A 57,671-nucleotide genomic window follows, 5' to 3' on the forward strand; every position below is an offset into this window, starting at 1 on the left:
AAGCTAAAATTTTTGACAAAATATTCGTATTTATTACTTTAATTTACAGCATCTTGTACAAATTTACTTTAAAAGAATTCGCTAACCTATGGTATTTACACTTGTTTTCTCTTAAAGCATGTCTTTCTTTTTAGTTAATAGATATAGCACAAGTTTCGTGTTTGTGAATCAAAAGAGCTGAAAATCAGTGTAAAATCACATTTTTTACAACAACTAAATCGATCTTGAATGAAAATACAACTTAACGGCAAAGAACTACAAATTGATTCGGGAACCACTCTCATACAACTCATCAATAATGAGGGTATGACAGGTAAACGTCTTGCAGCAGAAGTTAATCGCGAAATAATTACAAAAGCAGAACATCCAAACCACATTCTGAAAGATGGCGATATAGTTGAAATAGTCCACGCCATCGGCGGTGGGTAAATAAAGACCGTTTGCACTCAATGCGCAAACGCAGCTTTATTTACGCCAGACAGGGATGTCTGGCTGGATCGAAGACACCAGGGATGGTTACTTGCAAACACAAATCTAACGAAGCCACCTCTTAAAACACTTAAAAACCTGAGAGATCGTTTGTTCTACTTAAATGTGTGCAAACGCAGCTTTATTTACGCCAGACAGGGATGTCTGGCTGGGTAGAAGACACCAGAGACGGTTTCTTGTAACCACAAACCCGACAAAGCCAGCCTCTGAAACACATAAAAAATCTGAGAGGTTACATGTTATATCAGCAATTCAGGCTTGCTATGTTTCCTTTTATAAATCGTCAGCTAAAACTAACTCCTACAGCGATTTATCTTATCAATTATTACTGCCATCCCACTCACCAAAGCATAATTTTAAAAATTTATATAAAATGCTAAGATATGTCCCTCTAAAAAACCAACCAGTAAAATCATAATATGAACGATGATCTTCTCACTATAGCGGGCAAAACCTATCAATCACGTTTACTTGTGGGCTCAGGCAAGTACAAAGACCTGACTGAAACACGTGAAGCAACTGAAGCAAGTGGCGCTGACATTATCACTGTCGCTATTCGCCGTACGAATATTGGTCAGAACCCTGACGAAGAAAACTTACTGGATGCTGTGCCACCTGAGAAATACACAATACTGCCTAACACAGCTGGATGTTACACAGCAGAAGATGCGGTTAGAACCTGCCGTATGGCACGTGAATTACTGGATGGGCATAACCTGGTCAAACTAGAAGTACTTGGTGACCAGAAAACATTATATCCAGACACCGTAGCCACTCTTGAAGCAGCAAAAACACTGGTAAAAGATGGTTTCGACATTATGGTTTACACATCTGATGACCCCATTATTGCAAAACAACTTGAAGAAATTGGTTGTGCAGCAGTAATGCCTCTAGCAGCTCCTATCGGTTCAGGGCTGGGAATACGTAACCCATATAACATTCTAACGATCATAGAAAATGCCAATGTACCGATTCTGGTTGATGCTGGCGTCGGCACAGCATCTGATGCGGCTATAGCAATGGAACTTGGTTGTGATGGCATTTTGATGAACACCGCAATTGCTGGAGCTAAAGACCCCGTTCTAATGGCATCAGCTATGAAAAAAGCTGTAGAAGCCGGGCGTGAAGCATTTTTAGCTGGCCGTATGCCTCGCAAACGTTTTGCATCTGCCTCATCACCTATTGATGGCACATTCTTTTAATTTTATACAAAAGCCGGCATCCGTGCCGGCCCACTTCAACACATGAAAACTCAACACATTCGTACAATACACAGCTTTGTAAAACGAGAAGGCCGTTTAACCACTGGTCAACAGCTCGCTATCGATACTCAATGGCCTGAATTTGGTATTAACTATTCGGAAGAAAAGTTGAATTTCACAACCCTGTTTGACAATGAAGCTGACGTTATTCTGGAAATTGGTTTTGGTAATGGTGACTCGCTCTGGCAAATGGCACAGGCACAACCAGAAAAAAACTATTTTGGAATTGAAGTTCATCGGCCCGGTGTCGGCCATTTATTACGTTTGGTCGAGCAGACTGACTGTAAAAATATACGTGTTTCAAACCATGACGCTATAGATGTTCTCGAACACCAGATACCCGATAATAGTATTGACCGTTTACAGCTCTTTTTTCCTGACCCCTGGCACAAGAAAAAGCACAACAAACGACGCATTGTTCAGGAAAAATTTATAAATCAGGTTGCCAGAATATTAAAACCTGATGGCATATTTCATCTTGCAACCGACTGGGAACATTACGCAAAACATATGCTCAGTACTTTAAATGACTGTGATTTATTTAATAACTTATCAGACGACAATACATATGTTCCGAAACCTGAAGAAAGACCTACAACAAAATTTGAAAAACGAGGACATCGCTTAGGGCACGGCGTCTGGGATTTATTGTTTCAAAAAAAATAAAAACTCATCTGCTATATTTTAAAAATTTTATTTCACAAACAAAAAAGCCGACTAAATAAGTCGGCTTTTTTTGAATAACTTAACTTAATACTTAAGTAAAGTAAGACTCATTAACTAACATGTGAACATAGATACTAGCGGCATAACCTAATGCAATTGCTGGCGTCCACTTCAGGTGACCAAAGAAGGTATATTTACCACGCGCCTGCCCCATTAATGCAACACCGGCAGCCGAGCCAATAGATAACAACGAACCACCTACACCCGCGGTTAATGTTACCAGCAACCACTGACCAATTGACATGTCTGGATTCATAGTTAATACCGCAAACATCACAGGAATATTATCAACTATTGCAGAAAGAACACCTACTACGATATTAGCTGAAGTTGGCCCCCACTGATTGTACATTAGTTCTGATGCCAGACTTAAGTAACCAAGAAAACCTAAACCACCAACACATAAAACAACACCGTAGAAGAAGAATAAGGTATCCCACTCTGCTCTTGCAACCGGACTGAATACATCAAATGCCGCAGGGCTACCCATGTTCGCATCTGACTCAACGTTATCTGGTTTAACGTTATCACGGTGTGCTGTTTTCTTCAGGAAGAAACCAAATAGCTGTAAATAAGCTAAACCGGTTAACATACCAACAACTGGTGGCATGTGCAGAAAGTTATGGAATGAGACTGCTGTACCAATTGTCATAAAGAACAATAAGATAATGCGTTTGGCACCACGTTGCATTTGCACTTCTTCACCTGATGCTTCAGGTTTAACATTTGGAATGGCAAAATGCATAATCGCTGCGGGCACAAGGAAGTTAACCGCTGATGGAATAAATAAAGCAAAAAACGTCCAGAATTCAACCATACCTTTTTGCCATACCATCAGTGTTGTAATATCACCAAATGGAGAGAACGCACCACCGGCATTAGCCGCAACAACAATATTAATACACCCGATACTAACAAACTTGGTGTTATCACCACCCACAGCCATAATAACTGCACACATTAATAATGCCGTTGTTAAGTTATCTGCAATAGGTGATATGAAGAACGCAAGAATACCGGTAATCCAGAAAAGCGCTCTAAATCCAAAACCACTTTTTACCAACCAGGCACGCAGTGCATCAAACACTTTACGCTCTTCCATCGAGTTCACATACGTCATTGCAACTAAAAGAAACAACATTAGTTCCGCATATTCTAAAAGATTATGTCGAACCGCATGCTCTGCTTCTACAGACATGCCGTTTTGTCCAGCGACCCAACCAATACTACCCCAGATAATACCTGCAGCCAGAATAACCGGCTTTGATTTTCTAAGGTGTGTAAATTCTTCAGCCATTACAAAAATATATGCAATACCGAAAAGTGCTAATGAAAAATAACCCAATGAACTGGTTGTCATATCACCCCAGCCTTTAGCGCCTTCACTCGCAAATAGTGCACCAGAAAACAACAGGGTCATAAGCCCCACCAAAATACTGGATTTGTTTTTTAGAATGTTCATGTTTTTTACTCTAATTTTTTAACTTTAATCTTATAAATTTTTCAATATTTCTTTAACCCTGATCGCAAACTAAAACTTACTCCTATAAAACCAGTACGGAATAAATTCTAACTCGCGAAAAATAACGGGGTTTCTAACTTAACCAAACACTACATTCATCATAACCATCATTACAACCAGGAACAGTATGGTCATAACACCACCCGCTTTCATGAAATCAGGTACACGGTAACCCGCTGGACCCATGATTAATGCATTCACCTGATGCGTAGGAATAAGGAATGAATTTGATGTTGCAATCGCGACAGTTAAAGCGAACACCGCAGGATTAGCTCCTGGAATTTGCAATGCCATATTAACTGCTAAAGGAACCAGTAAAACAGTTGCACCGACATTCGACATTACCAATGTAAAGAATGTCGCAAGAACAGCAATTATTAACTGAACCATCCAGACAGAAGGATCATCACCCATTACAGACAATGTCTGTTCAGCAATCCATTTTGCCGTGCCCGATGTTTCAACTGCAACACCTAAAGGTATTAATGAAGCTAACAGGAATACCGTTTTCCAGCTTACGGCTTCATAGGCTTCTTCAACTTTTAAAACCCCCGACAGAATCATGCCAACTGCACCGGTTAATAGTGCAACAGATAAACGTAAGTCAGTAAATAAAACCAGACCAAGTGCAATACCAAAAAACAATAATGCTGGCGCCAGTTTTTGTGGACGTGCTTCTTCTCGTGGGTACTCAGTGGTTACTACAACAAAATCACGATCTTTTTCAATACGCTGTAAAGAATCCCACGCCGTATGAACAACTAATGTATCACCGGCAACAAAAGGCATATTACGAATATCGTCACCTTCACGTTTAGTTTCCCCATCGCGGTGTAAACCAATTAACGCTAATCCGTAAGTTTTACGCATCCAGACATCACGTGCACTTTTACCAATTAATGAAGAGCCCGGTGGAATTACAACTTCAGCAACACCCGATTTAGTTGCCGCTAAAGACTCAGAAAATGTACGCAGCTCATCACGTATTTTAAGATTATAACCTTCTGCCAAACGAGCAAGATGATTAGGCTCTGCGATAATGCCCAATACCATGCCAGCAGAAATTTCTGTATCACGTGCAATAGAACCAGGGCCAAAACGAAGGTCATCACCAGTTTGCTTACTCGCAATAATACGTAACATATGGGTTGATTCTATGTCATCCAGTGTATGACCAATAAACAAACTCTCTTCTGTTACAACGACTTCAGAAAGCGAGTAGTTAACACCATAAACATTTTGAATATATTTTAACGGATCAGAACCAGACGTTGAACTTTCACTTTTCGTTGCCGGTAATACAAAACGACCTGCAATAACGAAATAAAGAATACCTGTAAGTACTAATGCCAGGCCAACAGGTGTTACAGAAAATAAACCCCATGTTTCCATTTGCTGATCAGCAGGTAATGCCTGATTAGATGCCAGAATCAAATCGTTTAATAAAATCAATGGACTTGAACCAACCATTGTCACAGTACCGCCCAGAATCGCACAGAATCCCATAGGCATTAATAAACGTGACATAGGTAGACCGGAACGTGCTGAGATACGAGATACAACAGGTAAGAATAATGCTGCTGCACCTACGTTTTGCATAAACGAAGAAATAATACCAACGGTAGAAGAGATTATTGGAATAATACGTGTTTCAGAAGTGCCGCCAATTTTCAAAATAAACGCTGCAACTTTTGACATTAAACCAGTTTTATCTAAACCGGCACCAATTATCATTACCGCTATAATCGACATTACCGCATTTGATGCAAAACCATCAAATAGATGGTTAGTATCAACCAGACCTTCTTCTAACCCCATAACAGGTGCAAGCAAAGATGACAGACCAATTAACACCATAACGGATACAGCGGCTACATCTACGCCAACCACTTCAAATGCAAAAAGATAAATCGTTAACATTAAAATGCCGGTTACCCAGGCTATCTCAATACTGGGTACTACCTGAGCCAGGCCCAGTGCCGCAGCAAAAAATATTGCAGCTGCTACCATTTGTTTTGTCGAAAACTTAGATGGCACTGCCATTTTTGTTTCCTCATCGGCCATTGCGGTCATTATACTTCTCCAATTAAATTACAATTTCTTACATCAGGCAGCTCTATATAAAGCTGTCTGATTATTATTCGTTCAAATCTAAAATTACTTATTCAGATTAATTCTGTCTGGACATACTTTAAGTATTACCATCCGACAGAATCGCTCGACTATTAGGTATATTCCCGTAGGGAAATGATTAGCGCCTTCAAAAGCATATTTGAGAGGGGGTCGTGATGAGCGAGGCCGGATAATGCACCTTTTAAAGACACTATTCAATTGAATTCAAATGTATTAATATTCCTGTATGGAATATATCAATCTGCCAGATTATAAATCTTTAGCCACACTTAAAGCCGTTGTTGAGTTAGGCAGCGTTAACCGTGCCGCTGATGCACTCTATATAGGCCAACCCGCGGTCACCAAGCGATTACGCTCATTAGACTCATGTTACGGCGTACCGTTAATGCAGCAACAGGGCAGGAAGCTGGAGTTAACTATCGCTGGTGAAAAGGTTTATGCGTATGCCAGACTGGTTCTACAACATCAGGAAAGCCTTCTGGATGACCTGGCCTCATTACGCACTGGACACAACCGCCTGCGTCTGGAAGTAACTTTTGCAATTGGTGAGCACATTTTACCCGACATATTAATGCACTTTGCTGATTCTCAACCGGATTTACGCATTGATAGCCGATTAGGCTACTCTCGACGCATCCATACTCGTCTGGCGACCGGTCTGGCTGATATTGCCCTGCTTGAGCAATCACCCCGTCACCCGAATATAAAAGTTGAGCCGTGGATGCAAGATGAGTTATTACTCGTCTGCGGCCCGGGCCATCCACTCTGGGGCAAAGAAGCCATTGAATTATCCGAACTGGAAACATTACATTATGTTTTACGCGAGGCTCAATCATCTATTCGAAATACACTAGACAAAACAATGCATGACGAAAGCATAAAACTGGATAATATCGATATGGAAGTAGGCTCTACCGATACAATTATCGAGATATTACAGCGAGGCAAGCAGGTCAGTTTTCTACCCCAGTTTGCGGTCAGCAGTTTTTTAGAACGTAACAGCCTGCACCAAATTAAAATTCGTCATTTACAGATAAACCGAACGTTATGGATTGCTTATAATATTGCCAATCTGAGCCCTCAAGCAGTCGATTCATTTATCGGCATGTTAAAAGAGATCACCACTCAACGATCTATACACTCTACATCGTCATAAATTTGTATAATTCCATTATTTAATTATTCATTGAAATACCCTGTCATTCTCTGATTCAAATTGACCCAGATCAATACTTTCTATAACCACACATAACAAAAGGATATACCTCACCAGAAACCTGTTCTATATCAATATTAGTATTTAATAATCTGGTACTTTCCCCGCCACAAATAATACTTACATTGCAGGTGAGCTCCATGAAACAACAAAAAACTTTATCTATCGCTATTTTAACTTCTCTTGGCCTGAGTCTGGGTGCGGCATCATTTTCTGCACAGGCTATTCAGGAAGGTGATATGTTTATGCGTGTTACTGCAACTCAGGTAACACCTAGCAGCAGCAGTACTGGTTTTGAAAATGCACCAACTGTCATTCCACAAGCAGAAGACAGCACAAAACCAGGTTTTACCTTTGTTTATATGATGAGTAACAACATAGGTTTTGAAGTATTAGCCGCGCTACCTTTTGAACATGACGTCATAGTTGATGGCATTGGTCTTGTAGGCTCAACTAAGCAACTACCACCTACTATCAGTGTTCAATACTATTTTAACCCGTCACAGAAGTTCCGCCCTTATGTGGGTATTGGTTTGAACTACACAACATTCTTTAATGATAACTTTACTCAGGCAACTGCCGATCTTGTTAACAGTCTAGATCCAGCCAATACCATGGCACCAGATCTGGAAATAGATGATTCCTTCGGTCTAGCAGCTCAGATCGGTTTTGATTACGACCTTGATGATAAGTGGTTTGTTAGTGCCGATGTTCGTTATATCAACATCGAAACAGAAGCTCACAATGACTTTCTAGGAAAGTCAGATATAGACATCAACCCAACGGTTGTTAGTGTTGGTCTGGGTTATAAGTTTTAATCTTATACCTGATTAAGCTCTATCTAAAAAGGCGACCTGATGGTCGCCTTTTTTATTAGTATCAAAAAACCTAAATGTAACCTGCCAAACCTGAGCACTGGCTCGATCTCACTAATCACTGGGTCGGATTTACTGCGCTGGCTATTTTCCTTCTTGCTTACACGCTGGTTATGGCAGAGGAATTTATACACCTGAGAAAATCAAAACCGGTGGTATTAGCTGCGGGTGTTATCTGGGCTCTTATCGCATATGTTTACGCTACACACGGTTTTAATCATGAAGCTGAAATTGCGGTTCGCCATAACCTGCTCGAATACACCGGGCTCATGCTCTTCCTGCTGGTGGCTATGATCTATATAAATGCCATGCAGAAACGTCAGGCATTTGAAGCATTACGCTCCTGGTTATGTAAAAAGGGTTATGGTTTTCGACAGCTCTTCTGGATTACCGGTGTACTTGCTTTCTTTATTTCACCTATTGCAGACAACCTGACTACCGCTTTACTCATGTGCGCTGTAGTAATGGCTGCTGGAGGGGACAACAATAAATTTATATTAATAGGCACCATTAATATTGTTGTTGCCGCTAATGCAGGTGGTGCTTTTTCACCCTTTGGTGACATTACAACACTGATGGTATGGCAAAAATCCATTGAAGCATCCAATGGAAGCGTCGATTTCTGGTCCTTCTTCGCATTATTCGTTCCATCCCTGGTGAACTGGTTGATACCCGCAGCGATTATGCATTTCGCTATCCCCAATGAATTTCCGGATAGTGAAGATGATGTCGTGATCATGAAACGCGGCGCAAAACGCATTATTGTTCTGTTTATCTGTACTATTATCACCGCTGTTAGCTTCCATAACTTCCTGCACCTGCCGCCTGTTATAGGCATGTTAACCGGTCTGGCTTATTTAAAATTCTTTGGTTACTACCTTAAGAAAAGCCACACAAAAGTTCATCCACTTGCTGTTCATGACGATAAAAAAGCGCAACACGTTCTAGGGGATGTTGTTCCATTTGATGTGTTCGATGGTGTTGCCCGTGCCGAGTGGGACACCCTGTTATTTTTCTATGGGGTAGTACTCTGTGTCGGTGGCCTGGGTTTTATTGGTTACCTGGGACTGGCATCTGAACTGATGTATACCGAATGGGGAGCTGCACTAAACTTAAGCCCGGAGATGAGTGCAACACCAGCAAATATCGTTGTCGGTGTGCTTTCAGCTATTGTCGATAATATACCGGTAATGTTTGCAGTATTAACCATGATGCCCGACATGTCCTTAGGCCAATGGTTACTGGTCACCCTTACTGCAGGCGTAGGTGGATCCATGTTATCCATTGGTTCAGCCGCTGGAGTAGCATTAATGGGTCAGGCCAGAGGTAAATATACATTCTTCGGTCACTTAAAATGGACACCGGTGATTATGCTGGGTTATTTCGCCAGCATTGCAATGCATATGTGGATTAACGCAAGTTTGTTCTAACTCCGTTCAGGCACGTTTCCATCGGGGTCAGATCGCTGCTTTTTACGGCTCTGACCCCTGTTGTGATGCCATCAAAAGCATTCCGGAGTCAACACATCAAACTATCAATTTTGGGTGGTATCAATAAGGGTACAGAGCGCCAAAAAGCAGCGATCTTTCCCCGATGGAGATATGCCTGAACAGTATCTTTTTCGTTCACAAATTAACCCAAAACAAACTCTTCGAACTTATTTAGCAATAAAATTCGCACCCTGAGGCAAAAATCGCTAAAATAGCCGGCTAAATACCTGACTATGGGATACTCATAGTCATTAAGGTTAAAAAGAATTTCAGTGACCTGTGTGTATATAAAATAAACACAGGTGATAAATATTTTAAATATCAATAAGTTAAGGAGACATCATGTCCCAAAAACATCCTGTTGTTGCAGTTACCGGTTCATCTGGTGCAGGCACATCTACAGTTAAAAAAGCTTTCGAACATATCTTTCACCGTGAAAATATCACACCTGTTGTTGTAGAAGGCGACAGCTTCCACGCTTTCGACCGCGCCGCAATGAAAGTTGAAATGGCAAAACACGAAGCTGAAGGCAATCGTTTCTTTAGTCACTTTGGTGAAAATGCCAATGAATTTGGCAAATTAGCTGAATTATTTGAGTCTTACAGTAAAGATGGTTCAGGCAAAAAACGCTACTATCTTCACTCAGAACCAGAAGCGGTTGAACACAATGCCCGTTTAGGCATCGACAAAACCCCCGGTGAGTTCACTCCATGGGAAGATATCGAAAGCGGTTCTGACCTGATGTTCTACGAAGGTCTTCATGGCCTGGTTAAAACTGAAAATAACAATATTGCGCAGCACGTTGATCTGGGTATCGGTGTTGTACCTATTGTTAACCTTGAGTGGATTCAGAAAATTCACCGTGACAATGCGGAACGTGGTTATTCTGCTGATGTAATTGTTGATACGATTCAACGTCGTATGCCAGATTACGTTAATTACATTACACCTCAGTTCTCAAACACTGACATTAACTTCCAGCGTGTTTCTACAGTTGATACGTCAAACCCTTTCATCGCTCGTGATATCCCAACACCCGACGAAAGCTTTATCGTTATTCGCTTTAAAGACCCTGCAAAATTCGGCACAGATTTCCCTTACCTGCTGAATATGATCAGTGATTCATTTATGTCTCGTCGAAACACCATTGTTGTACCTGGTGGAAAAATGGGTCTGGCAATGGAAATTATCCTGACGCCAATTATTCATGACATGATTGAAAAGTCTAAGAAAGTACGTTAATTCATTAACTATTTTCTTGATTAAAAAGGGCCGGCTATATGCCGGCCCTTTTTGATTTTTACGATAAATAACTATTCAACAGATATGCAACTACACTTACTAGATGAATCAGTTTCTGCTAGCACATAGTGCAGACAAGCCCACATCGGACTTACTCGACGAATGCACAAAACAGTTAGGCGACATACCGCCTGAGGCAACCTTTGGCTTTTTATATCTCAGTGATCTACTGCTTGAAGAAGCTGAATACATATTAAACCAGCTAATTGAAAGAACGGGCCTCACCCATTGGGTAGGAAGCTCGGGCATGGGACTAATTGCAACTCAGCAGGAATACTACGATCAGAAAGCCATAGTTTTAATGATCGCTGACTTTAATGAATCAGACTTTCATATACTGCCCAATTTCACAGAAAACACATCTGCACTTACCGGTGAACTTTTAAACTGGTGTAATAATAATGATTTTAATGTGGGACTGATTCACGGCGACCCTGAAAACCCCGGTGTACAGCCACTAATACATCAGTTAGGACAAGATATCCCGGGGGCTTTTTTAGTCGGTGGAATCAGCTCCTCACACAGTCGCACAGTTCAGTTTGCTAACAAAGCATTACACGGCGGCATTAGCGGGGTTTTATTTTCACAACAAATTCCGGTACTCAGCAACCTTTCTCAGGGCTGCACCCCCATTGGGCCAAGACATAGGGTAACTGATAGTGAGAAAAACATAGTTTATATGCTGGACAATAAACCAGCGCTGGAAATTCTCACAAATGACACGGGCGAAGTCATTGCCCGTGACTGGGAACAGGCATCAGATTATATCTTTGCCGGTCTAGTAAATAAAAATTCAGATACAGATGACTACACCATTCGCCAGTTAATTGGTGTTGATCCAGATAATAAAATAATAGCTATCGCCGACTATATACAAAATAATCAGGAAATTATTTTTTGTCGTCGTGATGGCAACTCGGCACATGAAGATATGCAACGCATGTTATTACAACTTAAGTCTCGCCTTAATACACCAATAAAAGGTGCCGTTTATATTTCCTGTCTTGGTAGAGGTCGTGAACAGTTTGGTTCTAACTCAGAAGAAGTACGCCTTATTCACTCTGTGCTTGGCGATTTTCCACTGGTGGGGTTCTTTGCTAATGGTGAAATACATAAAAATTTATTATATGGTTTCACTGGTGTGCTCACATTATTTATATGATTATAGATAGTCACTGCCATATTGATTTTGAAGATTTTGATAATGACCGAGAACAGGTTATTAATCGTGCAACAGCTGAAAATATAAATAAAATTATTGTTCCGGGCGTGACGAAAAACAACTGGAATAAAATAAAATCATGCTGTGAAGAGTATTCAGGATTATACCCCTGTTATGGGCTTCACCCCTACTTTATCAATAAACATCAGAAATCAGATATAGACGATTTAATAAGCTGGATTGAAATAAACAAACCTGTAGCGATAGGAGAATGCGGGCTGGATTTTTTTCTAAAAAATTTAGATCTGCAATTACAGACATATTATTTTGAAAAGCAGCTTGATATCGCGCTTGATTATAATCTTCCTGTTGTTATTCATGCCAGGAAGTCAACTGAATCAGTCATTAAAGCCATAAAGCAACGCCCAGGATTACGTGGCATGATACATAGTTATTCAGGTAGTTATGAACAGGCCTTACAGTTAATAAAACTTGGTTTTTATCTAAGTTTTGGTGGACCGGTTACCTATGAAAAATCCAGTCGACTACGCAAACTGGTACAACAATTGCCACTCGAAGCAATTCTGGTTGAAACTGATGCGCCAGACCAGCCAGTAGCAAATGCTAAAGAAAGAAGAAATGAACCTCTGTTTATATTGGAGGTTATTCACAATATAGCAAAGTTACACAATACCAGTGACGAAATAATATCCAATATTACATCTAAAAATTCATGTGAATTATTTAATTTACCAGCTGTATAATACCAATCTAATATTTTACAGATTATTATTTCAGGAAGCCAATATGTCTAATGCCGATCAGGACCAATTACTACGCAAGTTAGCCGACACATACATAAACATAGCCAACGAGCAGGCCGAAACGCAGGACAAAAATATCGTTAACACTTCATTCATGTATGCCGCATCACGTTTTTGTGCATATGTTGCGGCATCTAGCGCGCGCAATCTGGAAGATTTTCAGGGCAAACAGAAACAGGGCATCGATTTTTTCACCGCTGAGTTTCAACGCATGCTGGAAAGCAATATGAAAAATTATGAAAAAGTTTTTAGCTCAACAGAAGCGCTTAGATATGAAGAGTTTATGAAAAAAGATTGAGAACTGAATTAAAACGAAGCACCCAAATTAAAATACACACGGTTTTCTCCAATCAGCTCATCAAAACCACTTGCAAACCCCAAACGCATTCTAGTTGTAAGCCCGTAAAATAAATTTACATCTGCCTGTAACTCTATTCCTGCACTTGAGAAATAATCATCTGGAGAGGAGCTCTCATATGCAGCTCCCGTCTCCGCAAATAAACTACCAGACCATTGAATCAAGCCAACTGGAGGCGACATTAAACCACGCTCTGTCAATGCACCAGGAAAGCGCCACTCTACTGTTGCCAACTGCATTCTACGACCCGATAACTGCGGCAAACCTTCTGCATACCCTCTTAATGCATAATTTCGTTTGCCAAAAAGCGGTTCAGAAACAGGGTTAATAAAATCCAGTATGCCAACCTCATTATCTTCACCACCTAAACGAAATGACTCTGGCCTATCCGTCCCCCACCCCTGTGTCAGTCTCATTGCTAATACATGTTGATGCCCTAAATTCAAAAACTCACGCCAGTCCAGGGTATAAACCTCTCCACTAAAATCACTCTCAAACACTTCGGAGCTTTCAGCTAAAAGTCGTAAATTGCGCCCGTCATTTTGACTAATTGAACGAATATAATTTTTTGTATTACTAAATATAACTGCCCCACCAATTAGATTATCTTTCGTATCAATTTGCTCAGGCACACTGACCGCACGCTCCCCATCTGTAGAACGGTTTACCAGAACACCGAATTGATAACGTATACTGCTATCAACTCCCGGATCACTAACTCCCATCGACAGAAAAATGTCATCTGTATTTCTTGCAACCGCGAAATCTCCCGCACTGTCTCTTAATATATTTGTGCTTCGTTGATATCCAATTGAAAATCGATTTGCATATGCATAACTTATATTTCCAACTAACCATTCGTTAGTGGTGTCATATGCTATATTTGAAAAATAATTATGAATACCCAGTGCATCATTGCCTGACGTTGTTATTCCAATTTCATTTCGATCTTCGTTTAATGATATAAAGGGCAACCACCAACGAGGATGCAAACTGGATAAAGCAGAATAGCCTTCAGCATCCTCTGTTTCAACAAAAGCGGCGGCTTCGACATTTCGAAAATCTTCTGCAGGCTTTTTATTTTCTTCCGATAATGATTTAACATTTTCTAATTTATATATATCACGACCATTTTCATTATATCCGACATAATACAAAGATGAGCCTTCGTTCAATTGAGCTGATTCAAATGCACCCGTAGAAACTCGCGTCAATTGATCTAGTTGTTTATTATTTTTATAATAACGATATATCTGATAACGTCCGCTCTTTTCAGAACTAAACAAAATCACATCGCCATTTTCACTATATGATGGATACATATCAATACTGCGATCATCTGTAATCATCGTCCATCGCAGCGTTTTTAAATCTAACTCTTCTATATTCCAGCCTTTATCTTTTCTAAAAACTGCTGCAACAATATAATCACCCGATGGTGAGCATTTTAATTGCGTAACAATATCCGTATCATTGCCCTTCCATAAATGTTTTATTATTTCACCTCGCTTATTTAGCAACACAAGCTGGCTTTTTGCTTTATCCAGTTTAACTGCAACAATTGATTCTCCGTCAGCCGACCAACTGGCTGAACGATACCTACCACATTGCGTTATTCGCTTAAGTTCATCGCTACCATTTTCAACAATGTAAATATCACTATTTATATTGTATTCATCACAGTATTCATTTTGCGTTATTAATGTTCCTGACACTGGATGATTGTCTAATTTGGCATCACGATGAACATCTGTAATTGATATGGCATCACTATCAGTCAAACGTTTTAACTCTGCATGCTCAAATGCCCCTGCAGAAATATAAAATATATTCTCTTTATTGCTAACATCAACAGGCCCAGTGTTATATCCTGTAAAAGTCAGCTGAGAACCCTCAACCAGCCCTTTGTTTTTATACTCTTCAATTTCTGGTAAATAACGTTCATTTAACCATATAGAAAAATCATGCCACAGTTGATCAATGTTTTTATTAAATACCTGCTCTGAATTGCTATTAATCATAAACGGGATGATATTATCGCTGTAATTTTCTATTAAATTATCGATTCCCTGACGCCCATAAGTCTGTTCTACATATTGATAAAAATGCACTCCATATAAATAGGAACTTGTCCCCATAGGCCAGCTACGAATCGGTAAATTAATCTGACTTGCCGGTTTAACTCCATTTTCAACCTCAATGCGCATCATCATTTTGAACAAACTACTCTGCCCCCTCCCTATGCCTTTTAAAACATCAGTTTCATGATATGTAGCCAGCCCTTCTATAAACCAGCCCGGTTGATACATATTTGGGAACAACAAGAATTGACGTCCAAAAATATTACGTAAATATTCTGCACCACCATCTGTTTTATCCAAATGTAATATATGTGTATATTCATGCGTTATCAGCGTTTCCAACCAGTCATCAAAGTCTTCCAGGCTAGTTGCTGACTCAGGCGGCGCTAAAAAAAGCACGCTTCGATTAAAATGAATCGGAGTCGCGAAACCATTTGCAGAGTCAGTTTCATCACTTATAACAATGTGTGTTCTTTCATCAGGCTGCCAGTTAATGACGGGGTGAAGTTTTGCGTGAGCTTGCTCAGCAGAATTAACAGTTTTTTGTGCAAGGCCTTCATAACCTTCAGCATAATGAATATTGAAATTTGGAGAACTTAATGTTTTCCAATTAAGGCGCGGGTCAACCGCATGTGCAGTTGAAGCAAATAGAACTATAAAAAATAGACTAATAATTTTTATAATTAACGGCTTCCTTAAAATCTTTTCAGGCCTATCCAGATAAAAACACTGCCAATTCCAGCAGACAACCAACTCATAACAGGAACATGCAATACCTGATACTCTATATTAACCGTTTGTCCTGATAAAATTGTCGCCATTATTAAACCTGACACCCCTATTAATACATAGGATAATTTTTTATGGTTACTTTCAATATTTTTATTTAACTCTCTAAATGCTTCAGCCTGTTGTTGATGGTTTTCACCTTCAGCTATTTTCTTTACTGCATCAAATAACAACTCTGGCATATCAGGCATTTTTTCAGCAATGTAAGGCAGATTCTTTTTAAATCCTTTCAATAACGACTTTACTCCTACCTGTTCATTCATCCACTTTTCTAAAAATGGTTTTGCCGTTTGCCATAGATCAAGATCAGGGTATATCTGCCGGCCCAGACCTTCTATGTTTAATAATGTTTTCTGCAACAATACAAGCTGTGGCTGAACCTCCATATTAAAACGACGTGCAGTCTGAAATAACCTTAATAATAACTGACCAAATGAAATATCTTTTAATGGTTTTTCAAATATAGGTTCACAGACACTACGTATTGCAGACTCGAACTCATCCACTCTTGTGCCTGCAGGCACCCATCCAGAATCAACATGGAGTTGCGCAACGCGATTATAATCGCGTTTAAAAAATGCAAGAAAATTTTCAGCTAGATAACGCTGATCTTTCGGACTAAGTGTTCCAACAATACCGAAATCAACCGCAATGTACTCTGGATTACCCAGATCAGACATATCAACAAACAGATTGCCCGGATGCATATCAGCATGAAAAAAATTATGACTAAAAACCTGTGTAAAGAATATTTCAACACCCAGTTCTGACAACCGCTGCATATTGACACCCGCAGCTTTCATTTTTTCAATGTTTGCCATCGGCTCGCCATGAATACGCTCCATAACCATGACATTGCGACGCGTATAATCCCAGTAAACTTCAGGAATATACAGTTGCTTACTATTTTCAAAATTCCTTCTAAGCTGGCTTGCATTAGCCGCTTCGCGCATCAGATCTAATTCATCAAGAATCGTTTTTTCATATTCCTGCACAATCTCAATCGCACGCAAACGTCTGGCATCTTTTGAATATCGTTCAGCCAGTTTGGCAATTATAAACAGTAACGCGATATCCCGTTTTATAACCGGCTGAATATTTGGGCGTAAAACTTTAACGACGATTTCTTTTCCGTCTTTTAATTTTGCAGTATGTACCTGTGCTATTGAAGCAGATGCGAGTGGTGTTGTATTAAATTCATCAAAATATTCGTCAATACTCGTACCATATGCTTTTTCTATTAGTTGCTGCGCCAAATCACCGTCAAATGGCGGTACTCTATCCTGCAGAGCAGTTAATTCTTCTGCAATATCCTCTGGTAACAAATCTTTTCGTGTGGAGAGCATTTGTCCAAATTTAATAAATATCGGCCCTAAATCTTCAAGCGCCTCTCTTATTCTCTGCCCTCTTGGTGCACGATTTCTTGCTATCCAGTTCCAGGGCATTAAATATATTAAAAACCTGAACGGGCGAAACAAATGTATTTCAAAAATAATATCATCGAGTCCATGCTTAGCCAGAACATAGTTAATATACAATAATCGCAATAATTGCCTTACTTGTAACATTTTATAACCCTGTTTTCACACTAGATATAGTATTTTTTTAATGGTAATTCTTATCATTTTTTTAATAACTTTATTCGCATCGCTAATCTGTCTGTTGCTTCACGCAAATCATCCACCTGTTTAATAAATTTTCTCAATTCAGCACTAGATGGACTTAAATGTATTTCTTCCTGAAGATATTCTCCCGCATCCATAAATACTGAGTTTGTACTGCGTTTAAACCACTGGTTAATACCATGAGATACGGTACCAATTTTATGTGCCGCGATATCTCCAATATTCTGGGCCAGTATTTCTTCCCAGTCGATATCAAGTTGAGATAATAAACGATTAAACTGATTAGCTAATGAGGTATCACCGGTAATCGTTATTTCACCCGTGAATAAAAGATCTTTCGGGTCTTTTGCTAAGCCCATTTTAGCAAGTGCTATGGGTGTGCCAGAAATAGTTGCATCTGCTTCACCATCAAAATCAGCAAGAATCATAAAATCATCTGCAGATGGGAAAAGACTCAGTGTTTTATTAAGGTCTTTAATTTCTATAGCTATGATTTTTCCTTCAAGTGAGGAAAAACGTGATAACGCATCAGGATCGAGCGACAGGTAACGATTTAGGGCTGTTTCTATTGCTGCGGTAAGTGCCTGATCTAAATCCATTGAAGATTAAACCTAGACTTTATAACCTTTATGCAGGGCAACAATTCCACCGCTAAGATTATGATATTTAACTTTATTAAACCCGGCTTCTTCCATCATGCCCTTTAAAGTTTCCTGACCTGGATGCATGCGAATTGATTCTGCCAGATACTGATAACTATCTTCATCTTTCGCAATATACTTACCCATTAATGGCAACAATTTAAATGAATAAGCATCATAAACGGGTGCCAGTCCCGGTGCGACCGGTTTAGAAAATTCCAGCACAAGCAAACGACCGCCCGGCTTTAATATACGTAACATTGAACGCAGTGCTTTATCTTTGTCAGTTACATTACGTAAACCAAAGGCAATCGTAATGCAGTCAAAGGTATCATCTGCAAATGGAAGGCATTCGGCATTGGCCTGAACATATTCAATATTACCTGCAACACCATTATCAATTAAGCGCTCACGACCACGTCGTAACATTGAACCGTTTATATCGGAAAGCACAACCTGACCAGATGGGCCGACCATTGAAGTCATTTTTAATGCCAGGTCTCCGGTACCGCCCGCCAGATCTAAAACTTTCTGCCCAGCCTTAAGTCCTGTCTGACTCAATGTAAAACGCTTCCATAAACGATGCACACCAAAAGACATGACATCATTCATAATGTCATAGTTATCTGCAACAGAGTGAAATACATCAGCTACGCGTTTTGCTTTTTCGCCAATGGGTACCTGCTGGTATCCAAAATGTGTTTTTTCGTCACTCATGTTGCTTCTCTTAATATTCAGATGAACATATCTGTTCGAATTGGGTTGAATCGTTACAACTAATTCAATTCCGCATGTTTATGGCCTGCATCTTTTAATCGCTGCAGATAGTTTGTCCACTTCGCATCATAGTTAATACCAAGATCGTATAAGTATGACCAGGTATAAAGACCACTATCATGACTATCATCAAAAACCAGTTTAACAGCATATACACCAACGGGTTCAATTCCCGTTATGTTGACATCTGATTTACCGACTTGCAGCGTTTCTTCACCCGGCCCATGCCCGCGTACTTCAGCTGATGGCGAGTGAACACGTAAAAACTCTGTACTGTATTTGAACTGACTGCCATCATCAAAATCAATTTCCAGAACACGTGATTTCTGATGCAGGTTTATATTAGTCGGCCTTGGATCTGCCATATTTAATCTCCGAAAGAATTTGTATCCTGGGGGAAGGAGGATGTATTTTACATGAAATGATTAAAAACTTTATAGATCTTATGGGGTGGACAATAAAGCATGGCCACCCCAGTCTATTTTCTGAAACCCGGTTTATAGAATATAGCGGCTCAGGTCTTCATCCTGCACCAGTTCGCCCAGATTGCTCTCTACAAAATCAGCATCAACACTAAGCGCCTTACCTGAACTATCAGCTGCTTCAAATGATACTTCTTCTAATAATCGTTCCATAACCGTATGTAAACGACGTGCACCAATATTTTCTGTGCGCTCATTTACATCATGTGCAACTTTAGCAATTTGCTCAATACCTGAATCGACGAAATCTAACTCATAACCTTCTGTTCCTAACAGGGCTTTATATTGCTCGGTTAAGGAAGCATCCGGCTCAGTTAAGATGCGCTTAAAATCAGCTGTAGTCAGTGCTTTAAGCTCTACTCGTATCGGTAAACGCCCCTGTAATTCAGGAATTAAATCAGATGGTTTAGCCAGATGAAATGCACCAGAAGAAATAAATAACATGTGATCGGTTTTCACCATGCCATATTTAGTGCTGACCGTGCAGCCCTCAACCAATGGCAGTAAATCACGCTGCACACCTTCTCTTGATACATCAGCACCTGATGTTTCACCTTTTTTACACACCTTGTCTATCTCATCAATAAAAACGATACCGTTCTGCTCTGCATTCTGTACCGCATTCAGTTTAAGCTCATCTTCATTCACCATTTTACCGGCTTCTTCTTCAACCAGAATCTTACGCGCATCTTCAATACGTAATTTACGTTGCTTGGTTTTATCATTACCCATATTCTGGAACATGCCCTGCAACTGGTTTGTCATTTCTTCCATGCCCGGTGGAGCCATTATTTCTACACCCACCTGCTCGGCTTTGACTTCAATTTCAATTTCCTTATCGTCTAAATCTCCCCGACGTAATTTTTCACGAAATTTTGAACGTGTATTGCTCTCAGTCACTTCCGGCTCACCAAATTCATTTCTGGCAGGTGGTAACAGAGCATCTAAAATACGATCTTCTGCTGATGATTCTGCTCTATGCCGTACTTTTTCTATTTCTGTCTCACGCGTCATTTTTACCGACATATCAACAAGATCGCGTATGATACTATCAACTTCACGACCAACATAACCAACTTCAGTGAATTTGGTTGCTTCTACCTTTATAAAGGGGGCATTCGCGAGTTTAGCCAGACGACGCGCAATTTCAGTTTTACCCACACCGGTTGGACCAATCATTAAAATATTTTTTGGCGTAATTTCATTTCGCAGGTCTTCTCTAACCTGCTGACGACGCCAGCGATTTCGCAGCGCAATGGCCACTGCTCGCTTAGCATCATCCTGACCGACAATGTGTTTATCTAACTCTTGTACAATTTCTCTGGGTGTCATTTCAGACATAATTTAAACCTGATAGTTTTGGTACCCCGATCGCGATTTGAAGCTTGCTCCTACAGCGCCTGTAGAAGCAGAGCTTAATCATTCATCGGGATATAATAATTAATATTTAATTTCTTCTAACGTTAAATTCTGATTTGTGTAAATGCAGATATCACCCGCTATATTCAAACTCTTCTCAACCACTTCTCGGGCTGACAGGTCTGTATTATCAAACAATGCTCTCGCAGCTGACTGTGCATATGAGCCGCCTGAACCTATTGCCAACAGATCATCCTGTGTATCAATAACATCACCCGTGCCAGAAATAATCAGAGACGCTTCTTCATTAGCCACAATCATCATAGCTTCCAGCTTGCGTAACATTCTATCTGTTCGCCAGTCCTTAGCCATTTCTACAGCCGAACGAACCAGCTGGCCATTATGTTTTTCAAGCTGCCCCTCAAATCGTTCAAACAGGGTAAATGCATCTGCCGTAGCACCTGCAAAACCAACCAGAACTTTATCATTATATAAGCGGCGTACTTTTACTGCATTTGGTTTCATAACGGTATTACCCAGGCTTACCTGGCCATCGCCACCAATTACAACTTCATTATTTCTGCGCACCGAGAGTATCGTGGTGCCATGTAGTGTGGTTTGCAAAACAAACTCCCATCTTGGTCAATGCAAGAAGTTTAAGATGAGGTTTAAGATGGGATTTTCAAGGGGGACAGATAAAATAAACAGGTTGATGTTTACGCTTTAACGGACGTTTTCAGGTTTGTAAACTGGTAAAGGTAAATGCTGTTCAGATACATATCCATCGGGGAAAGAGCATCTTTCCCCGATGGAGAAAAACCTAAACAGTGCTTACTCCAAATCAGTCGGATCATTAAACAATGGTGTAAGCGAAATACTACCTTGAGACTCCTGTGGATACATTGGGTCACTCTTATCACCAGGATCCAGATTCGACGCTGTATCAGGAGGGGGAAATAAAACCAGAGACTGCAAATAACTCACAATCGCTCGCTGAGATGCCCCCCACAAATAGGCATATTTTTTTCTTGAACTCGCCGCTTCCCCACCATGGCGCAAAATAACTTCATGAAGATTTATACTGCGCCCATCATGACCATACGGTGCGGTTGTACCAACACCCCACAGAGGCTCAGTCATAAACTCTTTCTGGTAACTTCCATCAAAATTGCGCTCCCAGAATTTTGACCCCAGATCATGCCGTTTAAAATCTGCATATACATTTTTAACAATAAATGAATTTAATTTTGGCTGCTTTAATGCCGGATAACCTGAACCGTCATCAATTTCATCAAACTTCGCCTCAGCTGTTGCATATAAATGATTAAAGCCGCCATTTTCCCTGTCATATGCGGTTTCAACATCTGCAACACGCCGATCTTTATTTATTACCAGATCTGTTTTATGGCAGGTGGTGCAACCTATTTTTTCCATCAGGTATTTGCCTTTGCGTGTGGCCCGGTTACTTTTGTACTGTGCTGGCTTGAAATAATTTAATAGATAAAATTCCATATAATCCAGTAACTCTGGAGGCATTTCATTTGAAATGCCATCACTGTCCCCATCCGCAAAACTATCACTAACCGGTGGCATAGAAACAGCATCTTTATTTCCCGCTAAAGACAGACCCGATGGCGTTATCACGTTATTACCAGCAAAGGCTAACTGGTGATCAGGGTCATGTGACTGCAGACCCATTTCAGCATTAAAAGCCCCCATAGAAAAACTTCGAATTGAAAAATCACTGCCTTCTGCAAAAAAGGGCTTAACCCTGAGATCATCATCTATACCTTTAAGATGACTATTATCAACACTGCCATCAGGATGAGCAGTAATCGAACCATACTGAATACCCTTACTCTTCAAATAAACGGTTTTATTGCTATTTGTTGACTGAGCCGTTTCAATTGCACTATCACGTACTGCCCTTAAGTCAGCGGTTATCTCATCCGCCAGCATTTCAATTAAACCCAGCCCAAATAGATGCGGCGCATCACGGCTATCAGGCCGCGTAAACACATCACCACCATCACCCGCACCACCTCTTGGCCTCGCATGGCAGGCAGCACAACTATCAGCCAGTCCGGCACCTAATGCCCCATTCGTATTGAGGTCACCTTCTCCATCATTCACACGGGGACCAAAACCCTGTTTAATCTGAAATTTTCGTTGAAAGAGCTGCCGGCCACGAACAATGGCTCGGAATGGATCTCGATTGATAAGATAAATAGAAGAGTCAGGCGTATTAATATCACCCCGCCCCATTCCAATTTGTTCAGTTAATGATTTTTTAATTCCCGCATTAACCGTATTGGGAGCCTGTGTTATATCATTCAATTCAGCAACCGCTGTATTTGTAATAATTATCAGGCCAATCAGACACCTTCTTAAAGGCATTATTCTCGGGGTTAACCCCTTATTTTTATAACCGTTGCCGTTATTTAGCATTTTTATCACCTTTTTTTCAAGCCATCACATGATGTTAAAATCATGCTATACCTGTAAAAAAAGCCTTACATCTGGATAGACGTACACAAATCACAATTAAAACAATATACCTTAGTATATTTTCTATAATACTTCGGTCTATATCTTCAAACTATCAGACTGTAACATTATGATAAATAACTATTAATCAACTAAAACATTTTAATATTATTAAATTTACTAATAATTCTTTTATAAAGACAGCTATTTCTTCTTTTGCGCTCGCGGATGGGCCGCATCGTAAGTTTTAGCCAGTTGCTGAAAATCAAGATGGGTGTAAATTTGAGTGGTTTTTAAATGCGCATGCCCGAGCAATTCCTGCACGGCACGTAAGTCCTGTGAAGACTCTAACATATGAGATGCGAATGAATGACGCATTAAATGCGGGTAAACTCGCTGACTTATATCCTTCTCCTGACACAATTTCTGGATACGCGCACGGATACTGGATGCACTCAAACGTGTGCCCCGCCTACTAATAAACAAGGCCTTTTCATCTGACTTTATATACATTTCACGACATTTCAGCCATTTTTTTAACATTATACCTGCATTTTTCCCGAAATGACACAGGCGCTCTTTACCCCCTTTACCTGATACTTTTAACTGATTCACCTGCCAGTTAACATCCGAAACATTCAGACCTATTAACTCGGACAAACGCAAACCACCCGCATAAAGCAACTCAAGCACTGCATAATCACGCACCATCAGCGGATTGTCTTTTAAAACCTGATCATCGGGAGCAAGTAACATGTGCTCGATTTCCTGCGGATGCATCACATCCGGCAGTTTTTTTTCTGACTTTGGCGCCATAACATGTGAAGCAGGATTATTACGAATACGTTTATTCGTTAATAAATATCGAAATAAACGCCTTAATGCACTCAACAACCGTTGAATACTTTTCCCACCCAGGCCCTGCCGGTGAACCTGACTTACAAACTGACGAATATGATGCTCATCAATTGCCTCCCAGTCGGCAACAGACTGAGCCTTAAGAAAAACCATAAATCGGCTTATATCTCGACGATAGTTTTTAACTGTATGGTGGGAAAACTGCTTTTCTGATTCCAGAAACTGATAGAAAAGCATTAAATCATTTTGAAATAGGCTGGATTGCTTTGACATTCAATCTAATCCGTTTAACGTACTGCGACCTTAACGCGCCTTTAATAGATCATGATATTTAAGTAAAACACCATGATAAATTTCTTAATTCGTTACAGCCTTCAATAACTGTGAGCGCATAGCAGCACCAATAAGATCAGACAAACTACTCAGAAAATCTGTGCCCATGCCCGCGTGATAACGCTGCTCATCACAACTACCTAGAATGATAAGACCCTGAATACCGGGTACCGATACAGGAATGAGTGCTGCAGATGCAACATCATCGGCATCATCAAAAAACAAACTGGCAATCTCTTCCTGAGTAAAGTGACCACACTGAATCCTGTTTTTTTCTATCAGAACCGAAAATGCCTGTAATACCTCGTCACCACTGTCAACATAGGTATGACCCTCATCACCACCCGACGCTATATCTTCACTGTGCAGTCGAAAATAAACAAAATCTGTTCCCAGCTTATGACGAAGCTCATCATCAACGACACCCAGGATATCATCCAGGCTGTCCGCATCAAATAAGTTCACCGCTAAACGGTGCAAACTAACATGTAACCGCTGGTTATCATGAACTGCATCCACCATATCGCGTAATTTCTCTTCAAAATGCTGGTTTTTTTCACGCAATACAGAAACCTGGCGCTCAACCAGAGACACTGCAACACCGGATTCATGAGGAATTTCAAGATCACTTAACAACGGAGAATGCTGCAGGAAAAAGTCTGGATTCTCCATTAGATAGTCCACCACCTGTTGCTCTTCCGGCAGCTCAAGTTCTTCCGTTTTTTCCGCCTGATTATTTAACTGATTTGTCACAGTGATATCTTTCCTTCAAACACATGGGTTGCGGGCCCGGTCATATATAATGGTTCATTCTTTCCAGCCCAGCGTATAACAAGCTCGCCTCCGGGTAAACTGACTTTTACGCTTTCAGCCAATTTACCCTGAAGCCTGCCCGCCGCCACTGCTGCACAGGCCCCCGTACCACAGGCCAATGTTTCAGCCGCTCCACGCTCATACACCCTGAGCCGAATAGAATTAGACGATACCACCTGCATGAAACCCACATTAACTCTCTTCGGAAATCGGGGGTGATTCTCAATTTCAGACCCCAGCGCTTCCACGGGGGCATCATCCACACTTTCAACCTCAAGCACTGCATGGGGGTTACCCATTGATACTGCAGCAATACTCAGGCAACCGGCACTGGTTTGTAAATCATATTCTGCTGCCTGAATATCAGAAATAAATGGCAGACTCTCGGGCTCAAAACCGGGCACGCCCATATTGACAGTGATTTCTCCATTTGATTCCAGCACAAGCACAATCAGGCCACTGCTGGTTTCAACAGGAATTTCTCTATTTACCGTCAGACCTTTATCGATTACAAATTTTGCAAAACACCTTGCGCCATTTCCACACTGCTCTACTTCACCCCCATCCGCATTAAATATTCGATAGCGAAATTCGGCCTGTGCAGCTTGAGGCTTTTCCACCAGCAAAAGCTGATCGCAACCCACACCGAATCGTCGATCTGCAATAAAGCGAATCTGCTCAGATGTCAGGTTTACATCCTGATTTATGCCATCAATAACAACAAAATCGTTACCAAGACCATGCATTTTAGTGAACTGTATATCCATCACGGAAGCATATCACGCCTGATTGATAAATCGACCATCACAACTGCTTTTAGCATTAAACGATTATTTCGTACGCTTGCTACGTTCGGGAATGGATCTCTTTTTTGAGCTCCGTCCCCTGTGATAATTCCGATCTGATTGCCAGAGCAATGAACCGTAAACTTTTAGCTATTTGCCAAACCCCGACAAACGGCAACGACAATCTTTGACATTAATCCTGTTTAGTATCATATTGTCATACAGTGTCATGACACGGAGCTCACCTGTATGAGTAACACACCCAAAAAACCCAGTTGCGAAACCCTGATCAGTTTATTTCCTGATCCGTTTGTGATTATTGACCGACAATTTCAAATTGTCGCTGCCAATCAAAAATATCGGGATCATTATAAGCAGGAAGATATCGTCGGCAAACATTGTTACGAAGTATCACACGGCATAGACAGACCCTGCAGCCAGAATGGCGAGCACTGCCCGCTTGAAGAGGTCGTGCAAACTGGCAAACCCACCTCCGTTATGCACATTCACTGTAACTGTGACCATGAAGAGCACGTTCAACTTTCCGCAGCTCCAATTTTTGATGATGACGGAAACGTGCAATATATGGGTGAATCGATTCAGCCTGTAAGTGAAGAACCCGAGAATGAGCAGGTACTGCTTGGCAGGTCCAAAGCCGCTCTTCGACTAATGAGTATTTTATATCGAGTAGCCCCTACCTCATCCACCGTATTGTTACTGGGAGAATCGGGTGTCGGTAAAGATTGCGCTGCTCGATATGTTCACCAGAACTCAAGTCGTGCCGATGAGAATTTTGTTGTAGTTGATTGCGGTGTACTTGGTGAAAACATGATTGAAAGCGAATTATTTGGCCATGAAAAGGGCGCCTTTACCGGTGCAAATAAACTTAAAATTGGTTTATTTGAATCTGCTGATAAGGGCACTCTCTTTATTGACGAAATTGGCGAACTGCCATTACATCTGCAGACTAAACTTTTGCGTGTTTTAGAAACCGGCACCATACGACGTCTGGGTGGTAATGATTATATTGATGTTGATGTACGCATCATTGCGGCAACCAACCGTGAGCCTCAACAGATGATCAAGGACAAGACATTTCGTGAAGATCTGTATTACCGGCTTTGCGCATTTCCAGTCAATTTACCTCCATTACGCTCACGCAAGGGTGACATTCCCTTACTTGCCGAATCTTTTCTAAAACACATGGAAGAGGGCGAGTCACAAATTCCTCTTTCGCCTGAGGTCATAGAAAAATTATTAAGTTATGAATACCCTGGCAATATACGTGAACTAAAAAACATTATAGAGCGTGCACTGATTCTTTCTGCAGGCACACCTATCATGTCTGACTTTCTTGTCTTTGAACACGAGCAGGAAGGATTTGTAGTTAACGAGACACCTTCTCGTTATAGCCCGACAGCCAAGCGCACTGGCACCAGCCGATTAAGCCGTGATGAAGTATTAAAAGCGGTAGAGAAGTGCGGCGGACACAGATCACAAGCTGCATTGATGCTCGGCGTTAGTGAACGAACCATATACAGACATTTAAAAGATTAATATCTAAATAAACACGCTTTGCACCTTATAAGAGAGCGCCTGCATAGATAAAAATAATTAACTCAATAACGAAAAAAGGCCCTGCTATCGCAGGGCCTTTTTTATTTTTCAGATTCGAGATAAATTACTTAACCGTTGTAAATCCAAGGTTTTCCCAGTTCTGCATACCACCACGGTACCACTTAATTTTATTAGCAGGGTAACCCATCTTTAACAATGTACGTATATTGTTTGGAGACTGACCACACCACATACCATTACAGAACATAACCAGTGTTTTCGCATTTGAATAATCAAATTTATCATCATCCAGTTCTTTACCATTAAATTCTTCGGTTACAATTTCTGCAATCGATAATGGATCAGCACCTTTTTTAACACTTAACTTCGTCCAGGGGATATTTTTAGCACCTGGAATTGTGCCAGCTTTAACCCAGTTTGGTGTACGCGAATCAATTACCAGGATCGAGCTATCACCATCAGACATTCTTTTCAGGTAATCTAAAACTTCAACTTCACCTAGTGTTTCTACGCCAGGTGCTAAAACAATAGGGTTAATGCAGAAAGGAGGGCAGTTACGCGATGTTTTAGCGAAACGAGGATCAACATTATTTTTGTTATTCTGGTTACGCTGAATTGTAACTTTTTTACCATTATGCATTACATCTACACTGGCAATATCACGAGTGATTTTTACTTTTAAATCACCAGCAATTACAGCTGTACTAGACATACTTAAAGTAAGAATTGCTGTAGATAACAGGGCTTTAATATTCATTATTTATGACTCCGGTGGGTTATTTTTTTATTTAATTTTCTACTAATCGCACTCTGGCTCTTCTTCTTCAGTAGTGGTCTCATCTGGTGCCGTTGTCTCATCAGCCGCATGAGCAAAAAAAGACATTAAAAACAGCACAACCAGTAACGATTTAAATAGTAATTTCATTAGTGTTCTCTAAAATTGAATGGATAACTTCCGTAAAAAACTATTGCAGACTTTATGCCAATATATAAATCACGCTAAATCCTTATGTTTTCAACATGTTACATAAATCCCTAATAAAACATGATTATTACAAACATGAAAAGTCATGACACTTCAGGACTAATGACATGTCAGTGTCATGATCTTATCCACTTGAGAACTTATAGCATAAATTAAATAAATAGCTTTAAAATGGTAAATATATTTAAATTTAAAGAGAAAAGACTTTATCTGATAAAGAAGAATTCCCGCTTAATCAACCACGAAGCAGTTACTTAAACGGGAAACGGGAGATTAACGTTAAGGCAGTATTGATTCACCCTGTAATAACTGTTCAAGCGATTCACGCTGGCGTATTACATGCGCCTTTTCACCATCAACCATAATCTCAACTGCACGAGGGCGCGAGTTATAATTTGAGCTCATACTAAAGCCATATGCACCTGCAGACTTAACCGCTAGAAAATCACCTTCCTGAAGACTAAGCTTTCGATCTTTACCCAGAAAATCACCCGTTTCACACACTGGACCCACAAGATCATAAGAGCGACCCTCTCCCTCACGGGGCTGCAACGACACTATTTCTTGCCATGCACTATACAAAGCAGGGCGCATTAGATCATTCATTGCCGCATCGATAATGGCAAAGTCTTTCGCTTCAGAATGCTTCAGGTACAACACCTCGGTTAATAATATACCCGCATTACCCGCGATAGCGCGACCTGGCTCAATTAGAATTTCAACATCTCTGCCTTCTAACCCGGCCAGTAAAGCTTTTATCTGCTCGGCTGGCTGCGGAGGCGTTTCATCCTGATATCGAATTCCAAGCCCACCACCTAAATCCAGATGTTTCAGCTCGATTCCAGCACCTTTAAGCTGGTCAACCAGCTCTAACACTCTTTTTAATGCATCCACAAATGGCTCTATCTCAGTTAACTGAGAACCAATATGACAATCTATTCCATGCACTTCTATATTCGGCATTGCCTGTGCCCGTTGATAAACGGCCAGAGCCTGCTCATGGGCAATACCAAACTTATTTTCTTTTAGACCAGTTGATATATAAGGGTGCGTCTTCGCATCTACATTTGGATTAACCCTTATAGAAACAGGTGCTAACTTCTGCATTTCACCCGCAATTTCATTGATTACCTGTAATTCGGCCTCAGATTCAACATTAAAACAGCGTATGCCGACTTCAAGTGCTCTGCGGATTTCTTCAGATTTTTTACCCACACCAGAGAAAACAATTTTTGCAGCCTCACCACCCGCTTTCAATACACGCTCCAGCTCCCCAATGGAAACAATATCAAAGCCGGATCCCAGACCTGCTAGCACGTTTAAAATAGCCAGATTCGAGTTCGCTTTAACCGCATAACAGATCAAATGTGGGCGGTCACCAAAAGCCTTATCAAAAGCATTCCAGTGGCGCTCAAAAGTAGCTTTTGAGTAAACATATGCCGGCGTACCATGCTCTTTAGCCAGTTCAGTCAGGTTTACATCTTCAGCAAATAGCTGATTATTTCTATATTCAAAATGATCCATACAATAATTCTTACTTTAGTCGTTGTTACAGGCAGGGTAACCCCTACATATTTTTCAATTATTCAACAAGCTCTTTATTTACCTCAGTTTCATCCGGCAAATAAAGAGGTCCGGTTTTACCACACCCACTTAAACCTGAAAAAAACAGCATAATAAAAAATAAAGCACTGATTCGTGTTACAGCCATTGCTATACTCTCGTTTAAATTTAACAGGTACATTATCCTATTATATGCGTCTAAAAAGCAGCATTTTTCTCTGGGTTTCTTTAGCCACTATTCTGCCACTTACGGCACTGATTCTAGGTATCACAGCCTATAGTGAGCAGGTATACCTAAAAAATATTGATAATGACATCTATATCAATATGGAAAATATCTCTAAAGAGCTAAATTTTCGACTCACTTATGAAAGAGAAGTCATACTTTCTCTGGCAAATTCACCCGCAATGGAACAGTTTGCACCCGTTTTACAAACAGCCGCAGAAGGCGATCTGCATATTAACTACTTTGAAGAAGTAGATAAATTAAATAATTTCCTCGCCGGCTTTCAACACTCCGTTCCGGGGCTTGATACTGTACGCGTGCTGGATATAGATGGACACGCACTTATCAAAGTTCGCTTTGGCAAACTCATCCCGGCCCATTTCGAAGGCATCGCTGATTTACCTCTTACAGAAGAAGAGCTGGTCGATACGGGTTTTTTGAGCTGGATGTGGCAACTAAAAGCTAACGAACTGGTTTATGGCAACCTGCCTTTAAGCAAGCGTGATTATACCAGTGGCAAAGAACTATCCATAATGAACTCCATTGTACCGGTGTCATTTGATAACAAAACCATTATCGGTTTTTTAACCGCACGCGCGTTAGGAGATCAATTTGACCATATTCTTGAATCCCTGCATCGCACCAATAATATCAAACTTACTGTCGCGGAATACAATCCAGATACAGCTCAACGTCATGGCATTATTCTTTATAGTGATGAATTACAAATTAAATTTAGCCAACCACTGGATCCGGACACCAAACTAAATAAAATACTAGGGGAGCAGACCTGGAATAACCTTCAGTCAAAACGCTTTGGATCATTTGTTAACCACGTTCAAAATAAACGTTATTATTTTCAGGAATTTTACCCATACAACAATCAGCTTGTTAGCTGGATTATGGTGCTGCAGTTAGATAACAGTGATATAGCGGCACCATTCCAGCGTATTCGTTTTGGTTTACTCGCCGTAGCGGTGCTCGCCCTTGTTATCAGTTTACTGTTAGCAAATATAGGTGCAAGAAACATAGCCGAGCCCATCACTCTTTTTGCTGACCTGTTAAAACGTTATGCAGATGGTGAACCTGACTTTTCCAGACAACCCACTAAAGGTGCAGATGAATTAAAACAGCTCGATCAATCTTTTCATTATCTGGTTGATACTCTTGAGCAAACAGAGATGGAAAGAGATAGCGCAGAAAAAATGATGCTACAAAATGCAAAACTGGCAAGCATAGGACAAATGGCTGCAGGCATAGGGCACGAACTAAATAACCCTCTAAATAATATTCTTTCTTATGCAACGCTCATTAAGCGTGACATACCGAAGGAAAATACAGAGCTTGCTGATGATATACAGGGTTTACGTAATGAGGCTTTACGTGCAGAAACCATTGTTAAGGGCATATTAAATTTTGCACGTCAGGTACCACCTGAATATGTTGATTTTGATTTACATGTCTGGCTAAAAGACACACTACTTCTTGCCCATGCACAGGCTCAGAAATTTAATATAGAATTGAAACTGGATGAGCATCCTGATTTACCTATTTGTGGCGACCGTAATCAATTACAACAGGTTCTGGTTAACCTGTTAATGAATGCAATCCATGCCAGCAAACAAAACGATATAATAATTGTCAGCGCTCACACTGAAAAACAACAGATTTTCATTACCGTGTCTGATCAGGGAACCGGAATTGAAAGCTCAAATAAAGATAAAATATTTGATCCATTCTTTACCACTAAAAATGTAGGCGAGGGCAGTGGCCTCGGGTTATCTATCAGTATAGGCATTATGCAGTTTCATAATGGTAGCCTCAAACTTGAAAACAACGACCGTGGTGGTGTAAATGCTACCATGCAAATACCTCTAAACTCTAAGTCTAACTGAAACACTAATGAATAAACGCGTACACTTTATAGATGACGACCCAACAGCCGGCGATTTATTTCGTCGTTTTGCCCGCAGTAAAGATTATGAAATTATTATTTTCAAGAACCCGGTAGAAGCTCTGCAGGACATTCGCGAAAATAATAGCAATCTGGTTATTACCGACTTGAGCATGCCCGGTATGTCTGGACTTGAATTACTTGAATCTATACGTCAGACAGATATTGAAGTACCGGTTATCATGATTACTGGTTTTTCCACAGAAGACAACGCCATTAAAGCGTTACGTCTGGGCGCCACCGATTTTATTAAAAAACCTTATGATGCAGATGAACTACTAAAACAGGTAGATCAGGTTTTACAAAAATCAGAAGTTAGAAAAACTGAAAAATTATCTCGGCCTGGAATTAAAGATAAACAGGATCAGTTTGGTATGATAGGCAGATCAACTGCCTTATCTAAAATTTATGAAATAATCGATAAAATTTCAGATATACGCTGCAATGTCATTATTGAAGGCGAATCAGGCACAGGCAAAGAACTGGTAGCACATGCATTACATAATCATTCTGTTTTTTCCGACCAGCCATTTATCGTTATTGACTGTGGCTCGCTAACAGATACGTTACTGGAGAGTGAATTATTCGGCCATGAAAAAGGCGCCTTTACCGGTGCAACTCAAACAAAACAGGGGTTACTTGAAGTAGCCAGTGGCGGAACCATATTTCTTGATGAAATTTGTAATATTTCTGACACGATGCAAATGAAATTGATGCGCGCAGTTCAGGCACAAACCATAACTCGAGTTGGTGGAATCACACCTATAAACATAGATGTTCGATTCGTTGTTGCGACGAATAGAAACATTGAAGAAATGATCGCTGCTGGACAGTTCAGGCATGACCTGTACCATCGTTTAAATGTTGTTAAAATTACCATGCCACCTCTGCGAGAAAGAGAAGCTGATTTAGAACTACTTATAGAACACTTTATAAATGAATTCAAAGAGCGCTATCAACGAGACATTAAAAATTTCGATAAACCATCAATGGATAAACTAAAAGCTTATAGCTGGCCTGGAAATATTCGAGAACTTCGCAACATGATTGAACGACACATTGCACTTGCTGATGGACCGGTACTCAGTATTGATCAGGTATTAATAGGCAATGATACAGGTGAGGGAATTGATGCAGATTCCCCTACACTGGAAGCTCTTGAAAAACGCTACATAATGAAAACGCTTGATAAATGCAACGGCAATAAAGAACAAACCGCATCACTTTTAGGTATTAATAAATCAACTTTATGGCGAAAGTTACAAAACTGGCAAAAATCTACTGATAATAATGAAACAGATTAAATTCATGCTCATTTTTTTATTGGCTTTAGTTTCTAATATCTCCTGTGATACTGGAAACAATTCAAACAACCCTACCGAATCATTAAAGGTAATAAAAAAACAGACTCCAGTTTCGCTAGATTTATCAATGCCTGAAAATAAACATACTATAGACGACAAATTTGAAAAGCTGGAAACAAATGACGCTATTGATAACATGATAAACAAGCACCTGAATAAGCCCCAAAATAAAGACTATAAAATTAGCGGTGACATCCATCTAGATCCAAACGAAAATACCGACAAGTTAATGCTTGAAAAAGTAGATGGCGGCCAGATAAATCTAGAGTTTAATTTTGAATAATGCAGTTATAAACTATGCCTGATGAAAAGCAGCTTAACGGCTCAGACTTATACAAACGACAATCAAGAAACACTAAACTAAATGCTCCGGTTATTGTTTGTGACGGATTGCAAACACCAGAAAATCTTGGATCTATTCTGAGAGTCGCAGATGCAATTGGTAGTGCACGCATTATATTGCTCGATAATCAAATTGACCTTAGCAATAAAAAAATTTCAAAAATAGCCCGCAGCACCGACAAACATATCTCCCTTGATTCCCTTTCGTTTAATGAGTTTATTAATATTCGGAATCAATTCAACCACCTGTACGCGCTTGAAATAACCTCACATTCTATAGATGTATTTAAATCAGACATTTCTTCCTGTGATGCAATACTAATCGGGCATGAATCCAGAGGCATAAGAGATGAAGCTCTTGCACTTTGCACAGGCTCATTTCACTTACCCATGTACGGCATCAATGGCTCAATGAATATAAGCCATGCCCTCTCCGTTTTCCTTTATGAGTGGAGGCGACAACACCAGCTTTCCTAAAGCCAACTTTTTTCCATTAAAAAGGTACCTTCTTCTGCAAACTGATTTTTCTTAATCTAAACTAAAACATACATAATCTATATAAATGACCTTGGAGTACATGAATGAATAACCTGATACAAAAGTGGTTAACTGTTTTTTTCTTTATTTTATTCAGCTTAAGCAGCATATTGGTACCAACAACTACATATGCGGATGAAACTACAACACAGGGGCCATCTGGTGAACCACCAGAAGAGGAAGAGCCTGAGTGCGATTAAAATCAATTATCGACTACTCACTAAAACAGATAAACACCTATAGGAACAAGATATGAATAAAAAATCAAACAACAAACATTATTTATTAATCGCTTTGTTTTTATGCCTTACTGGAATCGCTCCATTGGCATCTGCAGCCGACCATCAAATGGTTATACAGGTTAATTCTAAAGATAAATTAACTCACAAAATGGGCTTGATAAATGCGGGCAATCTTAAAAGTCAGCTTGGCAATAGTAATATCGACGTAGAAGTTGTTGTCTATGGACCAGGTTTATCTATGGTAAAAAAAGGCAGTGTGTTTACTAATCGCATTGAAAAACTTCAATCGAGAGGCGTGCAGTTCAGCGTTTGTGAAGGCACCCTTAAAGCCATATCAAAGAAAACAGGAAAAGAACCGGAACTTTTAAATGGCATGAAACGAGTGAGAACAGGCGCATTACGAATTCTTGAACTTCAGGAAAAAGGTTACGCCTACATTAGACCTTAATTTTTAAATTTATCAACTCTGACTTTCTACTATGCAACATATCCATCGGGGATAGAGCACGCTTTTTGCACTCTGTCCCCGATGGATACGTACCTGAACAACAGAATAAATAATCTACCTCACCAAACCTTTTTCTACTTCTTCTTTTTTCGACGTGCCTTCAAGTAACTCTATTAAAGCTAAAGCAAAATCCATTGCCGTACCCGGGCCTCTTGATGTAACAATTTTTCCATCAATCTGCAATGCACTTTCAGTTAACTTTATATTACTAAGATCAAGTGAATTCAGTGCGCCGGGATAACAGGTTATTGTTTTACCTTCCAAAACACCTGCTTGTAAAAGCGCTTTAGGCGCAGCGCATATTGCAGCAAGATAGTTATTATTCTCTGCATGTTTCTTTAAAATATTCTGTAATGCGTCATTATCACGTAAGTGATTTGCCCCGGGCAAGCCTCCAGGTAACACAATCATATCAAACAGGGTATCGGTCACATTATTAATTATTGTCTGAGGTATTATTTTTAAACCTCGTGCTGCCACAACAGGTTCACTATCCAGCCCCGCCGTTACAACCTCTATACCTGCTCGCGTCAGTAAATCAGTAACAGTAACTGCCTCAAGCTCCTCACAACCCTGCGCTAAAGGGACCAGAACTTTCGTCATTTTATTTATCTCCGTTAACAACCTGTTTATTATTTGCAGATAAAATATGCATGCCTTTTAACAAATTTAAAGCTTCATGTATTTTGTAATCTTTCTGTAATTTTTCAGCCATTTCATCTTTCTGCCTTTCTTCTTCCTTAAGTTTACTCTTTTCAGACGCCCCATTCGGATTACTTATATGACCAGACAAATCAGACTCTTTTAACTGATTTATTCCGTTTTTGCGTTTTGAACTAACCTGCATATCATCCAGAAGAATATCTGGCACAATGCCCTCTGCCTGTATAGATCGACCATTAGGCGTAAAATACCTTGCTGTTGTAAATTTTACAGCTCCACCATTTCTAAGTTCCTGAATCGTCTGCACAGAACCTTTACCAAATGATTTTTCACCCATAATCACCGCACGTTTGTGATCCTGTAATGCGCCAGCAACAATTTCTGACGCAGATGCCGAGCCACCATTTATCAATACAATCATAGGTGAATTATTTAAAGCATCACCTGACTTCGCATTAAACTCAAAATATGAATCATCTGTTCTTCCCTGCGTATAAACCAGCTTGCCTTTTTTAACAAACAAATCTGTTACATCTGCCGCTGCATTTAAAACACCGCCAGGATTATTTCGTAAATCTAAAATCAACCCATTTAGTGGTGACTTATTATCATCAACTAATTGATTAATTGCATCTTTCAAATGACGCGCGGTTTTAGACTGAAAGGTACTAATACGCACATAACCAAATCCCGGTTCAAGCAAATGACTTTTAACGCTCTTAACTTTAATAATTGCACGCTTGAGTTTGAACTTAATTGGTTCTTCATTACCCTCTCGTATAACACTTAATTCAAGTGTTGTTCCGGGTTTGCCTCTCATAACTTTAACTGCATCATTAAGACTCATGTCTTTTACAGATTTATTATCAAGTCTTATTATTAAATCACCGGATTTTAAGCCCGCATGATATGCAGGCGTATCATCAATTGGTGAGATGACTTTTACATAACCATCTTCCATACCCACCTGAATACCCAAACCGCCAAACTGACCTGTTGTGCCAATTCTTAATTCTTTATATTCTTCAGGATCAAGATAGGTTGAATGTGGGTCCAGGCCGGACAGCATTCCGCGTATTGCATTTTCAAGTAACTCTTTGTCACTAACCTGTTCTACATAGTCTGTTTTAATACGCGCAAAAATATCTGAGAAATTACGTAATTGCTCCAGAGGCAAACTTTGATCTTGAACCTCAGTTTCTTTTTTCTCTATCGACTCTGCATAACTTAAATTTAATATTCCACTTACCGGCAAACTAAGCAATGCAAGAAGAGCAATGCCGAATGCACCTTTAGTGATAGACTGACCCATGTGTTACTCCTGTTAAAACACATCCCTGCATTCAAAGATGTTTTATTTAATTCTCTAGTAAAGCCAGATGCTGAATACTTCTGGAACACCATTTTTTCGGGTTAACCGGTTTACCCTGTTTCCGAATCTCAAAATATAAACCTGATGTAGACTGACCACCACTATCGCCAACAGTTGCAATTACTTCACTGGCTTCTACCCAGTCACCAACCTGTTTATAAAGTTCCTGCGTGTAACCATACAAACTCATATAACCATCATTATGGTCAATAATGGTAATAAAACCATATCCCTGCAACCAGTCAGCAAAAGCAACTCGGCCATGAGTCACTGCACGAACACGGGTATCATAATCCGCTTTAATAATAACGCCATTCCACTTCAGATCACCCTGCTTACGCGAGGTTCCAAAATTTGCACGAAATTTTCCCTTAACAGGCCAGGGCAGTTTCCCACGTAATTGCCCAAAGGGTTTCTGGTTAACTGCTTCTGCCGGTATATCAGCAAGTAACTCACCTAATGCCATCAACAGATCTTCTATACGGTTTCTACTCGATTTCAGGTCATTCAGGGTGAGTTGCTGGTTATCAATATCTTTATTAAGTCGGGCTAACAGATTTTTTCGATTCACTCTATGTGAACCTAATTGCTTCTTTTCTCTTTTTTTGGAAGAAACTAATGATGCTAGATTTTCAGAGGTTTTCTTTATGCTTGCTTCAAGCTTTTTCTGTTTTTCTATACTTGATAAAAATGTTGATATTTCTTTTCCTCGAGCACGATTAAGATAGGTGTAATACACCATGGCGCGACCCATTTCAGTTGGATCTTGTTGATTTAACAGCATTTTTAACTGCGGCTGCTGCCCCATCGCATAAGCTGATCGTAATTGCTCACCCAGTATTTTGCGTTGTTTAGCCAAATCACGCTTTAATTTTTTTAGCTCTGCTCGTGAAGTTTTAAGTTTTTTAACTGATTTTTTATGTTTTCTCTGGGTTTTTCTTAATTTTTTAGCACTAATGGCTATTTTGACTTCAAGCTTTCTTAATTCAGTTCGCACCGTATTGCGTTGATCTTTGTTCTGACTCAGTGCAGATAAAACATTGGTGATTTTATCGCGAATACTATCGAGGCGTTGTTGATAGTCCGTCGCCGTCTCTGCTGCAATAGAAGAGGACATAACGACCAGAAAGCCGGTAAAAATAAGAATCTTCAGGTTATAAAATCTTTGCATATTATTGAATACAGTCGTTTTTTGGTGTTTACTGACTCACGGCTCATCGTAAAAATCCTATTTTAATAAAAAAACACTGGATATGATGATTTAATTTAGTTAAAAAGTATGTATCATTTTATGGTAGATTACTAATATTAGTGAACACAATTTTAGCGGGAAGGTATCAAATGGTTGCAAATTTAGAAGAAGGCACACAATTAATGACGCGGGAAGAAGATATAGAACGCGCTTCTCGCTCTTTGAAAGCAATGTCACATCCACTACGTCTGAAAATTTTATGTACTTTGCAGGATCATGAAGTCAGCGTACAGGACATTGTTGACAATGTGGGGACATCTCAGAGTAATATTTCACAACATCTGGCAATATTACGAGATAAGGGTATATTAGCGTCCCGCAAAGATGCTAACCGTGTATTTTACCGGGTAGGTGATGCAAGAACATTACGCCTGATTAGCATGATGCAGGAAGTATTTTGCTCACAACGTCCTTTCGACGAGTAAAAGCAGTTTTTTAATAAGCCTGTTTAACTTAAGGCTTGATTACATAATTAAAGCCTCTGATCGCACAGTGTGATCAGAGGCTTCATAGTTTATCTGGAGTATAAAATGGCTCAACTCATGGAGTTTGCCGCGAATAATCTAATGCTGGTCGCCGCATTAGCTGTTATTGCCACACTGATTATCAAAACTGAAATCGGCCTTAAACTCAGCAATATTCCACAACTCAATGCAAATGAAGCGGTTCGTCTAATGAATGGTGATGATGTTGTTATACTGGATGTGAGAGAAGGCAGTGAATATAACTCTGGCCATATTCGTGATTCTATACATATACCTATGTCAGCTCTGGTTAAACGACTTACTGAACTGGATAAACACAAAAACAAGCATATTCTGGCCGTTTGCCGATCTGGAAGTCGCTCAAACAGCGCCTGTCGAACATTAAGCAAACAGGGCTTTGAAAATGTCAGCAACCTGGCCGGCGGAATTATGAGCTGGTCTAATGCCAACTTACCTGTCACTAAAAAATAATTTAACTTTAAAGAAACCACATGCCACAAGCCAATATTACCGTTTATTACGCTCCTTTTTGCCCATATTGCGGATGGGCCAAGCAACTACTTAAGGGCAAAAATGTAGAATTCACCATGATCAATGTGAATGATGCTCAGGAAATACGTCAGGAAATGGAACAACGTGCTGGCCAGACCAGTGTGCCACAAATTTTTATCGGTGATACCCATGTTGGTGGTTATGATGATATGGCAGCACTAGATGATAAAGGCGAGTTAGACCCGCTTATTGCTGCAAACTAGGGCGTTTTTTTGTTGTTAGTCTGAAGCAAATCTCTTTCAATTTAATTAATCTCCGTTATTTGTCCTGTTAAGGCTCATTTCCATCGGGGATGGACCGCGTTTTTTGCGCTCCGTCCCCTTACTGGTGCCATCAAGAGTTTTACAGAGTCGGAAACCTGCGCTCTCAGCTTCTGGTGGTATGGGTTAAGGGGACAGGGCGCCAAAAAACGGCGGACTGTCCCCGAGTGATATGTTCCGCAACAGGGTATTAGTTAGCAGCCCCACTCTTTTAATGTTATTCTCCAGCATCAATAAATTTTACAATTACAATATATTAAGAATCAGGTTATAAACATGAGCGAAGAACAGCCACAACAACAGTTTGCAATACAGAAAATATTCATCAAAGATGTATCTTTCGAGTCACCCAATGCACCAGCAGTATTTACAGATGGCGAATGGAAGCCGGAAGTGAATGTTCAAATTAACACCGAAGCCAAATCAATTAACGAAGGCGTGCACGAAGTAACTTTAACCATTACAGTTACAGCTAAACAGCAGGAAAAGACCGCCTTTCTAGTAGAAGTAAAACAATCTGGTATTTTTCAGATGTCTGGCTTTGAGCAGGAACAGATTGGTGGCATGTTAGGTGCGTACTGCCCTGAAACACTATTTCCTTATGCCCGTGAAGCTATTTCTGACCTGGTAACTAAAGGTGGATTCCCGCAAATGTTACTATCACCTGTTAATTTTAATGCGTTATATATGCAGCATCAACAAAAACAGGCTCAGGAAGCATCTCAGACTGAAACAGCACATTAAGCTAAATTATGTCGGATAAGGACATCTTAAAAAGAAAAATTGCTGTACTTGGCGGTGGCTCATGGGGAACGGCTCTGGCTACTCAGGTAGCCCGTGCTAATCACGATGTTGTATTGTGGGATATGAATCCCGAGCATGTAAAAAGCATGCAACAGACACACTTAAACCAGCAATACCTGCCTGATATTCCTCTACCAGAGTCTTTGAAATTTAGCGATCAGCTAGAAAAGACCATTCAGGAATCAAACACTCTACTCATTGCAATACCCAGTCATGCAGTACGCGGGTTTCTGCAAAACACCAAACAGTGGATAAATAAAGAGCACCACATCGTCTGGGCCACTAAAGGTCTGGAAGAAGGTAGCGCAAAACCGGTGCATCAGGTCGTCGCTGAAGAATTACCTGACTGTGAATATACCGCTGTTATATCCGGGCCGACATTTGCCACAGAAGTTGCCAGGAACCTGCCCACTGCTGTAACCGTTGCAGCCAGTAGCCATGATATTGCTGATGAAGTTGCCAGCTTTTTGCATTATGGAAACTTCAGGGTATATACCTCAGAAGATATGCTTGGTGTAGAACTGGGTGGCTCATTAAAAAATGTTCTGGCTATTGCAGCAGGCATAGCAGATGGCCTGGGATTTGGCTCCAATACACGTGCTGCACTTATCACCCGCGGCCTTCATGAGATTATGCTTCTGGGGTTAGCAATGGGTGCGCAGGCAGAAACTTTTATGGGCCTTGCTGGAATGGGCGATCTTGTTCTTACCTGCACCGATAATCAGTCACGCAATCGACGCATGGGACTTGCACTGGCTGAAGGCTTAAATATAGAGCAAGCAAGAGAAAGAATTGGACAGGCAGTTGAAGGTGTGAAAACAGCGAAAGAAGCCTGGTTGCTCACTCAAAAATACAAAGTTGAAATGCCGATAATTGAGCAGACTTATAAAGTGCTCTATGAAAACAAAGCACCTATAGATGCGGTGCATGATTTATTAGGCCGTGAAGCCAAGTCTGAATAAACACCTGACAAAACGAGTTACTATCTAACTTTATCTTCCATTTTCAAAATAGTTTTTGATATTTCATTAGACAAATCGACAACTAACAAACTCATCGCTTTTGCCAGGTCATTATATTTTTCGCCTTTAACTTTTTCTTTAAATGAAAAAATCTCTTCAACTATTTTTTTATCACCTTTACCATTTAAAAGAATATACGCACCTTCCAGTGAACTTTCACCCCCTAACTCACCATCAAAATCTCTAATATGCACTTTAACCTGATAATCAAAATTCCGATACGTTGACCAGGGAGAGACATCGACATAACCTGTTTTTAAATTATAAGATAATTCATTAGCAATCAACAAACTCACATTACTACCAAGACCACCTGCCCAGCGGTGAAAATCAGCCAGATTTATTGTATAAGGCCCGGTGCGAGTAACTATTTCAGGTCGATCAATAATATCCGGTAATTTTACTTTCCAGACACCGATCGCAACTGAATCAGTTGCATTATTATTAATTTCACGATCTGAACTTAATAAATAAAAATGCGTTTTTGGCGACGTGCCACAGGCAGACATTAAAATTATCAGCAGGATAAGTCCACACTTTTGTAAAATTTTATTTATAAACATTATTCTGGCCTTTTTCCTTTAATTAACGCTTCAGGGTGACGCTCAAGATATTCGGACATAGCCCTGATTGAACGCGCCGCTTTACTTAACTCATCCATAGTTTCATTCATCTGCACACCTGTCATACCGCCATCTTCTGCATTTAGAGATTTAATTAAATTATTTAAATTCTCTGTTGATTCATCTAAATTTTTTCCAATATTTTCTATTGGTAATGATGTTAATCTGGCCATCAATTCATTAATCTGCTTCATCAATCCGGTAACTGTTTCAGGCACTGTAGGTAAAACCATGTTATCGCCTATATACCTGACATTAACTTTCTTTTCATTTTTAAATTGATCAAAAATTATTAGCGACTGACCAGTTAAGATATTACTTTTAAGCTGGGCCCGCATACCTTCTTTCTCGACCTGCTTTTCAAAAAAACCATATACTCTTTTTATTCGTTCACCGTTGCTTAACCTATTCTGTACATCAGAAGACGGCAATCGTTCCGGCTCGATATCTACAATCGCAAACGTAATCATGTTTTTTGATACTTCATCTATCTCAACACCAACATTTACTACCGTGCCAATTTGAATACCTTTATATTCAACTGGAGCACCAATAGACAAACCACTCACACCGTCATCAAAAAAGAGTTTCATCGGTGCTCCAAAGGTTAATATTTCCTCAATATCCTGCTCTTCAGTTTCATGTAATTTAAATATTTTATTCTCAACAGACTGAGGTGTATCAGCTCTGGCTTTACCATTTGAAAAAGCAATACCACCTGCAACTAAAGTACTCACAGACTCCATATCAAATTCAAAACCTTTTGAACCCAGTTCAAAATTCATGCCTGAAGCATTCCAGAAACGGGAATACCTGGTTACATACTTATCATGCGGAGCCTCTATAAATATTTCAATTTCAACCGCGCTATGATCTTCTATTAATTTATAACTTGTGACACTTCCAACCGTTATACCTCTATATTTAATGGATGAACCTCTATTTAATGAACCCAGTTTTTCAGATTTTAAAATATACTTTGTTCCCGGGTTTCCTAACTGATAAATTTGCGGTTCTTCTAAACCTTTAAATATTTTAACTGGCACACCGCCTTCACCAGGATCAATTTCTATAAACGCACCACTTAGCAATGTATCAAGACCACTCACGCCTTCAACTCCAATACGTGGTCGCACCACCCAAAACTGTGTTGTATCTGTTAGATGATCACTGGACATCCCGGTTAATTCCATTACAACGATCACTTCGGATAAATCTTCTGAAAATTTAACTTCAGTTAATTCACCCACTTTTACATTACGTAATTTAACCGGTGTTTTACCTGCCTCAAGACCCGACGCACTTTTAAAGCTAACTTCAACAAATACATTTTCTTTTATTGCACCTTTAAAAACTAACCAGCCACCAATTAATGCAGCAATAATTGGTATAACCCAGATTGGTGAAATAAATGAATCTTTTGTTGTTGAATTAGATTTGGGTATCGCTTTAGGTATTTCGTCTGTCATTTTTTATTTTCCGCTGTATCCCAAATTAATTTTGGATCAAAAGCCATAGCTGAAAGCATCGTTAGTATAACCATTGCAGCAAATGCCAGACCTGCTGGACCTGCCTCAATTGAACTAAGCTCCCCTAACTGTATTAACGCCGCAAGTAAAGCGACCACAAACACATCAACCATTGACCATCTGCCCATTACTTCCGCAATTAAATATAAACGTGTTTTTTCTTTTTTCCGCAATGTATTTTCTCGATTCACCATTATTAATAAATAAGCAATAGCCATTATTTTTAACAGGGGTAATAACACACTAGCAGAAAAAATTACCAGTGCTAACGGCCAGTCACCGTGCGCGAGAAAATACAAAATCCCACTAATAATAGTATCCGAACTTTGTTGACCTAATGCACCGGTTAACATAATCGCTTCAGTATTAGCAGGTATATACATAATAAACGCACTAATTAATAATGCCCACGCTCGATTTAAACTATTGTGTTTTCTATAGTGCACTTTAGAGTGACACCTTGGGCACGTTGCATCTCTCTGATCATCAAGCCGAACAACTTTGTCACAGACATGACAACTCGCTAACCCCAGATCTCTGGCTTTTATAAACTTTTCATCCATAATATATGTCTTTAAATTTTTTCAAGCTTGCTCCATAAGACATGCATTTCAATGGATGAAACTGCTGCCGCATAACACACAACCAGCGCAACAAAAGCAATAAAACCTAAGCCCAACACGACATGAGCCAAAGCTGCCAACTTTACTAAAGCAACTAGTATTGCCAGTAGAAAAACATCCATCATTCCCCAGGGTATAAGTCGGCCAACCCAGACCAATAATGGCCTGACAAATAAAAACTGCTTTTTTAAATGAATTGAGATAAGAACATAGAATAAAGAAAAAACACAAAAACCGGGAAACACTACACTGGTTAAAAAAACAACCATTGCCAGTTCAGGACTATCTTGCGTATAAAAAATAATAGCCGATTCGGTAATGGTTACCGCACGTTCAATGCCTGTAATTTCAAGATGAAGCAAAGGGTAGCTATTGGCGACTATAAATAAAATGACACAGGCCATCATAAGAGCCAGAGGTTTTTCAATCGCTGATTTTGGATTTTTAAATAATCGCTCACCACAGCACAGACATAAACCCGTCTCACCTTCAGGTATATGTGATACATCCTGCAACGCATCACATTCATGACACACCATCAGCAGATTATTTTTTTCATTAGCGATTGTTTAATTCCTTCTACATCACGCTTTTATCGATAAATTTCATCAACGTTAGTCTTTCATTATATAGCCTATTTTTAAAGATTTCTCTTTTTCTAATATGCCCTTCAGTATTCTATACGTTTAATTTAATTAACGTGTAACATATCGCTCAACTTAAACATGGAGTGAATAATGGTTATAACTATCTTATCTATTGCAGCAATTATCGCCGCATTTAGCATCAGTAAAGTCTTTGCCTCTAATAAACAAAAAAACATGGCTGTTCGAGGTGCTTTACTTATTCTCGGCATACTGGGTTTACTATCCCGTTCTTTTGTCACGGTAGATTCAAATGAAGTGGGCCACCTGAAACGCATCTACTTTGCACCTGATTTACCTCCTGGTCAGATTATTGCCGCAAATGGAGAGAAAGGACCGCAGGCTGAAATTATCGGTCCGGGTTTTAACTTTAGACCACTAGTAAGAATTCTTTACGATATAGAATACTCAAACGTTATAAATATTCCAGAAGGCCAATACGGTCTATTAACTGCAAATGATGGAGTACCGTTACGCAGCGGTCAGTTTTTAGCTGACCCCTGGCCCGATGACAAATTCAAAGACATGTTAAATGCCGAACACTTTCTAACAGAAGGCAAAGGACAAAAAGGGCCACAATCAACCGTATTACGCCCTGGACGTTACCGTATTAACCGTTACCTGTTTAATGTTGAAACCAAACCTGCACTGGATGTGCCAACAGGACATGTGGCCGTTATTCGTTCCAATATTCAAACCACTGAAGACTGCCCGGATGTATTAAGCACCACAGGTGTATCTGGAGCGAAAGTCGCAACACCAACCGTCCCTAAAGGCTGTATTGGTGTAGTAAACGAGCCTAAACCACCCGGACGTTATTACCTCAACGAAAAAGCCTATGTAGTGACTATCATCCCAACACGACTTCAAACCTGGGTTTATAAAGGCGGTTATAACCAACGTACAATTAATCTACGCGTAGGTGATGATGGCACGATTTCACAGGAAGAATCCTCAAAAGAAGTACATGTACCAAAAAATGCAGCCGACAAAGCTATTAATGTTCGAGTAGAAGGCTGGACAGTACCGGTTGATATGCGTGTTGTAGTGCAGGTGCACCCAAAAGACGCCCCTCAGGTAGTGGCCTCAATTGGTGATTTACAACGGGTTGAAGACAATATCATCACTCCCGCTATCCGCGATATTTTAAGAACGATTGGTGGAGCTCCGGGCCGAAGAGTACTGGATTTTGTAGAAAACCGGGACAAGATTGTAGAGCTAGTAGAACAGGCTATTGCAGTTGAAGGCGAAAAAGCCGGTGTGACCATTCAGGAAGTGAGAATGGGTGAACCAGCTATTCCACCGGAATTACTGGTTGCCACATTACGTGAACAGTTAGCTGCCCAGCTGAAAACCACCTACCAGAAAGAACGTGATGCTCAGAAAGAACGTATTAAAGTTGAAAGAGAGCGAGCAACCGCAAACCAGCAAACTAAACTGGTAGAGGCTGAAATCGCTGAAAAGGCAGCAGTTCACCATAAAAATCAGCTAAGACTGGAAGGTGAGGGTCAGAAGTTAAAACTTATCGAAATAGCTAAAGGTCAGCAGGCTCAGGCGAAAGTGCTGGGGCAGGAACGTGCCATGCAATTACAGGCACTGGAGAAAACGCTGGATGCAGCGATCAAAAATCCATCAATCGTAAAAGTGCCGCATATACTGGTCAGCGGCGGAGGAACCAGTCTTGAAGGTGCTGCAGCAATACTGGGTGCATCCAATCTGGTTAAAAGCACGCAGGGTATAAAATCTCAGTCGAAGAAATAGGCTATTTCACACTTTATTCGTCAGTAACTTGCCCTGCTGAGGAGCATCTCCATCGGGGAAAGAGCATCTTTCCCGCTCTGTCCCCTGTTGTGATGCCATCAAGAGTTTTACGGAGTCTACTCACTACACTGTCGGCTTGTAGTGGTATGGGTTAAGGGGACAGGGCGCAAAAAACACGACCTTTCCCCGATGGAGAAAAACCTAAACAGGGCAACTTAAATCAGGGAGTAAGCTCCTTGAGTAGCGTGCAGCCCTAAACAGCCCCACCAAACCCCAGCTGTCGCCAGGCCTCAAAAACAATAACCGCAACCGAATTCGATAAATTCATACTGCGACTATCCGGCAACATAGGAATTCGAATCACCTGTTCAGCTGGCAAGCTATTCAGGTATGTCTCGGGTAAACCCCGGGTTTCTGGGCCAAATATAAACGCATCACCTGCTTTATAGTTAACCTCACTATAATTTTTTGAACCTTTGGTTGAACAGGCAAATACTCGATTAAAATCATTAGCTTGCAAACATTCATCCAGGCTTTTCCAGACCTTCATCTGAGCAAACTCAGCATAATCAAGGCCCGCCCTGCGCAATTTTTTGTCATCAATATCAAAACCCAAAGGCTCAATCAGATGAAGTTGTCCGCCCATATTGGCACACAGCCGAATAATATTACCGGTATTGGGTGGAATTTCTGGTTCATAGAGAATAATAGATATCATGTTTATTTCTTTAATTATCAGCAAGATAGAGAGACTTGTTTAAGTAAAACAATAAATTACTTATATTAGCCATTGACTAAACTCTATTTTAGGTCTAAAAACTCTCTTATAAAACAACTATTTAAGCTCTTTATACCATGGGCAATTCGCTTACAGGCGATATGAACAAAAATATGCAAAAGCCTATCGTATTACTCATTGATGATGACCCCTTAATTACTGAAAGTATGGGATTTATTCTAAAAAAACACTTTCAGATCGTGACTGCTGAATCAAGAGTTGAAGCTAGAAACCTGCTTGCCAAATTAGATAAAAAACCTGAACTGGCACTGGTTGATCTGGGTTTACCACCATTACCCCATGATCCTGATGAAGGTTTTGCACTAATAGAAGATTTACTGGCACATGATTCTCAAATGAAAATACTGGTGTTATCCGGTCAAAGCGACGAGGCAAATATGCACCATGCATTAACACTGGGAGCAGTAGACTTTATTCCAAAACCCGCTGACCCGGAGTTATTACAATCCAGACTTAACCATCAACTCATGTTGAAGCAGGTTGAAAGTAAAAGTGAGCCTGTTAATGATACGTCGGCTATCATCGGTGACAGTGCATCAGTCTCTGCTTTACGTGAACAAATCACCCAGTTTGCCGATACTATTTTCCCCGTGCTGATTGAAGGTGAATCAGGTACAGGTAAAGAGCTCGTTGCAACTGCATTACACCAACAAAGCAAACGTGCAGATAAACCTTATCTGGTTATCAATTGCGCAGCCATCGCACCAGAGCTTCTTGAGTCACAGTTATTCGGGCACAGCAAAGGCGCCTTTACTGGTGCGGACAAGTCACATAAAGGTTTTTTTGAAGAAGCTGGAGAAGGTACGTTATTTCTCGATGAAATTGGTGAAATGGCATATGACTTACAGGCCAAACTATTACGGGTTCTGGAAAGCGGGGAGTTTCACCGTATTGGTGAAACTCAATGCATAAAATCTAAAGCTCGTATTATTGCTGCCACTAATAAGTCACTACAACATGAAGTAACTGAAGGTCACTTTCGCTCCGATCTTTTTCATCGCCTGAGTATATTAAAAATACAAATGCCTCCGGTGCGAGAAAGAGAAAATGACAGTCTGCTTTTATTACAGCATTTTTTACAGTTTTATGCTGACTCGGTCAAACCTGTAAAACTTAACGATGATGCAGAATTGAGCTGGAAAGCTTATGACTTTCCGGGCAATGTCCGCGAGTTACGTAATATTGTTATTCGTTTATGCACAAAGTTTCCGGGGCAAACAATTAATCATATTCAATTACAACAGGAATTTGAGCAAAATTTAATATCCGAAAATACTGATGATTCAGAACAGAACCTGTTTAGTAGTAAATTAATTCAGCAACAAATAGCCAGTGGTGAACTTAATCTGAATTTAAAACTAAAAGAACTTGAAGAATTTGTTATTCAACAGGCAATGCAATTATATAAAGGCAATTTGAGCAAAGTTGCTAAAGCATTACAAATCAACCGAACAACACTTTATAGCAGGATGCAAAAAAAACAATGACCCTCTACAGGTGACATATGTATCTTGAACATTTTGGTTTAAAGAGACCGCCGTTTAAAATCACGCCCGATACCAGTATGTTTTATAGTGGTAACAAGCGAGGTGCGGCATTAGAAGCATTAAAATACGCTATTTCTTCTGGTGAAGGCATTATTAAAGTTGTCGGTGAAGTCGGCTCTGGAAAAACCATGTTGTGCCGCATGCTTGAAGTAGAGCTGGGAGATGAGATTGAGGTGGTTTACATTGCCAACCCCAGCCTGTCTCCCGAAAACATCCTGCATGTCATTGCTTTTGAATTAAAACTCGACATTACTTCCGAGTCCAGCAAGCTGGAAGTAATGCAGACTTTGCAAAATTATCTGTTAGAAAAACATGCCAAAAACAAACAGGTTGTTGTCTTTGTAGAAGAAGCTCAGGGCATGCCTATTGAAACGCTGGAAGAAATTCGTTTATTGAGTAATCTGGAAACCAATGATGACAAACTATTACAAATGGTTTTATTCGGTCAGCCAGAACTGGATGAAAAACTGCGTAACAATTCTATTCGTCAGTTAAAAGAACGTATCACACAAAATTTTTATCTTGATCCTTTTCCTGCAAGAGATGTTTATAATTATTTAAATTTTAGAATGCGTGCAGTTGGCTATCGCGGCCCGGATTTATTTTCACCCAAAATTGCCAATAATATTGAACGTAAATCAAATGGCTTAACTCGACGCATTAATATACTTGCAGATAAATCATTGCTTGCTGCATTTTCTGATGGTGGCCATGATATTCAATCTAAGCACATTAACCTGGCGGCAAAAGACAGTGATTTTGGTCAGGAGATTCGCTGGCAACCTGCAGCAAAAGCCCTGGCAGCTATCAGCATAATCTTATCCGCTATCTGGGTTGGCACCATGCTTCCTAATGTTATGAACTCTGAAATAAATTCATCCTCTACAGAAGTGGCCGAAATACCCTCAAATAAAACAGACATTAAATTACAAAAAACAATAACTGTAAATAAAACCTCTCAACAGGTTAAAACCATTGCAATCAATACACAGCCAACCAGTCAACCTGAAATAATGACTCAGGCCATAGCCATAACGCCAACTGAAAATATACTCAGCCAGCGCCTGCAAGAAACAAATAGCTGGATACAAAATGCGGTGGATGAAAACTTTACCATTCAGCTCATTTTACTTGATAGCAATCTGGAAAATGACGCTCTGCGCTTCCTTGATAAAACCAGCCGTTACCTGAACCTGCAGGATGTATATATTTATAAGGTCTCTATTCGCGGGAGAATGTTTTACAGTGTGCTATACAGTGAGTATACAGAACGTAATCAGGCTGTTAACCAATTACAACAACTGCCGCCTCGACTTAAGAAAAGTGGTCCCTATTTAAGAACCATTAGAGGCATAAAAGCAGATATCCAAAAAACCAGACAACAGGGGAATTTCTGATAACGTCATGAATTTTTACCGAACCAAACAACCCAAACAGGCACTTACAGCGACTTTTATCACCCCTATCGCGATATTGGGCCTTGCTCTGACACTTATTTCCTGTGGCCCAACTCGCCCACCAGAACCCTCTAAAGGCCACCTGGATAAAGTTGAAGAAAAACAGGCCAATATTCCAGCAACCGTGGCTCAAACCACATTATTACCCGTTCCAGAGGCCAGGCCCCAGTTAGAAACTTATACAGTGGTCGTTAGTGAAGTTTCAGTAAAAGACCTTCTGTTTTCCATGGCCCGCGATGCTCAGATCAATCTGGATATACATGACGATATAGAGGGCACCGTAACTCTGAATGCCATCGACCAGACCCTGCAACAAATACTCGAACGTATTTCGCAACAGTCGGATATTCGTTATCAGATAGAAGATAATACCTTACGCGTGCGCGCAGATAAGCCGTTTTTACAAAGTTACACTGTCGATTATGTGAATATCTCCCGTGTATCAAAAGGCATTATTCGGGTTGCCACCAATATTGGTTCAACCGGCAGTGGAAATATTGGCGAGACAGATGGTGGCAGCAGTTCCAGCGGTAATGATAACGAGAACAACAGTTCTCTTACCGAAGTGCTTTTAACATCAGATAACAAATTCTGGGAAAGCCTGACTCACAATATAATCGAAATTCTGTACGATTCTGAGAAAGAAAATTCTGAAACTCAAACTCAGACAAATACAGGTGAAACAGAACAACGAGATAGCAGTAATGATGTAATTGTTAATCGCGAAGCCGGTTTGATTATGGTCAGAGCAACTTATCGTCAGCATAAAATAATCCAGAGCTTTATCGATACCATACTTAATACATCTAAACGCCAGGTTATGATTGAAGCAACGATTGCTGAAATAAAACTCAGCGATCACTATCAGGCCGGTGTCGACTGGACAGTGGTTGCAGAAGATGCCAGCTCAGGTGTTAACGTGTTAACTAACTTAGCAGGCAGTAATCTGGCACAACCCCCTTTCTCACAATTAACATTAAATGACACTATTGGTGGTAATCAGGTCACCATGACTTTAAAAGCACTGGAACAGTTTGGTGATGTGCAGGTTTTATCCAGCCCTAAAGTAATGGCCATAAATAACCAGCCTGCCATTTTAAAAGTTGTTGATAATGTTGTTTATTTTGAAATGAATGTAGATACTTCTCTTTCAGATACACAGTCACTCACCACATTTGAAACAGAAATAAAAACCGTTCCTGTCGGTTTCGTTATGTCGGTTACCCCTTTTATTAATGATCATGAAGAAGTGACATTAAATATTCGCCCCACTATTTCACGTGTTATTGATTCTGTTGAAGACCCGAATCCGGCCTTTAAAGACGCAGGGGTTATCTCTGAAGTCCCAATCATTCAAATACGGGAAATTGAATCTATTTTAACAATTAACAGTGGTGATACGGCCGTTATTGGTGGCTTAATGCAGGACACGGTTAACGACAAGGATTCGGGCGTGCCCGTGCTTTCATCTATCCCTATTATCGGGTCTTTATTTAGATACGATGATGATTTTCGAGAAAAATCAGAGTTAATTATTTTTATACGTCCGGTTGTTATTCATCACGCGAGTTTAACGGGTGACTTATCTGAATATCAGAAGTTTCTACCTGAGCCATTACACGCACCCAAAGAATCTCCTGATGAAGAAGACACGACAGCAAAAGAGCCTGCCGAGTAATCGGGGATAGTTATGAGTCTGTTACTGGATGCGCTTAAAAAAGCAGCTGATGATAAAAATAAAAATTCAGATACATCAACAAACGATGCATCTGAAAACAAGCACGAGTCTATAAAAGATAACTCGAATGACAGTCTGATCATAGATGAACAGGCTCCCGTTATTGACGAGACCATCGATGATGTTGTCGATGACAGCCTGGAACTAGAACTGGAGTTTGAGCCCGATGCTGAGACAACTGAAAACAACTCTGAAAAAAATGAAGCTTTTCCAGAAGTAGATGATTCTATAAATATATCTACCAGTGGCATTTCTACAGATGAAGAATTAACTGACCAATTATTAAATAATAATGAATTAGATGATCTGGAAGATTCACCTCTTGAGTTAAGTGAAACTGTTGAAAATAGATCTAATGAAGATAAAAAAGAGGAAACAAACTCAACTGAGGTCACCAGTGATTCTGAAGATATATTATCTGAAAAAACTGAAGAGATAGAGCAGGGCACAGTAGACACCGCACCTGAACTAGATTTAATAAAAAATGTAGCGGAAACAAAGCAACAGTCAGCTTCTGTAAAAGTTGAAAACGAACAGGCTTTATCTGCCCTTATTAATAAAAGCAATCAATACAGTAGAAGTGAAAAATTGAAAAAAAATATTACTATAGGCATTCTCATTTTACTGATTATGATTGGTTCAGGTCTGTATTTCTATATTGAGATTCAAACATCCAGTCAGGATCTTTATATTACACAAAACAGTAACGCTGCCATTAATCGCAACTTAAATACACCTACACCTGTAACTGCACAGAAAGCGGCTCCGCTTACTGCGCCTAAACAACAGGAAGCAAAACCTGCTCAATCAACAGTGCAGATAAAACCACAGGCTCGAACTCCCGTTGCCTTAAAATCACAAGTGACTAAACCGGCAACAAATAAAACCATTAGTATCGTTCGTACAAAAAGATCAGATCCGATTCATGTTTTACTTCGAGATGCTTATGATGCATTTCACAATCAGGATTATCGTCAATCAGAAAAACTGTATAAAAAAGTTCTGAAACAGGAATCTAAAAACAGAGATGCATATCTGGGTCTGGCTGCCATTGGCACGAAAGAACAACGTTATGAATATGCACGTCAAAAATATCAGTATTTATTAAAACTGAACCCCAGAGACAGCCTTGCAACAGCCGGCTTAAGTAGCCTTGAAAATCAGGTTAGCCCACAGTTAAGTGAATCGCAGATTAAATTTATGTTAAAACAGCAGCCGGACTCTGCTCATCTTTATTTTGCTCTCGGCACATTGTATTCAAAACAGGGCAGATGGCCCGAAGCCCAGTCTTCATATTTTAGTGCCTGGTCTGCTGAAAACAAAACAGCTGACTATGCATATAATCTGGCCGTGAGTCTTGACCACCTTGATAAGAAAAAACAGGCTCTTGATTTCTACCAGCTCAGTATTAAATTAAAAAAAGCATCCAGTGGCAATTTTTCACAGGTTGACACAGAAAATCGAATTCGCTCACTGAGAGAGACACTTAAATGAGTCAGACGGTGACAGAAACAATAGCGGATATTGGCGCCGCACTCAGAGCAAAGAAAAAGCGACTCGGTGAAGAGCTTATTTCTCAGGGCCTGATCACTGAAGATCAGGTTAGCATCGCACTTAAAGAACAGAAAAAAATTGGTAAACCGCTGGGTGAAGCACTAGTTTCACTGGGTTTTGTTACCGAAGCGGTATTACGTGATGCGTTAAGTGAGATGCTCGGTAAAGAGAGTATTGATCTCTCAAATGTTGTGCCCGATAACGAAGCACTGGAACTCATTCCAAAAGATCTTTCAACCCGATTTAATGTCATTCCAATCAGCCTTGATCACGAAGAAGCAACCTTAACCGTTGCAATGACTGACATTTATAATTTAATGGTGCTTGATCGTCTACGCGCTGTAGTTGGCAACCGCATTGAAATACTTCCCTTACTATCTGGTGAAAGTGAAATTTCAGATGCAATCGATCAGTTCTATGGTTATGAATTATCTGTAGACGGTATTCTGCATGAAATTGAAACCGGTGAAGTAGATTACGACAGTTTAGATGTTGAAGGTAACGCATATAGCCAGCCACTTGTGCGATTAGTGGATGCTATTCTCGCCGATGCAGTAAAACACGGTTCATCTGATATTCACTTTGAACCTGAAGGTGGCTTTTTACGTTTAAGATATAGAATCGATGGTGTATTGCGACAGGTACGCAGTTTACATAAAGACTACTGGTCTGCCATTGTGGTGCGACTAAAAGTTATGTCGAATATGAATATAGCTGAAACCCGTGCACCACAGGACGGACGCATCAATCTGAATATTCGCGGACACCAGATAGATTTTCGCGTTTCATCCCAGCCCACTACTCATGGTGAGAATGTTGTATTACGTGTTCTTGACCGGGCCAAAGGCATTGTAGATATTGATGACCTGGGTTTACATGAAGACGCTTTATCCCAGTTAAAACTCATGATGGCTCGACCGGAAGGTATTATTCTTGTCACCGGCCCGACTGGTAGTGGTAAAACCACCACACTTTATTCCATGCTTGGATATGTACGCTCAGTTGAAGTTAATATTATGACACTGGAAGACCCGGTGGAATATCCCATGGACATGGTACGTCAGACCTCAATCAATGAAGTTTTACGTATGGACTTTGCCAATGGTATTCGTTCTTTAATGCGTCAGGATCCGGATATTATTCTCGTCGGTGAAATCCGTGATGCTGACACAGCAGAAATGGCACTACGTGCTGCCATGACAGGTCATCAGGTTTACTCCACCTTACATACAAACTCGGCTATTGGTACGATTCCACGTCTTGTAGATATTGGCGTCAAACCAGAAATAATGGCGGGTAATATTATTGGTGTTATGGGTCAGCGCCTGGTCAGACAATTATGTCCTCATTGTAAAACCTCTCACAGTGCAGCAGATGTCGAAAAAATATTACTAGGTATAGAATCATCTGAGTCGCTAGAAATTTTTAATGCCAATGGCTGTGATAAATGTGGCGGCATTGGTTATAAAGGTCGCCTGGCTATTTTAGAAGTATTACGCATAGATTCAGATTTAGATGAAATGATCGCTGAACATGTCTCCATGGGAAAAATTAAAAAATATCTAAGAGATAAAGGATTTCAGACACTCGCAGATGATGCTGCCAGGCGAGTTATTGAAGGCATTACCACCCTCGATGAAGTGAGTCGTGTTATCGACCTCACCGACAGGTTGTAATTCACTATGTCTACCATGTACCGATATAAAGCTGTTGATGCCTCCGGTAAGGTGCGTAATGACAGCATAGAAGCAGACAACTTGCTGGACCTTGAACAGCGTCTAAGCGGCATGGGCATGGACCTGATTAATTACAAAGAACAAAGCCCGCGATTATTTGATTTTAAAACCAAAGGCATTCCACGAAGAGAACTCATTAACTTTACCTTTCAAATGCAACAACTCACCAAATCGGGTGTGAGCATTCTTGAAGGTCTGGGAGACCTAAGAGATTCCATTCCAAACGGTAGAATGAAAGAAGTCTTATCCGGACTCATCGATGAAATTCAGGGTGGCAAAACTTTTTCTGGTGCACTTTCCGAGTTCCCGGAAATTTTTGATACGGTTTATATTGCACTGGTAAAAGTAGGTGAAGAAACCGGCCGCATTGCTGAAGTCATGAATGATATGGCCGAAACACTAAAATGGCATGATGAATTAATTGCTCACACCAAAAAAATCATGATTTACCCGGCCATCGTGCTCGTCGTTATAACAGCTGTAGTTTCTTATTTAATGATTTTTCTGGTACCAGAACTTATTCCGTTTATTGAAGAGCTCGGTGGCACTATACCCATCCATACCCGGGCCTTAATTGCCACATCCTGGTTTTTAGGTAACTACTGGTATGTTGTCTTTGGAACACCCATCGCATTATTTTTTATTATACGTATGCTCGCCAGACGTAAACCTGAAGTACGATTATTTATAGATAAATTAAAATTAAGGTTATATATATTCGGGCCCATTATCCTTAAAACAAACCTGGCTCGTTTTTCAAATTATTTTGCCATGATGTATGCATCAGGCTTAACCGTACTCGATAGCCTGAAAATTTCTGAATTATTAATGGGCAATGCCGTGTTATCACAATCCATTATGGAAATACGCGAAAAAATTGCCGAAGGCGGTCAAATATCTGAAAGTTTTGCATCCGTCAATGTTTACCCACCACTGGTTATACGCATGTTAAAAGTAGGTGAAAATACAGGCGCACTAGATGAAGCCCTGTTAAACATTAGTTATTTTTATAACCGAGAAGTAAAAGAGAGCGTAGATAAAATGGAAGCAGCTATGACACCGGTTCTAACCATTTTAATGGGTGGTGTCATGATGTGGATTATGTCCGCTGTGCTTGGCCCGATCTACGATTCATTAACAACCATACAACTGTGATATTTATTTTATTGTGAAACGCATTTTTTATTATTCAGGTTACCGATTAACCGTTTTTCATTGGCAAAATGAAAAATGTATCGCATCCTATGTCTTTAATCCGGGCGAAGAAGGTCTTGAGAAATTCAGAACCTATCTAATGGCCACAGACAATACGCCGGTACGCATACTGGTTGACCTGATAGAAGAAGATTTCAAAAAAGAAACTATCCCTCATGTCGGATCTTCAGACCGTAAATCCATTGTATCTCGTTTAATAGAAAGGCATTATCGTAAAAGCAAAGATTATGTTCATTACAATGTGGTTGATCGAGAAACAGGTGGCCGTAAAGATGATGTTTTATTATATAGTGTATTAAGTAACCCGGAAATTCTCGAACCCTGGTTAAAACCCATACAGGAGAGTA

At 40.1% G+C, this 57,671-nt stretch carries 53 protein-coding genes (1 of these 53 only partly in view); 29 read left to right on the top strand and 24 right to left on the bottom strand.

Annotation, left to right across the window (positions count from 1 at the left end; translation table 11 throughout):
• Positions 1–228 precede the first annotated feature (228 nt).
• From thiS to DIZ80_09945, 3 genes are all read left to right on the top strand, one after another.
• Positions 229–429 carry a thiamine biosynthesis protein ThiS gene (gene thiS, locus DIZ80_09935; GenBank protein ID RDH82595.1) on the top strand — a complete coding sequence of 67 codons (201 nt, stop codon included), beginning with the start codon at positions 229–231 and terminating at the stop codon, positions 427–429.
• A gap of 479 nt (positions 430–908) precedes the next feature.
• The gene (locus tag DIZ80_09940; protein ID RDH82596.1) at positions 909–1,691 is read left to right on the top strand and encodes a thiazole synthase; all 783 of its coding nucleotides are present in this window, start codon (positions 909–911) and stop codon (positions 1,689–1,691) included.
• Between the two features lie 42 nt (positions 1,692–1,733).
• Positions 1,734–2,417, top strand: a complete 684-nt coding sequence (locus DIZ80_09945) for a tRNA (guanosine(46)-N7)-methyltransferase TrmB (GenBank protein RDH82597.1) — start codon at positions 1,734–1,736, stop codon at positions 2,415–2,417.
• 91 nt (positions 2,418–2,508) lie between these two features.
• Here the strand turns inward: DIZ80_09945 and DIZ80_09950 are convergent, their stop codons facing one another.
• Together DIZ80_09950 and DIZ80_09955 are read right to left on the bottom strand one after the other, a co-directional pair.
• Entirely contained in the window at positions 2,509–3,939 is a 1,431-nt protein-coding gene (locus DIZ80_09950; protein ID RDH82598.1) for a sodium:proton antiporter, read from the bottom strand.
• A gap of 138 nt (positions 3,940–4,077) precedes the next feature.
• Positions 4,078–6,072, bottom strand: a complete 1,995-nt coding sequence (locus DIZ80_09955; protein RDH82599.1) for an SLC13 family permease — start codon at positions 6,070–6,072, stop codon at positions 4,078–4,080.
• A 286-nt stretch (positions 6,073–6,358) separates the two neighbouring features.
• Between DIZ80_09955 and DIZ80_09960 the strand changes: the two genes are divergently transcribed.
• The 7 genes from DIZ80_09960 to DIZ80_09990 all read left to right on the top strand — a co-directional run bounded on the left by DIZ80_09960 (position 6,359) and on the right by DIZ80_09990 (position 13,299).
• Positions 6,359–7,288, top strand: coding sequence for a hypothetical protein (locus tag DIZ80_09960; protein ID RDH82600.1), 930 nt, complete (start codon positions 6,359–6,361; stop codon positions 7,286–7,288).
• 200 nt (positions 7,289–7,488) lie between these two features.
• Positions 7,489–8,166, top strand: a complete 678-nt coding sequence (locus DIZ80_09965) for an outer membrane protein OmpW (protein RDH82601.1) — start codon at positions 7,489–7,491, stop codon at positions 8,164–8,166.
• Between the two features lie 170 nt (positions 8,167–8,336).
• On the top strand, positions 8,337–9,653 hold the full coding sequence (locus tag DIZ80_09970; GenBank protein RDH82602.1) for a sodium:proton antiporter: 1,317 nt from the start codon (positions 8,337–8,339) through the stop codon (positions 9,651–9,653).
• Positions 9,654–10,055: 402 nt separating this feature from the next.
• Entirely contained in the window at positions 10,056–10,955 is a 900-nt protein-coding gene (locus tag DIZ80_09975; protein ID RDH82603.1) for a phosphoribulokinase, read from the top strand.
• A 103-nt stretch (positions 10,956–11,058) separates the two neighbouring features.
• The gene (locus DIZ80_09980) at positions 11,059–12,177 is read left to right on the top strand and encodes a histidine kinase (protein ID RDH82604.1); all 1,119 of its coding nucleotides are present in this window, start codon (positions 11,059–11,061) and stop codon (positions 12,175–12,177) included.
• Positions 12,174–12,941, top strand: coding sequence for a DNAase (locus tag DIZ80_09985; GenBank protein ID RDH82605.1), 768 nt, complete (start codon positions 12,174–12,176; stop codon positions 12,939–12,941). The genes DIZ80_09980 and DIZ80_09985 overlap by 4 nt, the downstream gene beginning before the upstream one ends.
• A gap of 43 nt (positions 12,942–12,984) precedes the next feature.
• Positions 12,985–13,299, top strand: a complete 315-nt coding sequence (locus DIZ80_09990) for a hypothetical protein (GenBank protein RDH82606.1) — start codon at positions 12,985–12,987, stop codon at positions 13,297–13,299.
• An 8-nt stretch (positions 13,300–13,307) separates the two neighbouring features.
• On the opposite strand, the gene DIZ80_09995 is transcribed toward DIZ80_09990, so the two are convergent.
• The 11 genes from DIZ80_09995 to DIZ80_10045 form a co-directional block, all read right to left on the bottom strand.
• Positions 13,308–16,193, bottom strand: coding sequence for a hypothetical protein (locus DIZ80_09995; protein ID RDH82607.1), 2,886 nt, complete (start codon positions 16,191–16,193; stop codon positions 13,308–13,310).
• Positions 16,136–17,797: a ubiquinone biosynthesis regulatory protein kinase UbiB gene (locus DIZ80_10000; GenBank protein RDH82608.1), complete on the bottom strand. Its 1,662-nt coding sequence runs from the start codon at positions 17,795–17,797 to the stop codon at positions 16,136–16,138. The genes DIZ80_09995 and DIZ80_10000 overlap by 58 nt, the downstream gene beginning before the upstream one ends.
• Positions 17,798–17,850: 53 nt before the next feature.
• Complete coding sequence (locus DIZ80_10005; GenBank protein ID RDH82609.1) at positions 17,851–18,453, bottom strand: sterol-binding protein; 603 nt, start codon at positions 18,451–18,453, stop codon at positions 17,851–17,853.
• A gap of 12 nt (positions 18,454–18,465) precedes the next feature.
• Complete coding sequence (locus DIZ80_10010; protein ID RDH82610.1) at positions 18,466–19,212, bottom strand: bifunctional demethylmenaquinone methyltransferase/2-methoxy-6-polyprenyl-1,4-benzoquinol methylase UbiE; 747 nt, start codon at positions 19,210–19,212, stop codon at positions 18,466–18,468.
• 59 nt (positions 19,213–19,271) lie between these two features.
• Positions 19,272–19,637 (bottom strand): 1-(5-phosphoribosyl)-5-((5-phosphoribosylamino)methylideneamino)imidazole-4-carboxamide isomerase, encoded by a 366-nt coding sequence (locus DIZ80_10015; protein RDH82611.1) that lies wholly within the window; start codon positions 19,635–19,637, stop codon positions 19,272–19,274.
• Positions 19,638–19,769: 132 nt separating this feature from the next.
• Complete coding sequence (gene hslU, locus DIZ80_10020) at positions 19,770–21,095, bottom strand: HslU--HslV peptidase ATPase subunit (protein RDH82612.1); 1,326 nt, start codon at positions 21,093–21,095, stop codon at positions 19,770–19,772.
• A gap of 99 nt (positions 21,096–21,194) precedes the next feature.
• On the bottom strand, positions 21,195–21,737 hold the full coding sequence (locus DIZ80_10025) for an HslU--HslV peptidase proteolytic subunit (GenBank protein RDH82613.1): 543 nt from the start codon (positions 21,735–21,737) through the stop codon (positions 21,195–21,197).
• Positions 21,738–21,944: 207 nt separating this feature from the next.
• A complete protein-coding gene (locus tag DIZ80_10030) occupies positions 21,945–23,510 on the bottom strand; it encodes a thiol oxidoreductase-like protein (GenBank protein RDH83146.1) in 1,566 nt (521 codons plus the stop codon).
• 294 nt (positions 23,511–23,804) lie between these two features.
• Positions 23,805–24,695 (bottom strand): tyrosine recombinase XerC, encoded by an 891-nt coding sequence (gene xerC, locus DIZ80_10035; GenBank protein RDH83147.1) that lies wholly within the window; start codon positions 24,693–24,695, stop codon positions 23,805–23,807.
• A gap of 120 nt (positions 24,696–24,815) precedes the next feature.
• The gene (locus DIZ80_10040) at positions 24,816–25,544 is read right to left on the bottom strand and encodes a hypothetical protein (GenBank protein RDH82614.1); all 729 of its coding nucleotides are present in this window, start codon (positions 25,542–25,544) and stop codon (positions 24,816–24,818) included.
• Positions 25,541–26,371, bottom strand: a complete 831-nt coding sequence (locus tag DIZ80_10045; GenBank protein RDH82615.1) for a diaminopimelate epimerase — start codon at positions 26,369–26,371, stop codon at positions 25,541–25,543. The genes DIZ80_10040 and DIZ80_10045 overlap by 4 nt, the downstream gene beginning before the upstream one ends.
• 267 nt (positions 26,372–26,638) lie before the next feature.
• On the opposite strand from DIZ80_10045, the gene DIZ80_10050 reads away from it, so the two are divergent.
• Entirely contained in the window at positions 26,639–27,946 is a 1,308-nt protein-coding gene (locus DIZ80_10050; GenBank protein ID RDH82616.1) for a Fis family transcriptional regulator, read from the top strand.
• A 124-nt stretch (positions 27,947–28,070) separates the two neighbouring features.
• Here DIZ80_10050 and DIZ80_10055 read toward each other — a convergent pair whose 3' ends face one another.
• From DIZ80_10055 to DIZ80_10065, 3 genes are all read right to left on the bottom strand, one after another.
• On the bottom strand, positions 28,071–28,724 hold the full coding sequence (locus DIZ80_10055) for a sulfurtransferase (GenBank protein ID RDH82617.1): 654 nt from the start codon (positions 28,722–28,724) through the stop codon (positions 28,071–28,073).
• 507 nt (positions 28,725–29,231) lie between these two features.
• Positions 29,232–30,476: a diaminopimelate decarboxylase gene (gene lysA, locus DIZ80_10060; GenBank protein ID RDH82618.1), complete on the bottom strand. Its 1,245-nt coding sequence runs from the start codon at positions 30,474–30,476 to the stop codon at positions 29,232–29,234.
• A gap of 58 nt (positions 30,477–30,534) precedes the next feature.
• Positions 30,535–30,627: a lipopeptide gene (locus DIZ80_10065; GenBank protein ID RDH83148.1), complete on the bottom strand. Its 93-nt coding sequence runs from the start codon at positions 30,625–30,627 to the stop codon at positions 30,535–30,537.
• 80 nt (positions 30,628–30,707) lie between these two features.
• Here DIZ80_10065 and DIZ80_10070 point away from each other — a divergent pair, with 80 nt between their 5' ends.
• The 5 genes from DIZ80_10070 to DIZ80_10090 all read left to right on the top strand — a co-directional run bounded on the left by DIZ80_10070 (position 30,708) and on the right by DIZ80_10090 (position 35,628).
• Positions 30,708–32,636: a sensor histidine kinase gene (locus tag DIZ80_10070; protein RDH82619.1), complete on the top strand. Its 1,929-nt coding sequence runs from the start codon at positions 30,708–30,710 to the stop codon at positions 32,634–32,636.
• Between the two features lie 7 nt (positions 32,637–32,643).
• Positions 32,644–33,999: a sigma-54-dependent Fis family transcriptional regulator gene (locus tag DIZ80_10075; protein ID RDH82620.1), complete on the top strand. Its 1,356-nt coding sequence runs from the start codon at positions 32,644–32,646 to the stop codon at positions 33,997–33,999.
• Entirely contained in the window at positions 33,986–34,342 is a 357-nt protein-coding gene (locus DIZ80_10080; protein RDH82621.1) for a hypothetical protein, read from the top strand. The genes DIZ80_10075 and DIZ80_10080 overlap by 14 nt, the downstream gene beginning before the upstream one ends.
• A gap of 14 nt (positions 34,343–34,356) precedes the next feature.
• Positions 34,357–34,878: a hypothetical protein gene (locus tag DIZ80_10085; GenBank protein ID RDH82622.1), complete on the top strand. Its 522-nt coding sequence runs from the start codon at positions 34,357–34,359 to the stop codon at positions 34,876–34,878.
• 312 nt (positions 34,879–35,190) lie between these two features.
• On the top strand, positions 35,191–35,628 hold the full coding sequence (locus DIZ80_10090; GenBank protein ID RDH82623.1) for a hypothetical protein: 438 nt from the start codon (positions 35,191–35,193) through the stop codon (positions 35,626–35,628).
• A 114-nt stretch (positions 35,629–35,742) separates the two neighbouring features.
• On the opposite strand, the gene DIZ80_10095 is transcribed toward DIZ80_10090, so the two are convergent.
• From DIZ80_10095 to DIZ80_10105, 3 genes are read right to left on the bottom strand one after another with little or no spacing between them, the layout of a single operon-like run.
• The gene (locus DIZ80_10095) at positions 35,743–36,291 is read right to left on the bottom strand and encodes a DJ-1 family protein (GenBank protein ID RDH82624.1); all 549 of its coding nucleotides are present in this window, start codon (positions 36,289–36,291) and stop codon (positions 35,743–35,745) included.
• Position 36,292: 1 nt separating this feature from the next.
• On the bottom strand, positions 36,293–37,663 hold the full coding sequence (locus tag DIZ80_10100; protein ID RDH82625.1) for a peptidase S41: 1,371 nt from the start codon (positions 37,661–37,663) through the stop codon (positions 36,293–36,295).
• A 46-nt stretch (positions 37,664–37,709) separates the two neighbouring features.
• Positions 37,710–38,894 carry a peptidase M23 gene (locus tag DIZ80_10105; GenBank protein RDH82626.1) on the bottom strand — a complete coding sequence of 395 codons (1,185 nt, stop codon included), beginning with the start codon at positions 38,892–38,894 and terminating at the stop codon, positions 37,710–37,712.
• A 170-nt stretch (positions 38,895–39,064) separates the two neighbouring features.
• Between DIZ80_10105 and DIZ80_10110 the strand changes: the two genes are divergently transcribed.
• From DIZ80_10110 to DIZ80_10130, 5 genes are all read left to right on the top strand, one after another.
• Positions 39,065–39,400, top strand: a complete 336-nt coding sequence (locus DIZ80_10110; GenBank protein ID RDH82627.1) for a transcriptional regulator — start codon at positions 39,065–39,067, stop codon at positions 39,398–39,400.
• Between the two features lie 117 nt (positions 39,401–39,517).
• Complete coding sequence (locus DIZ80_10115) at positions 39,518–39,931, top strand: hypothetical protein (protein ID RDH83149.1); 414 nt, start codon at positions 39,518–39,520, stop codon at positions 39,929–39,931.
• 20 nt (positions 39,932–39,951) lie between these two features.
• Positions 39,952–40,215: a glutaredoxin 3 gene (grxC, locus tag DIZ80_10120; protein RDH82628.1), complete on the top strand. Its 264-nt coding sequence runs from the start codon at positions 39,952–39,954 to the stop codon at positions 40,213–40,215.
• A 333-nt stretch (positions 40,216–40,548) separates the two neighbouring features.
• On the top strand, positions 40,549–41,016 hold the full coding sequence (locus tag DIZ80_10125) for a protein-export chaperone SecB (protein RDH82629.1): 468 nt from the start codon (positions 40,549–40,551) through the stop codon (positions 41,014–41,016).
• An 8-nt stretch (positions 41,017–41,024) separates the two neighbouring features.
• Positions 41,025–42,038: a glycerol-3-phosphate dehydrogenase gene (locus DIZ80_10130; GenBank protein RDH82630.1), complete on the top strand. Its 1,014-nt coding sequence runs from the start codon at positions 41,025–41,027 to the stop codon at positions 42,036–42,038.
• Positions 42,039–42,058: 20 nt separating this feature from the next.
• On the opposite strand, the gene DIZ80_10135 is transcribed toward DIZ80_10130, so the two are convergent.
• Genes DIZ80_10135 through DIZ80_10150 form a run of 4 tightly spaced genes read right to left on the bottom strand, consistent with a single transcriptional unit; the run spans position 42,059 to position 45,412 of the window.
• Positions 42,059–42,661 carry a hypothetical protein gene (locus DIZ80_10135; protein ID RDH82631.1) on the bottom strand — a complete coding sequence of 201 codons (603 nt, stop codon included), beginning with the start codon at positions 42,659–42,661 and terminating at the stop codon, positions 42,059–42,061.
• Entirely contained in the window at positions 42,661–44,190 is a 1,530-nt protein-coding gene (locus tag DIZ80_10140; GenBank protein ID RDH82632.1) for a hypothetical protein, read from the bottom strand. The genes DIZ80_10135 and DIZ80_10140 overlap by 1 nt, the downstream gene beginning before the upstream one ends.
• Positions 44,187–44,813, bottom strand: coding sequence for a paraquat-inducible membrane protein A (locus tag DIZ80_10145; GenBank protein RDH82633.1), 627 nt, complete (start codon positions 44,811–44,813; stop codon positions 44,187–44,189). The genes DIZ80_10140 and DIZ80_10145 overlap by 4 nt, the downstream gene beginning before the upstream one ends.
• Before the next feature lie 11 nt (positions 44,814–44,824).
• On the bottom strand, positions 44,825–45,412 hold the full coding sequence (locus tag DIZ80_10150; GenBank protein RDH82634.1) for a hypothetical protein: 588 nt from the start codon (positions 45,410–45,412) through the stop codon (positions 44,825–44,827).
• 198 nt (positions 45,413–45,610) lie between these two features.
• Here DIZ80_10150 and DIZ80_10155 point away from each other — a divergent pair, with 198 nt between their 5' ends.
• The gene (locus DIZ80_10155) at positions 45,611–47,278 is read left to right on the top strand and encodes a hypothetical protein (GenBank protein RDH82635.1); all 1,668 of its coding nucleotides are present in this window, start codon (positions 45,611–45,613) and stop codon (positions 47,276–47,278) included.
• Between the two features lie 253 nt (positions 47,279–47,531).
• On the opposite strand, the gene trmL is transcribed toward DIZ80_10155, so the two are convergent.
• Complete coding sequence (gene trmL / locus DIZ80_10160; protein ID RDH82636.1) at positions 47,532–47,996, bottom strand: tRNA (uridine(34)/cytosine(34)/5-carboxymethylaminomethyluridine(34)-2'-O)-methyltransferase TrmL; 465 nt, start codon at positions 47,994–47,996, stop codon at positions 47,532–47,534.
• A 173-nt stretch (positions 47,997–48,169) separates the two neighbouring features.
• On the opposite strand from trmL, the gene DIZ80_10165 reads away from it, so the two are divergent.
• From DIZ80_10165 to DIZ80_10195, 7 genes are all read left to right on the top strand, one after another.
• Positions 48,170–49,564, top strand: a complete 1,395-nt coding sequence (locus tag DIZ80_10165; GenBank protein ID RDH83150.1) for a sigma-54-dependent Fis family transcriptional regulator — start codon at positions 48,170–48,172, stop codon at positions 49,562–49,564.
• 17 nt (positions 49,565–49,581) lie between these two features.
• On the top strand, positions 49,582–51,021 hold the full coding sequence (locus DIZ80_10170) for a general secretion pathway protein (GenBank protein ID RDH82637.1): 1,440 nt from the start codon (positions 49,582–49,584) through the stop codon (positions 51,019–51,021).
• 7 nt (positions 51,022–51,028) lie between these two features.
• Complete coding sequence (locus tag DIZ80_10175) at positions 51,029–52,759, top strand: pilus (MSHA type) biogenesis protein MshL (GenBank protein RDH82638.1); 1,731 nt, start codon at positions 51,029–51,031, stop codon at positions 52,757–52,759.
• A gap of 12 nt (positions 52,760–52,771) precedes the next feature.
• Positions 52,772–54,313 (top strand): hypothetical protein, encoded by a 1,542-nt coding sequence (locus tag DIZ80_10180; GenBank protein ID RDH82639.1) that lies wholly within the window; start codon positions 52,772–52,774, stop codon positions 54,311–54,313.
• On the top strand, positions 54,310–56,049 hold the full coding sequence (locus tag DIZ80_10185; protein ID RDH82640.1) for a hypothetical protein: 1,740 nt from the start codon (positions 54,310–54,312) through the stop codon (positions 56,047–56,049). Before DIZ80_10180 ends, DIZ80_10185 begins: the two co-directional genes overlap by 4 nt.
• Positions 56,050–56,055: 6 nt before the next feature.
• Positions 56,056–57,264, top strand: a complete 1,209-nt coding sequence (locus tag DIZ80_10190; protein ID RDH82641.1) for a type II secretion system F family protein — start codon at positions 56,056–56,058, stop codon at positions 57,262–57,264.
• 139 nt (positions 57,265–57,403) lie between these two features.
• Positions 57,404–57,671, top strand: partial view of a hypothetical protein gene (locus DIZ80_10195; GenBank protein ID RDH82642.1) — the 5' end (the start) only. The gene runs 1,208 nt beyond the window's last position; the window shows 268 of its 1,476 coding nt (coding positions 1–268); it begins with the start codon at positions 57,404–57,406; its stop codon lies off the right edge, out of view.

The sequence above is a fragment of the endosymbiont of Galathealinum brachiosum genome, assembly GCA_003349885.1.
Lineage (GTDB): Bacteria > Pseudomonadota > Gammaproteobacteria > SZUA-229 > SZUA-229 > SZUA-229.

Bases quoted from the DNA above. Each gene is read 5' to 3' on its own strand.
- thiS (RDH82595.1), top strand. From the start codon at position 229: ATGAAAATACAACTTAACGGCAAAGAACTACAAATTGATTCGGGAACC.
- DIZ80_09940 (RDH82596.1), top strand. From the start codon at position 909: ATGAACGATGATCTTCTCACTATAGCGGGCAAAACCTATCAATCACGT.
- DIZ80_09945 (RDH82597.1), top strand. From the start codon at position 1,734: ATGAAAACTCAACACATTCGTACAATACACAGCTTTGTAAAACGAGAA.
- DIZ80_09950 (RDH82598.1), bottom strand. From the start codon at position 3,939: ATGAACATTCTAAAAAACAAATCCAGTATTTTGGTGGGGCTTATGACC.
- DIZ80_09955 (RDH82599.1), bottom strand. From the start codon at position 6,072: ATGACCGCAATGGCCGATGAGGAAACAAAAATGGCAGTGCCATCTAAG.
- DIZ80_09960 (RDH82600.1), top strand. From the start codon at position 6,359: ATGGAATATATCAATCTGCCAGATTATAAATCTTTAGCCACACTTAAA.
- DIZ80_09965 (RDH82601.1), top strand. From the start codon at position 7,489: ATGAAACAACAAAAAACTTTATCTATCGCTATTTTAACTTCTCTTGGC.
- DIZ80_09970 (RDH82602.1), top strand. From the start codon at position 8,337: ATGGCAGAGGAATTTATACACCTGAGAAAATCAAAACCGGTGGTATTA.
- DIZ80_09975 (RDH82603.1), top strand. From the start codon at position 10,056: ATGTCCCAAAAACATCCTGTTGTTGCAGTTACCGGTTCATCTGGTGCA.
- DIZ80_09980 (RDH82604.1), top strand. From the start codon at position 11,059: ATGAATCAGTTTCTGCTAGCACATAGTGCAGACAAGCCCACATCGGAC.
- DIZ80_09985 (RDH82605.1), top strand. From the start codon at position 12,174: ATGATTATAGATAGTCACTGCCATATTGATTTTGAAGATTTTGATAAT.
- DIZ80_09990 (RDH82606.1), top strand. From the start codon at position 12,985: ATGTCTAATGCCGATCAGGACCAATTACTACGCAAGTTAGCCGACACA.
- DIZ80_10000 (RDH82608.1), bottom strand. From the start codon at position 17,797: ATGTTACAAGTAAGGCAATTATTGCGATTATTGTATATTAACTATGTT.
- DIZ80_10005 (RDH82609.1), bottom strand. From the start codon at position 18,453: ATGGATTTAGATCAGGCACTTACCGCAGCAATAGAAACAGCCCTAAAT.
- DIZ80_10010 (RDH82610.1), bottom strand. From the start codon at position 19,212: ATGAGTGACGAAAAAACACATTTTGGATACCAGCAGGTACCCATTGGC.
- DIZ80_10015 (RDH82611.1), bottom strand. From the start codon at position 19,637: ATGGCAGATCCAAGGCCGACTAATATAAACCTGCATCAGAAATCACGT.
- hslU (RDH82612.1), bottom strand. From the start codon at position 21,095: ATGTCTGAAATGACACCCAGAGAAATTGTACAAGAGTTAGATAAACAC.
- DIZ80_10030 (RDH83146.1), bottom strand. From the start codon at position 23,510: ATGCCTTTAAGAAGGTGTCTGATTGGCCTGATAATTATTACAAATACA.
- xerC (RDH83147.1), bottom strand. From the start codon at position 24,695: ATGCTTTTCTATCAGTTTCTGGAATCAGAAAAGCAGTTTTCCCACCAT.
- DIZ80_10045 (RDH82615.1), bottom strand. From the start codon at position 26,371: ATGGATATACAGTTCACTAAAATGCATGGTCTTGGTAACGATTTTGTT.
- DIZ80_10050 (RDH82616.1), top strand. From the start codon at position 26,639: ATGAGTAACACACCCAAAAAACCCAGTTGCGAAACCCTGATCAGTTTA.
- DIZ80_10055 (RDH82617.1), bottom strand. From the start codon at position 28,724: ATGAATATTAAAGCCCTGTTATCTACAGCAATTCTTACTTTAAGTATG.
- lysA (RDH82618.1), bottom strand. From the start codon at position 30,476: ATGGATCATTTTGAATATAGAAATAATCAGCTATTTGCTGAAGATGTA.
- DIZ80_10065 (RDH83148.1), bottom strand. From the start codon at position 30,627: ATGCTGTTTTTTTCAGGTTTAAGTGGGTGTGGTAAAACCGGACCTCTT.
- DIZ80_10070 (RDH82619.1), top strand. From the start codon at position 30,708: ATGCGTCTAAAAAGCAGCATTTTTCTCTGGGTTTCTTTAGCCACTATT.
- DIZ80_10075 (RDH82620.1), top strand. From the start codon at position 32,644: ATGAATAAACGCGTACACTTTATAGATGACGACCCAACAGCCGGCGAT.
- DIZ80_10080 (RDH82621.1), top strand. From the start codon at position 33,986: ATGAAACAGATTAAATTCATGCTCATTTTTTTATTGGCTTTAGTTTCT.
- DIZ80_10085 (RDH82622.1), top strand. From the start codon at position 34,357: ATGCCTGATGAAAAGCAGCTTAACGGCTCAGACTTATACAAACGACAA.
- DIZ80_10090 (RDH82623.1), top strand. From the start codon at position 35,191: ATGAATAAAAAATCAAACAACAAACATTATTTATTAATCGCTTTGTTT.
- DIZ80_10095 (RDH82624.1), bottom strand. From the start codon at position 36,291: ATGACGAAAGTTCTGGTCCCTTTAGCGCAGGGTTGTGAGGAGCTTGAG.
- DIZ80_10100 (RDH82625.1), bottom strand. From the start codon at position 37,663: ATGGGTCAGTCTATCACTAAAGGTGCATTCGGCATTGCTCTTCTTGCA.
- DIZ80_10105 (RDH82626.1), bottom strand. From the start codon at position 38,894: ATGCAAAGATTTTATAACCTGAAGATTCTTATTTTTACCGGCTTTCTG.
- DIZ80_10110 (RDH82627.1), top strand. From the start codon at position 39,065: ATGGTTGCAAATTTAGAAGAAGGCACACAATTAATGACGCGGGAAGAA.
- DIZ80_10115 (RDH83149.1), top strand. From the start codon at position 39,518: ATGGAGTTTGCCGCGAATAATCTAATGCTGGTCGCCGCATTAGCTGTT.
- grxC (RDH82628.1), top strand. From the start codon at position 39,952: ATGCCACAAGCCAATATTACCGTTTATTACGCTCCTTTTTGCCCATAT.
- DIZ80_10125 (RDH82629.1), top strand. From the start codon at position 40,549: ATGAGCGAAGAACAGCCACAACAACAGTTTGCAATACAGAAAATATTC.
- DIZ80_10130 (RDH82630.1), top strand. From the start codon at position 41,025: ATGTCGGATAAGGACATCTTAAAAAGAAAAATTGCTGTACTTGGCGGT.
- DIZ80_10135 (RDH82631.1), bottom strand. From the start codon at position 42,661: ATGTTTATAAATAAAATTTTACAAAAGTGTGGACTTATCCTGCTGATA.
- DIZ80_10140 (RDH82632.1), bottom strand. From the start codon at position 44,190: ATGACAGACGAAATACCTAAAGCGATACCCAAATCTAATTCAACAACA.
- DIZ80_10145 (RDH82633.1), bottom strand. From the start codon at position 44,813: ATGGATGAAAAGTTTATAAAAGCCAGAGATCTGGGGTTAGCGAGTTGT.
- DIZ80_10150 (RDH82634.1), bottom strand. From the start codon at position 45,412: ATGGTGTGTCATGAATGTGATGCGTTGCAGGATGTATCACATATACCT.
- DIZ80_10155 (RDH82635.1), top strand. From the start codon at position 45,611: ATGGTTATAACTATCTTATCTATTGCAGCAATTATCGCCGCATTTAGC.
- trmL (RDH82636.1), bottom strand. From the start codon at position 47,996: ATGATATCTATTATTCTCTATGAACCAGAAATTCCACCCAATACCGGT.
- DIZ80_10165 (RDH83150.1), top strand. From the start codon at position 48,170: ATGCAAAAGCCTATCGTATTACTCATTGATGATGACCCCTTAATTACT.
- DIZ80_10170 (RDH82637.1), top strand. From the start codon at position 49,582: ATGTATCTTGAACATTTTGGTTTAAAGAGACCGCCGTTTAAAATCACG.
- DIZ80_10175 (RDH82638.1), top strand. From the start codon at position 51,029: ATGAATTTTTACCGAACCAAACAACCCAAACAGGCACTTACAGCGACT.
- DIZ80_10180 (RDH82639.1), top strand. From the start codon at position 52,772: ATGAGTCTGTTACTGGATGCGCTTAAAAAAGCAGCTGATGATAAAAAT.
- DIZ80_10185 (RDH82640.1), top strand. From the start codon at position 54,310: ATGAGTCAGACGGTGACAGAAACAATAGCGGATATTGGCGCCGCACTC.
- DIZ80_10190 (RDH82641.1), top strand. From the start codon at position 56,056: ATGTCTACCATGTACCGATATAAAGCTGTTGATGCCTCCGGTAAGGTG.